Below are 57,113 nucleotides of genomic sequence, written 5' to 3' on the forward strand. Positions count from 1 at the left end.
ACGAACAGGCCCAGCTACGGGTGCTGGCAAGTCTCGGCACGCAGATCGGGGCTTTCGTTCACGAAGTCAATGGCGTGTTGGGTCAAGCGCGCATAGTAACGGCACTTCTCGACAAGCTGCTCTCCGACGACACACTCACCACATCTGTCGCCCGTTCGGTGCGAGCGACCCGAGACGCATCGAAAGAGGTCGTCGCGTCACTTGAACGCCAGGCCGTCTACTTGTCCGACAGTTTCGGTGCTGAGACGGGACGGCGTCGGAGCCGCCAGATCGTCTCTGATCGTGTGGCGACGGCCATGCGCCTTCTGACCGCTTCTGCGCAGTCGCGCCACGTGAACATCGCCGACCAGACGCCTAAGACATTGAAGACTCTTCCGATGTTCCCCGCCGAGATGAACGTCATCCTCACGAACATTCTCAGCAACGCCATCAAGGCTGCTTCCGCGCCCGGAACGGGCGGGGAGTTCGGAAGTGTCGACATCGCAGGCCGATCCAGCGCTGACTCGACGCAACTCGTGATCTCAAACACAGGGGTCGCGGTCGCGGAGGTTGACGCTGAACGATGGTTCCGTCCTTTCGAGACAACCACCAGCGACGTTGACATGGTTCTGGGTCAAGGACTCGGCCTTGGGCTCCCCTTGACGCGGCGGATCGTCGAGGAGTACGGCGGAACCGTGCGGTTCATAACTCCTCAACAGGGATATGCGACCGCCGTCGAAATAGTCTTGCCGAATCGATGAAGGGATCGAAAGAGTTGCCTCACTCACCCAAGCTCAAAGTGCTGCTGGTGGACGACCAGCCTGGGCGGCTACGCGGGCTGGAAACGCTGTTCGCTGATCACGCCGACTTCGTCGTCCGCGACCCGTTCAGTGTCGAAGCAGAGGACTTGCTCGACATCGATTTGGTGAGCGTGGATGAGTTTCTCGGAGACGACTGGCTAGCGGCGACTGACGTGGGTGACCAATCCTCCCCAGCCTCGATCCGAAATCGCGACGGTCTCGCTGTCGCGGCTTCATTTCGCAGTCAGACGCGCACAGCCATTACTGGGAACCCCGAGCGGACCGCGGTGACCCTCCACACCGGCGCGCTAGAGCGCATCGCGGAAGGCTTGCCTAAAGAGCGACGGGAAGCACTCACGGCCGCGCAGCACGACCTCGAGTGGGTGTTCTCCTGGGAGGCGGAGGACTTTGGTCACCGCCTCATCGCACTTGCCCGCGCCGCCCAGGGTGCGCATCAGCACGAGGCGCAGAATAGTCAAGATTTCGGCGCAGGGTGGTTGCTTCTGCCCGACTCGGGGTGGTCTGACACAGCACGCGCGCAGATCGAAGACTGCCGTCCACCAGCCCGCGCGCTCGCACAGAACACGAATGGGCGAAGCCTGGTGCGCTGGCTCGCTCACCGGATCCTTCCCTACCCAACGTTTTTGCTTGATCAGTCGCACGCCGCTAACTTGCTCGGCATCACAGAGGAGTCTTTCGCTCGCCTCGCAGCGACGTCACATGCCGGACACTACGAAATCTCGTACACCGGGCCACTCAGCGACTTTCTCGGACGGCGATGGTGGCGCGCGGGCCTCCAGCAGATGCTCGTCGACGTCGACAGGTACCAGTGGGATTCGTCTGCCGACCGAGCCGAAGCGCTCGCGAATGCAGCAGGTGTTGATCTCGCTCCCCTCACTCACGACCAGCCGGTAGTCGCTTACGACTCGTCTGGTCGAGTGCTATCCATCGACGCGGACGCCGACAAGTCCGTTCGATTGCAGGCCGACGGCTGGCCGGTCTTTGCCGATGACCCGTGGGCACTGATTGACCTAGCGTCTGGGGATCCCGACCTCCGTTCGCTTGTTGCGCAGTCCGAGCGACACCGCCTCGAGCCAGACGCATGACTCGGGAGGTCCGCTATCTGGCAGATACTGGTTACTTGATCTGCTTTGGCGCTCTAGCCCGCGGTAGTACGCACTTCTCCTCGGCCTTCGGTGGGTCAGTAGCTGCGAGCCCCACGATTCGGGCCGAGCTAGCGCAGAAACACAGCAGCGGTTCCACCACTCGGAACGTCCGCGTTGCCATCGACTCGTTCATTGGGAGGCATCACTCCGCTCTCCTGGACGTACCCTTCCTCAAACGGGATGAGCCAGAGCGCGACAAGGCATTGGCATATATGCGGCGCGGCGGCGCACTACCGCACGGGGCGATTACCGCGTTTCCGGTTACGACGGATGGTCACATGGATGGAACCCCAGACACAGGACAGCACGGAGGTGAAGCCGAGATCGTCGCACTCGCGACACGGCACTGCTTGCCTCTGCTGATGAATGACCGAGACGGCACCAAGTATGCCCGAGCACGACGAATTCCAGTGGAGCCGTTTGCGCAATCTCTGATCCGTCTCGTCGGTCGGTTAACCCCAAGCGAGGTCTACAAACTCTGGCGCGCAGTTGATGTACATCACGACACCGGGGCCGTCGTCTCCGGTCAGGCCTTCTTTCGGCAACCACCACCCTCGAACTAGGTGGAATAAGGCTGAGTCCGGTCAATGCAGTGTCGTGTCCCGGAACATCTTTGCAGGGATGCGCACTTTCTTCACTGCACCCGGTTCGATCTTCCATAACCCGCTCCCATGTGAGCGAGCTCCGGCTCGGAGCGCCCGCTGACCAGCGTCGGATCTCAACCAATGAAGGACACGTTTGCGGTCCCCTGCAGAGACGTGATGGCGCCAAGTCAGCCCGTATAGATTGTTCAGGATTGCAGCACCACCGGTATTCTCCAGAATGCGGAACTCGCTTCGCGTCGACTGACCGATGAGCAGATCCGGGATGACGATCTCCGATCCAAGAACACGCCAGTCCCGGCGCGCGCGACAAAGATGTCGAGCAGGGAGTTCTTGGTCCTCCCCCGACTTCACATAGCTTCTGAGCTCGGAGGACAGAGCCAGATCATCAGCCGTTATGTCGAGAAGAACATGCCTTTCCGAACGCGGCCGAGCCTCCAGCCACTCTTTCGTAACCCTGTCCGGAACCGCAAAAGTCCGCCGCACCAGCGGCCGCAGGACAGAAACAGGCAACCGCAACTCCTCAGCCTCCCCCGCTGTGAGGGCAAAGAAGGCGTTGGCCCCCGTTGCTGTGCCCCGACGCACCTCCAACGCGTCACCAAGACAAACACCACCTTCTACCGAAACAGACTGGCTCGAGGTGAATAGGGATCGGAACTCGGCGGGAACGGCATCATCGCGTTGCATCGTTGCGAACGTCGGTGTGATGTTGTCTGTTCGACATTCGAGAGGTTGGGGGCTCTCCTGAACGGGCCCTACCGTCAGCGCCACTGCGTCGACCCTCGCATCGTCGAACAGACCGTCGTCGAACAATCGCATCGTCACCTTGCGGGTTTGCGACGCCCAGAGTTCTTTCCGCAACCCTTTCGCATACTCAGCCTCAAGCCAATGTGCAGGAAGGAGCAAACTCATGCCGTCGTCAGGACCGAGAGCTAGCAAGCTCTGCGCTGCAATCAGCGTCGACAGCGAGGCACGCCGTCCACATAGACCGCCACCCGCCTCATGAAGCCGGTCGCGTTCGCGTTGAGGAAGGAGCTGAAGGCGTGTATACGGGGGGTTCCCAAGGATCAGCCGCGGGCCTCGAATGCGGGGCCACACAGAAGACATCCACCGAGTGAAGTCATCCAGCGCCAAGCGGACACCCGGCTGTTCATCATCTGACGTCTTGAGTTCGAACTGCCCGACTACCCTGACGGCCAGCAATCCTAGAGTGACCGGATTGACGTCGACCGCCCAGATCCCAGCTTCCGGCCATCTCGTGGCCGCAGCGGCGGTATACGCGCCTACGCCGGCGCCGACATCGATGACCGCATGCGGCGCTTTGTGCAGTCGGCTCCACTCACTAATCATCCAGTCGACCTCCGGCGACGGGGTGAAGAACGTTCCGAGCGTTCGCCGGGACGGAGCAGACACAAGCCGCGCATAGATCGCCGCGAGCCCCTGCTCTTTCTCTTCCACGAGAATCATCCGAGTAGCCTCAACGACCGCTGGTGGAGGTGTCAGAGGAACATCAAGCCAATCCTGAATCGCGTCCGCGGCGAATGCTACGGAGGTAGCGGACAACGACCCTCGGATTAGTGCCGCAAGCAACGCGCCGAGGTTCGCTAAGCGCATCAGCTCAGATGCGCTGGCGCCCGGGACCCAGTGATTATCGACGGGATCGAGTCCGTGCTGCGCGAACAACCAGTCGGCTACGAGCTGAAACCGTGCGTCAGCGTCTGCGCCGATTGAGCTCAAGACACATCCTTTCGAACTCGCGTGACTCCGCCCTGCCGGCCCGGACCTGGTTTTCATTCTGCCAGTCCGGCGGCGACAGTTCCGCCGAAGGTCATAGCTGGAGCAGCGTTGTCAGATCAGGTCGTGTGCACGCGACCCAGGCTCCGACATGCTCAGCCACTCGACTATTCACGGTGAAGCGCGCGGATACTGTGCCCTATGCAGATCGTGGATGGCGAGTGCGAAGTAAGCATGTGAGGGCTCTTCAAACGGGTCTTCGGGTCGCCGGGCCGCGTGACGCCCTCCAGAACGAAGCACGCAAATTCGTAGCGCTGCCGGAGAACTTCGTCGACCGAGCGTTCGTCACTCGTCACTCATAGCTTCGGTGTACGTGCCACCCGTCGTGTCCCTTGAAGACGTCGAAGACGAGCGAACGACCGTTCTCCTCCGTCGCCTGGAATCGCCAGCCGTACAGACCGCGATGTGCTTCTGCCGGCGCACTCCGCATCGAGTCTCGCAAGCGCGTAGGCATGTCCGTGACCCGCCACCGCAGCCCAGCGAACATCATCCTCGCGGGGATGTCGTCGACCATACATATGGTTGCAGGCGGATATGCGACGGATGTTTGCATGTGTCGATGATAGAACAGATGTTCTAACCTTGCTAGAGTGTTCCACAGTCGGGGAGAGGGTGCCGGCATGGGTTCAAGCAAGCGATTGGCGGCGCACTACGACATGCGTGCGCAGCACCAGGAGGTTCTGCGGGCAGCTCGCTCGGGGCCGCTCCAATCTCTCTCGGAGCGGGAGGTCGCCCTGCGAGAGCACCCCCTCACGATCTACCCGCAGCCGTACAGAACGGTGCGCGCTTGGGTGCACTTCGGGTCCGAAGCCATCCGCGTTGACGCCAGAATCGCCCGCTCGACCCCGCTGGCCGCAGGCATCGAGTTTCGCGCCCAAGGGCACGTCTTCCGCTGCTGGGTCTGGGGGAACGCTGTCACTTCAGAACAGACCGAGTAGTGCCGCTGCGCCTAGCGGATGATTTCTGAGTGATGGGCAGAGCCATCCCAGCGCGCCTGGAACTCTCCGCCCAGCAATCTGCTCCATAGGATTCTCTTGTCTGGCTTTTGGAGGTAGAAGCTCACGCCGCGAAGCCGCCACGTGACGTGCATCAGGTCGACGCAGGTCTGAACCAGGTCGGGGACGCTCAGCATGTCCGGTTCTCGCTGGAGGGCATAATCGTGGTCTCGTTCGAATCGGAACCGCTCGATAGACGCATCCTCATAGGGCACCATCAAGTCGTGAACATGGCTACTACGACGCTCATAAGCATCTAGCGCCTTCGTCGCTATCGAGAGGCTCGCGATACGCGCCTCCTTAGAAAAGACCGGGTTCTCGGAGATCTGATGGCGAAACGCTCGGATAAGCTCCGAGAACCACCGACGCGCAGACGGATCGAAGTCGGGGTCCAGGGTCATCAAGACCGAGCGGAGGGCGCCCTCCATTTCAACCGCATGGCGGGCCGATAAGCCCACAAGCACCGTGACCTGGTCCTCGAGTGGCAGCCGTCGCATGTCGTCGAGATCCATCGCGCCAGACTACGGCCTAGTGAGGACCGTCCGCGTAGTCGACTACCGCAGCTGGAGGTCGGGGTCCACATCCGGAAGAAGGTCGTCGACAGCAACCCCAAGCACACACGAGAGAGCGAGGAGGGTTCGAATCGTCGGGTTCATCGGCTCGCCGGGCTTGGATTCGCCCTTTTCGTACTTCTGGTAGGTGTAACGGGTGAGCCGCGCGCGGTATGCGACGTCCTCCTGCGAAAGTCCTCGCGCATGACGCGCGGCCTGCAGATTCACGCCCATCGCGGCCGCGTAGTTACGCCACCCCTCGGAGTGTTCGAATCTACGCCTGGCCACACTTCAAGCCTGTCGACTACTGATGCGCGTATGGCCTAATCGGTATGGCATAATTTCCACAGCCATACGAAACATTCACTCCATCGACTGACGCGCCCCGCGTCGCGACCTGCACGTGTGCCGCTGCGCATCGGCTCCGGGTCGCCTCGATGCGTAGGTCCCGTTCAGGTCGACCCCGATTGTTGAGTAGCAGTGACTGATCCCCGACCGATCTGGTGGAGCGCCACGGAGGTTGATGCTCCCGAGGCTTGGCTTGAGGCGTTCGACGCGCTCACCGACGAAGAACGCGCAAATGGATTGGGGCTTGCGGCCGCGATCTTCATCGCGCGTGTGCGTCGCCGCACCGGGCGTGGTCCCACCTTCTCCGAACTGTTCGCCGAGCTGTTTGTGGACAAACCTCTTCACCCTGAGTGGCCTGTCGGCCTGACCTACCCGGTGCGCGCCACGATCCATCACGCGTTCCGCCTCCATGTCGCCATCCAATGGAAGCGGGGCGGGTGGATCAGCTGGGATCCAGGCGTGGAGCGCAGCCTTCGAGTCGGGCCTACGTTCCGAGAACGGTCTCGTGCACGTCAGGCTGCGAGGGCACGATGAGAGCGCTCGAACACGCGTCGACCATCAGTCTCCCGGATCTGCGTGTGGCGGTGTGCGGCGACTGGCACGGCAACCTCGGCTGGATCAGAACGCTCTCTCGCGTCCTGCCAGCGTTGGCGCCGGACGTCACGACGATCCTGCAGCTCGGTGACTGGTGGATGGATCCGGAGCTCGTCGACGAGGCCCTCGCCGACACGAACATCGACCGCATCTATGTCACGCTCGGCAACCATGAACCGTGGCCGGATGTCACGCCGCTCCTCGATGAGCGCCCTGATTCGGCGGTCCGAGTGTCGAAGCTCACCTGGCTCCTGACGAGGCCAGCCAGGCTCACCATTGGCGGACGGTCGGTGGTGTCGCTCGGCGGCGCGGCCTCCGTCGACAGGCTGTGGCGACGAGAAGGCGCTGGATGGTGGCCCGATGAGCGTATCGATGACGCTCATGTGGCTGCGGCCATCGCTGGTGGGCCTGCTGACCTGATGCTGACACACGAGTCGCCGGCCCGCACGCCCGTCCGCGCCGTGCAAGAGGTGCTGCGGTCGAACCCGATGGGGTTCCCCGACGAGACGCTCGCGGAGTCCGCGCAGTCCCGTGAGCGAGTTGCCCAGGTCTGGGACGCCGTCCGCCCAGAGCTGCTGATGCATGGTCACATGCACGTCGCCGCCGGCGGCGCGACCAAGGACGGGCGCCGCGTGGCGAGCTTCGGACGCGACACGATGCAGGGCAGCCTCGCGTTCCTCGACATGCGCACACTGCGCCTCGACGTCCCGACGGTCCAGCAGATGAGAGGAGCGGCGTTCCCCGATGGGTAAAGACGACGGCGTCCGAACGCGCGAGGAGCGGCTGGACGGAGTCCTCGAGGCGCTCCACTCCTGCCGCCTCGACGGCCTTGTTCCGACACGTAACGCGGTCCACGACGCCTGGGACTACGTCGAGGGCCGCCGCACCTTGGAAGAACTCATCGACGATGTCGTGCGCCGCCATACCCGCGGCCCCGTGGAGATACCATGACCGATGAGAACCCCTGGGCCGAGATCGTCGGCCCCTGTTATACGGTGACGAGCATGGCCCGCACCCTCGGTTGGACGGAGGCCGAGGTCATGAAGGCCGCGAACGATCTGCAGCTTCTCATGCTGCACACCGACGACGACGTGGACCTCTTCCCGGCATTCCAACTCCAGGACGGGAAGATCGTCGATGGACTCCAGGACATTCTCCGCGTCCTTGAGACCGGAACCACGGGCAAGATGGACGTGGGCGCAGTGGTTGAACGTCGCACTGCCCGAAGAGGACCCGCCACGCAACATCACGCTGCTCTACGAGGGGCGGCTTGAGGAAGCGCTGCGGGACGCCCGTCACGTTGCCTGGTCCTGGAGCTCGTGAGGCTCCTTAGCACGTGGGGCGAGATCCCCGTACTGAATCACTCCCCAGCGCTGGAGAACCAGCTGAGTCGCGCCGCTGACCATGCCATCAGCGGCGAATCATCCAGCTCGAAGTACGTCACGACGAGCATCGCTGCCCGGTAGAAAGCTACACATGCGAGTTGAACAATCGACTCCAAGTCCTCGAGCTTGAGTGAGTACTCGGCGACAGCCACACCATCATCGACTCGTACCGGTGCGAGGATCCCGAGAGAAATGATTGAGGGATGCGCCATCGCAGACAGGAGATCGTACAGACCCGGCACGCCCTCGAAAGCAAAGTCAGCGAACCTCTTCACCCCTGCGGACAGCCCGACGTAACGCTCGCCTCGGATCTGCCACTTGTCCGCCTCTTCTTGTTGCTCCTCCGGCATTCCTTTGAGAACCCACCCGGGGAAGACGGCGGTCAAGTCCGCTTCCACCTCCGCGACAGCATCGTTGAAGAAGCGCCGAGATTCCGGCGCCAGCTTGGTCGTCTTGGCTCTCTTTGCGTGGCGACGCGCATCGGCCAATGTCTCCATGAGCGCTCTGGCGACCTGCACGTCTGGTTCAGGAAGCGTCCCGTTCTTCTCTGGCGCGATGAGCCAACATACGCGACCACCAAGCTCCAGCTCTGCTCGCACTGCGGCCCAGTACGACAATCGGAACTCTCTCGCTGAGACCAAGGCCGCGAGACCTAGCACGTGGGCTCCCATGCCACTCACGTAGCGCCCCGCGTACTGGCCAGCGGCGAATGCGATATTCGGCCGGGCCTCAGCATGCTTGGCGGTAAACGCGCGAGCGTATCCCGATGCTGGCGCCGTCACAGGTGCAGGGTGGGCGAGCTGCGATGCGATCTCCAGCCATGCCTCCCAGAGCGAATGGCACGCCTCTGCGTGCGCCCTCAGGGTGTCGTCGAGCCGATCCGAATCAGTGGGCTCGCCGCTCATGCTTTCCTCTCATAACGCTTGAACTGATCCTAAACTCGAGCCCCGCCAGTCTGCCGAGCGCCTTCGGCACACTCGACATGTCTTATAGAACTCTCCACCGGCTCGGACCTCAACCGTAGCGTCGGCGCCGGTGGGGCTGTAGCAGCTGTGACATACCTCAGCTCCGCATCAGACTGAGCCGCCAAAGACGCCGCGAGACGTGCGTCACAACTTCCGTCGCTCGAGCGCTCCCGGCCCGCCCGCATGTCGTACGATGCGGATAGCGTGCCCCGCTGTCTGTGGGCGAAACACGCGAGAGGGGAGCGCCGATGAGGCTGCTGCGCGCACATATTCAGGGAGTCGGGAGGCTCGTCGACTCGACTATCAAGCTCGACCAAAAACTCATCGCAGTAGTTGGGCCGAATGAAGCGGGTAAGAGCACTTTGCTCAAGGCGCTCGAGATGGTCAGTGGCGAGTTCGAGCTACCTCTCGAAGCTCGATCCCGGGCGGTGGAGGTCGCAGATGATGACGACGTCGTCACCGCCACCTTCAAGCTCGAACGCAGTGATCTCGCCCTCTTGGACGACCTGAACCTGGCGGCGTCGCCGAAGACCCTAACGCTGTCCCGCACCTCAGTAGGCCAGGCGAGACTCGGTGTCGTTCCGTATCCCTACACCGCTTTCGGCGCAGTAGAAGAACACGTCGCCGCCTTTCGCGCTGCTCTTCCGAGACTGGAGGAGCTCGCGCGGCTAGACACGGGGAACCCAGACGCTGACGAGAGCCCGGAGGACTTCGAACATCGTCGTTCTCTCGCGGAGGAGCTTCACGAACTTGGCGCGGCTCTATCGGACTACTTCGAAGCTCAGAAGCGAGCGCGCAGCGTCGGCGGGGTAGACGAGCTTCTGACGACGGGGCGGGATCTGTTTCGAGATCTTGTCGGATACTCGAGCCCGACGGCATTGAGATCGGCTTGGGCGCAGATCGAGGAATGGCTCGCTACACCGCCGCCAGAACCAATCATTCGGGGGCGCCTGTACGAACGTGTCCCTTCAATGGCGTTGTTCTCGGATCTCGACCGCGACTTGAAGTCCACCTACACGCTCGACCAGACCCTTCTGGACAATACGCCTCGCGCACTCACGAATCTGGCGCGTCTCGCCGGCCTCGATCTCACGGCCCTCGTGGCCGCAGTAGAGACGAACCAGGTCTCACGGCGCAACACCCTCAAGAATCAGGCGAACCGTAGACTCAATGCTTACTTCTCGGCCGCCTGGAAGCAATCATCACTAGCTGTGGAACTTAACGTAGAGAACAAGACCCTTCGGATCGGCCTCTTAGAAGACGAGGTGTTCGCCTCAGTCCTCGAAGAGCGATCCCAGGGGTTGAGGTCATTCGTTGCGCTCACGGCTTTCCTCGCTTCCCGCGAGCTCGATGTTCCGCCGATTCTTCTGATCGATGAAGCAGAGAATCACCTGCACATCAATGCTCAAGCCGACCTCGTCGAGATGCTTTCGAATCAGGACCAAGCAGCGAAAGTCATCTACACCACTCATTCGCCGGCGTGCCTTCCCAGCGACCTCGGGGTCGGTATCAGAGCCGTCGTCGTGGACGGCGAGGAGACTAGCCACATAGAGAACAACTTCTGGACTCAACGAACTCCGGCGATGACGTCACTAATGATGGCGATGGGCGCCTCGGCAGCTGCGCTAACCCCCGCACGCTGTGTCGTCGTTGCCGAGGGTGCAAGCGACATGATTCTGTTGCCGAGACTCATCCGACTTGCCACGGGCATGCAACGGCTTCCCTATCAGATCGCCCCCGGGCTTTCTGAACTGCCACCCGACCTCTATCCCGATCTCGACTTTCAAGCGGCGAAGGTTGCCTATCTCGTGGACGGCGACCGTGGTGGTGAGGATCTCGCTAAGCATCTTGGTCGTAGCGTCCCCGCGAGCCTCGTCGTCTCGCTCGGAGTGCCGGGGGTGGAGAACCTCCTCCCGGAGGCCAGCTATGTGGGTGCGATGGAACTACATCGAAGCGAGCACTCGACCGTGGACGTCGCGAACGTCCTCGAGCTGCCAGACCGATTTGTTGCACCGTGGTCGAAGGCTGCCAACGCATGGCTCGAGGGCTTTGACGTCAGGCCGGCCTCGAAAGTTGACGTTGCCAGCGCGTTCGTAGAGGACGCAAAACTCCAGCTCGACGATGTTGTTGTCGAGCACCTGCGCACCTTGCATAACGAGCTCTGCACAGCACTGGGTCTGAGGGCTTAGCGCAAGAGGGATCAGCCAAACCCGTGGGCTTGAGTTCTTCAGCACCCGCTACATGGTGTCGAGTTTGGCCCGCACCTCCTCCGCGTCCTGCGGACCGGGGTGAACGAACCATGGACCTGGCGCAGCGGCTGATTGGCGTGTCGTCCGGCGAGGACCTGCCCGGCAACATCACACTGCTGACCGAAGGACGCCTCGAGGCGGCCCTGGGGATGCTCGACGCGACGCGTTCGCGTGGAACTCGCAGAGACCGGCGACTCGCACTTGGTGTCCCTGGGCGAGACACCGTCTATCCCGCACATGTCTTGACTCGTCGGAGTAGGGCTTGACGGAGACCAATCGGTCTCACTTGATACCTATGTCATCGGGCGGTCGGCCGGATCGGAACAACAGTTGACGCGGGACGCTGACTCTCAAGGCGTTGAATCTTCTTCTCCAACCGTGCGGACTTGACCTGCTCGACCCGCAGCTCTTCTTGCAGAACATTTATCGCTCGCTGCAGAGTGGTTACGAGTTGCTTCCATTGCTTGCCCTCGAGGCTCGTTTTCGCTTGAAGGACCGTCAACCGACGGATCTCCTCACGCGCGTCGTCGAGTCGACCTTTGAGCCGTTCCTCCTCGTCTGTCACTCGCTCAGAAGCGTCTCGCAGTCGCTCGAACCGGACGCGGAGATCAGGGTGCCGTCGGTAAAGCTGGTGCCGTCCGACCCCGGCTTCCACCGCAAGTTGAAGAACGCTGTGGCTGCCCGGTCGCACCGTTCGCGGCTGTCCGAGGAGGATGCGTTGCATAGCCGCGAGGATGTCGCGTCGAACCGCATCAGGTTCCCGTGCGACCTCAGAATCCGATGGAATCGAGCCGGGTTCGCTCACCGTGGTCTTCTCCTGTTCTGGCGGCTACGAAGAGCGCGCATCGTTGACAATCCGCTCGTTGCGCTCGGCTCGTGCCAGCAATGACTGCGCAATCGGCTTTGGTGACAGCAGCGCGCTCATACGAAGACTCGCTGCGTCGGCCTGCAGGGTGTCGAGGTGTTCCTCGGTTCGCGCGCAGTTCGGACATCCGTCGACACATTGGACCAGTGTCGGCGCCGCCCAACCACCGGCCTGAGACCGCTTGCGGCACAGGGCTCGTTTCTCGTCGTAAATGCAGAGAGCGATGGCAGACGGATTTTCGTAGATCACGATGTCCTTATCTCGTTTGAGTCGTCGTTCATCGGCAGGCGTCAGAAACCGAGGCATGCCCAGTGCAATGGTTGTCGCGCGCGAAGCCGCTGGCCCGGTCAGCTGTGCGCCGGACCTTATCATTTCTGATAGATGTTGCGTCGTGCGGCGTCGGTGCTGCCAGTTCTCCTCGAGCAGCAGATCTCGCATGCCGCTCTGTTTCGTTCCGGCGTACCCACTCACCAGCCGATCTGACACATGCTGGTACTGAATCGCCAGAGACACGTCGCCATCTGGACGATTGTTGATAAACCATGCAAGGGTGCGGCGGAACCGGCCCAACGACAGAGCGTGCCCATCGTCCGGGATGGTGAACGCCGCTGGCGCGAGGGTGTGGGGCGCCAGCCGCGTGTTGACGAAGTTGACAAAACTCGAGATCGCGATGGTAGCGGTGTCGGGCGACACACGGGTGTCAGGCAACACGAACAAACGTCCGCCCGGACGTCCAAGAACGTGGTTGACTCGTTCGGCTACTCGCACGGCGGTAGTCGTCACGGAGATGGTCGCCCACGTCGCCCGCTTCGGCTCCCCGGGGTGGCCATCTTCCACGCGACTTCGGGTGCCTTTCCATACGAGGCCGTCGATTAGATGGAGTCTCGAGCCGTCGGCTCGCACAATCGGGTCGCGGGCAGCACCCGTTTCCAAGAGAAGTACTTCCTCTGGGCGAGCACCGGTGAGATACGCGCAGACGATCAGACAGGCAGTTCGCAGATGTCCAAGCAACACGTTTGCTCCGTCGCCTCCCGGCGGCTGCGGAGCGACGTCGTGCACGAAAATTGTCGGAATCCACAACCCTCCGTGAAACTGAGCCGCGGGTTCGAAGTCGAGTTTTCCGGGAGCGGAGCTAAGCGGAATCCGACCTCGGAACTGACGCGAGTAGGTTTCCGCGAGGTGCCTCACTGGACCCTGTTGCGCGTACCGTACGGCTTGCCAGCCAACCCTCCCCTTCTGCTTGGGATCTGCCGGCAAGGCAGTGCCCTGGCGGAGATACTCCTCGAGAATCATGCGAGCCGATGTGCTGGGTTGGGCAGCCTGAGTCTCTAGCCGCGCGCGGTAGTGGGCATCCGCGGCGAAGATGTCGTCTGCAAACACGGTGACGAACGATACGGCCCATTCAAGAAGCGGCGCCATGACGTCCTGCGGGATACGAATCCGAAGATGCTCGCCGTCGTTGCGCGCGGTTCTCCATCGGGTGGCTGCCCACTCAGGCTCCGGCCAACGAACGTCTTCGGGGAGCCACGGGCTGAGCCACCAGACCCGAAGAACTATCTCCAGCATGGCGTTGGTTCGGTGTGGCTTGTTCCCGCGCCCTTCCACCCATCGGCGGAGTCGTTCGAGATGCTCAGGATCGAGGTCTGCGGGGGCAACCACTCGCGGGCCGAGCGCCAACAAGTCCGGCTCCGATGTAAGCCACTCGACCTGGACTTTGAGTGCATCCAGCGCATGCTTAAGGCTTCCGACCGCGGGCCACTTGGTGTAGCGGCTGCCCGGCGCCTCTAAGAGCTCTGGCGGATTCCCGTGGTTGATCAGCACGTAGGCGACGTGCTTGGCGAAGTCCTTGAAACCCGACGGCCAGTTTTCGAAATGCACAGGGGTCGAGCTGCGCGCAACGTCCTTCTCGATCCCGGACAGATCCCAGATGTCTTCGTGAAAGAGCGGAATCCGGACGCCTGGCATTACCACTCTCGGCGCGACGATGACGGGGTCAGCCGGTAAGGGATACGCCACTTCGTCGAGCCGGGCTGGTGCTTGGCCGCGGTAGGCCACTTCAGACTCGCTCACCTCGGCACTGCTACTTTCAAGGCATCCATGATCCGAGGAACATGGTCGCCCACATGCGCTTGCGCATCGTCTATCTCGGCGCGGGAGTGTCGCTCGATGGTCGCACAAAGCCGATAGTACGAGCTCGCGAACTTCACTTCCCACGTATCGAGTGAGTCGCGGAGTGCCTCCAGGACAAGACGAGTTGCGAGCTGCGCGGGTAGCAGCCGCGAGACCGTCGCGGCGTTATCGCAGCCGAGGCAGTCCAGAAAGGAGTAGTACCCCGTGGTGCACGGTCTTCCCGTCACTGGGTGCTCGGCCGGGTTGGCGCAATTGGCGATGAGCGCGTCATTCTCCTCTGGCGCATCCTTCGCGTTCAACACTTTGAGTTGGACTTCGGTTCGAGCGCGGTCATGTGCTGCCTCTACACCTTTCGCACCTTCGACCTGCACCGCCTCGAGAGCTTGAGGATCGGAACGGACGTACTCGAGGTAGGTGGTGGCGTCATGATCTGTAGGCTCCTTTGCCACGCCCTTGCCCGGCACGCTCCGTCGCAATCGCGGAAAGCTAAGCACAATGCCCTCGGGAAGCCAGGCAGCTGTTCGCTCACGCGCCAGTCCGACCATTGGGCGTGAAGCGCGCTCTGACCATCGAACTAGCAGCCGATCCGAGGGCGAGCCAGACAGCGCAAGGTAGTCTCGCGCCGGCTGGGTAGCCTCCTCGACCATCTTCAGTACCTCGGCGTCGCCGAGATCCAGTTCTGTGAATTCATCATCAACAATCTCAGGCCAGAACCGTAGCTCGGCCCCGCGCCGAGGCTTGTCGAGGTCAAGTTGCGCGACTCCCACCTCATGCTCATACGGCGGCGGCGCCGCCTGTACCGGTGCGAGATTCAAGCCCCGGCGCGAGCAGATCACTACCGCTGCCGCTAGCAGCTCATCAGTTGTCATGAACAGCCAGTGGCGCGCAATGGATGTCGTGAGGTGTCTGTCTGTCACCGCACCTAACGCTCGATACCCCTCCCTGCTGGAGGGCTTTCCCAACTCCAGGACTTCGCTGAGGGCCCGCGCCCGAGTCGAGGCCGCTTCGGTGACGTCACTATTCACCAGTTGGACGCTCTTCGTAATGCGCCGGTGCGCTGCAACTAGTACCCCACGTGCCGCAATGCGTAGCGCATCGAAGTCTTCAGTCGAGTAGCGTTCCACCACGGAGTGGTGGTCGCGAGCTCCCAATCGCTTCCGAAACTCAGCCCGTGATTCGGATTTCAGTTCCGAAGAACGGAGCAACACGACCCTTACTCCGACGGCGTACTCCAAGGCCGTACCCGGGCTAAGAGGTTTCCCCGTCTTTGGCGAAGGATCCGTCACGAGCCACTGCCTGAAGGCGCGGAAGTGAAATGGCGTCACGTCTGCAAGGCCCAGTACAGGCGAATCCGGATGCTTTCGATTGAGTTGTGCTATCCACCTGAGCCACGCCGAGATAGCTCTCCGACCCCCCTCGACCGCACTCGAACGGCGCCATCCGGATACGGAGGCAGAATGTGAAGCAACGGCTGCGACAATTTCCTTTCGCATCAACTCGGGCCCCGCAGTCTTCGACAGATCAAAGCAGAACGCGCGAGCATCCTCCAACCTCAGCGTCGCGTTGAGGCGCTTCGATCCTTCAGGGCCCTGTCCCTCCGGTTTCCACCCCGACGGCGGCTGAGCCGCTGGTCGGCCGCTCAACGGTCACCGTCGAATCCGACAAGTCGGCTACTCGCCCTGAGCTCGTCCCACATTTCAGTGAGCGAGGTACTGCGCAGCACGCTTGTCGAACGAAGACTCTTTACCGGTGCGAGGTAATGCTTCCGAGTTACAGCCGTCGTGCTGTGCCCGAGGAGGTCTCGTACCTCATCGAACGCCTGGCTGTAGTTACGCAACGAGAATGCGCTCGCAGACGAGAGCCCGAGATCCTCGTCAATCGCGCGAACCCCCGCTAGTAGAACGAACAACGCGAAGGTGAAACGAAGGGAATGCGGCGTCACCGTCACCCAGGGAGAACGAACGCCGTTCTTGGCGCGAGCCAGAGTCACCCTTCTGTTCGCCGATTGGAAGACGTCGGACCACGATTGCGGGAGTAGGGTCTCCCCTGAGTCCCCAAGCCAGAGCCATGCTGGCTCGAAACCATCCGGCCCCTCGATAAGAAGACGCCGCCGAACTTCGCCTGGCAGTCCAGGCAAGTCATGGACTCGGCCGTCTGCGAACCTGAGCCTTTGACCTCGCCGGCTGTGCATGATCTCGACAATCACATGCTCGGGCTTCGGCGCGAATCGCCCCATCTTCCGTCCGCGACGGATCGCGTCCCGACGTTCTCCCCGAAGATAGTCGTTCAGGCTTTCGATACCGAGCTCATGAACAACTCGATAGTGCCGGAAGATGTTCCCCTTGCCGATAAGGGGCGTCTCGTCGTCGATGGTCGATGGCAACTCAATACAGAGCAACGAGGCAGCTTCAGCACGCCGCAGCCCCGTCGTGAGCCCGAAGTCTGCGAAAGCCGTGTTGCGAGCCGTGTTCCGAGACCGGGAGTTTGTTGCCGGACGGGTGGGAACAAGGTTTCCTGACTCGTCTCTTGCGGCGTCGTAGCCTCGAAACCCGACGTCACGCCAGAGGGCGTACTCAATCGGAGTGAGCCATCGGTCTCGAGATGAACGCGCGTTCTTTTCTCGGTGCCCACCAGTCCGACCCGGGTCCTTGAGGCGTTGGCTATCCAGAATGGGATTACTTTCCATGAATCCCTCACGGGTCGCCCATCTGTAGAAATGGTTCAGAGCCTCCCAACCCTTGTTCCAGGTGGCTGGCGTGATTGGTCTGGGATTGTCCTCGTCGTAGAGGCGCCAAATCTGAAATTCGCGCACTGCGCGATGATCCACATCGTCCCACCGACCGCGACCTCGTGCGTCGAGGAAGTTGAACCACGTTCGCAGTTCTGTCGCGTAGGTCTGCGCGGTGGAGGACTGATCCATTCGGAACGCGGTTCGAAAGTAGTCGCCCAACCGGTAGTCGATCTGCTCGCTCGACATCAGTATCGGCTGCCCGGGTGGTATTCCAAGCCGGCGTTCGCGCGCCGCGATGTCTTGCCACTCGGTCGCGAGCGGGTGAAGCTCAGGAGCGACGCCTGAGCTCCCGCCCGCGGACGCCAACAGCCATTGAGCGGTCGGCAAGGTCTCGTCGGTCATGTGGCCTCATCCTACGTCACAACAGATCCAGAACACCATGTTTACCCACAGAACGAATGGGCACGTCGCCGGTATCGTCGCCCGCGAACGCGCGGAGTCGTGACGAGATGGCGCCTCGAGAGGTCTGCCGTCGGTCAGCTTGTCGTGCAGTCATGGTGGTCCTTTCGTTGGCGGATCAGCCGATGCCGAGCCTGAGGATGAAGAGTCCCGGGTAGACGGCGAAGAGCACCGAGAGCGGGAGGATGAGGAACACGAGAGGGAGCAGCATCAGGATCTCCTTGCGCCCCGCCTGCTCGATGAGCACCCGCTTCGCGTCTTCTCGCGCATCTCCCGCCTGCGCGTGCAGCACGGCGGCGAGGGGCGCACCGTGCTCGAGCGCCGCGATCACCTGGTCGACGGCCCGCGAGAGCCCGGGCAGCTGGAGACGTCTGGCCATCTCGCTCAGCGCATCGGCCAGGGGCGATCCGGTGCCGACCGCAAGCACGACCTGGCGGAGTTCGACGGTGAGTTCACCGGAGCCGACGTCCGCAACACGGCGCAAGGAGTCGAGGAATCCCTCACCGGCGGACAGGCACAGCGCGAGGAACTCCAGTGTCGTCGGAAGCTCGTCGGTGAGTCGCACACGTCGGGCCTTGGCACGCGCCGACAGCTGTGCGTCGTAGCATGCAGCAGCCGCCGCGCCGCAGAGCAGAGGCATCACGCTCGTCGGCACCGACATGCGTCCGGTCAGCGCGAGAACGGTCAGCGCGATCGCCCCCACACCTATCCCTGCGAGGCCCCAACCCAACTGCCGCCCCCGGAAGGACGCGGGGTCTGTGCGCACCCCGGCCTGAGCGAGTCGCTGTCGAAGCGCTTCTCCTCCGCCGAGCATCCGCTCGAATCCGCTCCTGGCTCTCTCCCACAGCGTCCGGCCGCTCGCAGGGAGTGCTCCCGCTGCGGGAAGGATGCCTCGAGGCAGGCTCTCGTCAGGGACGACATCACGCACGTATGGCCCGATGCGTACGGCCAGGTTGAGCGCCCTCCAGCGCGGAAGCACCGAGAGGATGCTCAGCACTCCCGCGGCGAAACCGCCGCCGATCAGCACGGCGCTGGCGAGCGCCGAGAGCCCGTTCATCCGAACCACCGCCGCGGCTCGGGGAGACGCCCGATGCGGACCATGATGTGGAAGGCGAGAATCGAGACAGCAGCACCCGCGCAGATCACGAGCACGCCCTCGGGAGTGCTATAGGCCGCTGCCCCTTCGGGCCGAAGCACGAGCAGGCCGAGGATCACCCACGGCGCGACAGCGCCGAGAACGGCGGCGCCACGGATCCACGACTGTCGCGCTTCGACTTCGCCTCGCAGCGCGGCGTCTGCCCGTACCGAGCTCGAGAGCGCGCGAAGCACGCCGATCAGCTCGGTTCCACCAACCTGACGCGCCATGCGCAGGGTCTCGGCGATCCGGTCCCCGATGGGATCCGCCAAGGTGGACTTGAGCCGATCGAGACTCGTCTCGAACCTGCCGCTCGCGCGGAGGTCTCGCGCGAACACGACGAAGGCCGGGCGGAGCATCTTCGGCGCGGACTCGGCCAGACTCGCCACTGCGTCGGGAAGCGACAACCCGACGCGGATCGATGCGATCAGGAGGTCGCACACATCGGGCCACAGCTGGCGCCGCAACCGCCGCAAGCGCAGCCGCCGCCCACGGAGGAACATGACGGGTGCCGCGGCGCCCGCGAGCCCAGCCAGCAATGCGAGCACAGCGAGTCCGGTGAGCAACCAGACCGTGGATGCCGCGACCAGCCCAACTGCGACGATCACCGTCACGAGTGTGCGCTGCGAGAGATTGTCGAGACCCGCCTCCTCGATGAGTCGGACGAGCCGACCCTGCTTCGCGGTCGGCGCAGCTCCCTCCCGTCGCGGCCACATCCAGGGTGAGAGGCATAAGAGCACACCCGCCGCGAGGGCGGCGCCGACGAACACCGTCACGATGCGACCTCGACGGGGCGGAACTCTCTGCGTCCCGCCTGCACCGTGGCTTTCGATCGCGCACTCATGGAGAAGACCGTCTTCGTGCGGATACGCCCGTCGTCGACGTCGCCAGTGGGGGCGATGATCTCCTGCACACGACGTCGGCCGTCGTCTTCGCGGACGCAGTGGACCACCAGATCGATCGACGCGGCGAGCGCGGGGGCGATGAAGGCGCGATCGATGTTCCGCCCCGCGAGGAGCGGCAGGATGCTCAGCTTCTCGATGGCCTCGATCGCGGAGTTCGCATGCACCGTGCAGGCCCCAGGCACACCTGTGTTGAGTGCGAGCACGAGATCGAGAGCCTCGGCCTCGCGTACCTCGCCGACGACCAGTCGGTCTGGTCGCATCCGCAACGCTTCTTTCACCAGCCGCCGCAGCGTGATCTCGCCGGTGCCTTCGAGACTCGCCTGACGCCCTTGGAGCGCGACCAGGTCGGAACCGCCGACGGCGAGTTCGAATGTCTCCTCGACGGTGACGATGCGTTGCGAGTCGGCACAGGAGGCGAGCAGAGCACCGAGCATCGTGGTCTTGCCTGCATGTGTCGCCCCCGACACGATCACGCTGCGGCCCTCGTTCATGGCTGTGCGCAGCAGCTCTGCGACTCCGACCGTCACCATGCCCTGAGCTGTCAGTGCCTCGAGTGAGCGATACTTCGGGAGGAATTTACGGATGTTCACCGCCCATCCGCCCCGTACGACATCGGCGATGGCCACGTGCAGCCGCGAGCCGTCTGGCAGCGACGCGTCGACGAACGGCTGACTGATGTCGACCCGCCTGCCGGTGGACTGCAGCATCCGTTCGATGAGATCGCGCACGGCCACCTCGTCGAGGCGGAGCCTCGTGCGCTCCGCCATGCCCTCTCGCGCGATATGCACCCTTCCGTCGCCGTTCAGCCAGATCTCCTCGATCTCCGGATCGTCGAGCAGCGGCTGCAGCGCCCCGAACCCGCCGAGCGACGCCAGAACCTCCCGCACGCACGCCGCCTCATCGTCGATCAGCGCCTCTCCGCGCGCCAGGGCGAGATCGTCGTGACGGCGCACCTCCGCGTGGGTGATGCGCCACGCGGCGTCCGGATCGATCGAGGGGTCGATGCCCTCGGCACGCAGTCGCGACCGCACGCGCTCGGCGACAAGGGCGGACGGTTGATTCACTCAGGCATCCTCGCAACAATCCGCATCCGGCCTCCGAAGTTATCCACAGACGCGAACTGCGGGCTGATCCCCAGACAGAGGTTTCAGCGGTCAGTAGACTGTTTCCACCGCGCGGGAGTGGTGGAATTGGCAGACACGCAGGATTTAGGTTCCTGTGCCCCAGGGCGTGTGGGTTCAAGTCCCACCTTCCGCACGAGCGACGATGGCACCCATCTCAGGCCGCCACGTCGTCGCTCAGCTTCACCGCCGACCATTCACGACCGACGGGACTCCCCCAGTGCTCGAAACCATGTTGCACGCGCCGACCGCCCTCATCCCCTGGCTCGACCCCGCCACGATCATCGGGTCAGCCGGGCCGTGGGCGCTGCTGGTGGTGTGCTTCATCATCTTCGCCGAGACGGGTCTGCTCGTCGGATTCCTGCTGCCAGGAGACACCCTCCTCGTCATCGCGGGTCTGCTCTCGCACCCGATCGCAGGCTCCGAGCATGGCGTCTTCGGCATCAACGTCTGGTGGGTCGCCCTGCTCATCGGCCTTGCGGCATTCGTGGGTGGTGAGGTCGGATACGTCATCGGCCACAAGGGCGGTCCTGCGGTGTTCGAGCGCAAGGAGTCGGGTCTCTTCAGCAAGAAGAACGTCGAGCGCACGAACGCGTTCTTCGAACGCTTCGGCGGTATCACCGTGATCCTCGCGCGCTTCGTGCCGATCGTGCGCACCTTTGCCCCGGTCGCGGCCGGCGTCGGCCACATGCCGTGGCGCAAGTACACGCTCTACAACCTGATCGGTGCGATCCTGTGGGGCTTCGGGCTCACGATGTTCGGCTACCTCATCGGGTTCATCCCGCCGGTCGCCGAGTTCGTGGAGAGCTACATCGACCTCATCCTCCTCGCTGCGGTCGGCGGCACCGCCCTCGTGACGCTGTGGCACTACCTCTCCGAGCGCCACAAGGCGAAGAAGGCCGCAGCTGCCGGCGAAGACGTGGTCACCGACGCCGAAGAGGCGCAGGAACTCGTGCTCGATGCGGATGTCTTCGACCGCGCCCCCGACCTGGACGGCGACGGCAAGCACTGATCTGCTCGTCCGGCTTCGATTGCTCGGTGCCGGACGCTCAGCCCGCGTTCTTGGCGCGTTCTTCTTTAGAGCGCGCAACGCTCGCCCTGAGCGCCTCCATCAGATCGATGACCTCGCCCCCTTCGGCCGCCTTCTCGGCCTCTCCGAAGGTCTCGGCGACGTCGAAGGTGTCGCCCGCCTCGATCTTCGCGTCGATGAGCGTACGGAGCTCCTTCTGGTACTCGTCGACGAACGCTTCGGGGTCGAAGTCGGCCGAGTAGCTGTCGACGAGCGACGCTGAGAGCTCGAGCTCCTTCTTGGAAATCTTCACGTCTTCATCCAGCGCCGGGAACGCGGCTTCGCGCACCTCGTCGGCCCACAGCAGCGTCTGCAGCACGAGCACCTTGCCGCGCACACGGAGAGCCGCGAGCCGCGTCTTCTGCCGGAGCGTGAACCGCACGATCGCGGTGCGATCCGTCTGCTCCAAGGTCTTGCGCAGCAGCACGTACGCCTTCGGAGACTTCGAGTCCGGCTCCAAGTAGTACGGCTTGTCGAGTGTGAGCAGATCGACCTGGTCTGAGGGCACGAACTCGACGACATCGATCTCGCGGCTCTTCTCCGCAGGGAGCGCCGCAAGGTCGTCCTTGGTGAGCACCACGGTCTGACCTTCGTCGACGTAGGCGCGGTCGATGTCGGCGTACGCCACGGTCTCGCCGCACACCTCGCACGTGCGCTGGTAGCGGATCCGGCCGCCGTCCTTCTCGTGCACCTGATGCAGCGGCACGTCGTGGTCCTCGGTCGCGGAGTACACCTTGACCGGAACGTTCACGAGCCCGAACGTCAGTGCGCCCTTCCAGATCGTTCTCATGACACCAGTAGACACCAGCCACAGCCGTCACGACCAGTCCCTTGACTACGACGGCCTTTGGCTACGCTGGCCCCATGGTCGCAGAAGCGCAGATCGTGCAGGTCGACGGTCGGCGCCTGCGCGTGACGAACCTCGACAAGGTCGTCTACCCCGAATCCGGAACCACCAAGGGAGAGGTCATCGCCTACTACATGGCGATCGCCCCGCTTCTCCTCCCCCTCCTCGACGGGCGTCCCGTCACCCGCAAGCGGTGGGTGGAGGGCGTAGGGACGACCGACGCACCGGCCGACGCTTTCTTCACCAAGCAGTTGGAACCCGGCGCCCCGTCGTGGATCCCCCGCCAGGCGATCCATCACTCCGATGGCCCCAAGGAGTACCCCCTCGTCGAGGACGTGCCCGCCCTCGTGTGGCTCGCTCAGGTCGCCGCGATCGAGCTGCACGTGCCGCAGTGGCGCTTCTCCGCGGACGGTCTTCCCGGCAATCCCGATCGACTCGTCCTCGACTTGGACCCCGGCGACGGTGTTGGGCTCGCACAGTGCGCCGCGGTCGCTCGCATCGCCCGCGCGATCCTGTCGGACATGGGGCTCGACCCGCTGCCGGTCACGAGCGGAAGCAAGGGCATTCATCTGTACGCCAACCTGCCCGGTGAGCAGACGAGCGACGAGGTTTCAGCCGTCGTCAAAGAGCTCGCACGGATGATCGAGAACGACCACCCCGATCTCGCCACCAGCGTCATGGCGAAGGCGGTCCGCGGTGGCAAGGTATTCCTCGACTGGAGCCAGAACAACGGAAAGAAGACGACCATCTCGCCGTACTCGCTCCGCGGCCGCGCGCAACCATGGGTCGCTGCTCCCCGCACCTGGGACGAACTCGACGACCCGGCTCTCGCCCAGCTCGACCTCGACGAGGTGCTCGCCCGCGCCGCCGCGGGTATCGATCCTCTGGCGATGCTCCGCGCGCCTTCGACGGCTCCGCTCCCGCAACCCGCGAAGACCCATCGCTCCCACCGCTATCCCCCGAGCTCCCCCGCCCCCACCTCCCCTCCGATCGCGGCATCGCTGGCACCGATGCTCGCCGAGAACAGCACCCCCGGCGTCGCGCGCGCTCTGAGCGACCCCTCCTGGGTGGAGGTGAAATGGGACGGAATCCGTGCGATGGGTACCTGGGCGGACGGACGGATGCTCCTGCACGCGCGTCGCGGCACCGACATCACGGCGCGATACCCCGAACTCACGGCCGACGGCGCGCCCTTCCTCCCTGTCGCGGACGCCGTCGTCGATGGGGAGATCGTGGCCTTCGACTCTCACGGTCGCCCGAGCTTCTCCCTCCTGCAGAACCGCATGCACCTCACCCGTCCCCGGGAGATCGAGCGCGAGGTGGTCCGCACGCCTATCGTGTACATGCTGTTCGACCTGCTGCGTCTCGACGGGCACGACCTCACCGGCATGCCTCTGCGGGAGCGCCGGACGCTGCTGGAGGAGGTGGTCGCCGATCTCGATGCGCCGGTGCAGATCCCTCCCGTGTTCGACGACGTGGACGCGGCACTCGCCGCGAGCCGGGAGTTCGGGCTCGAGGGCGTCGTCGTCAAGGATCCGCAGTCGCGATACCGCCCGGGGCAGCGCTCCCCCTCCTGGCTGAAACTGAAGCACACCAGAATGCAGGAGGCCGTGATCGTCGGCATCCGTCCGGGCAAGGGCGACCGCGAGAGCACTCTCGGTTCACTGCTGCTCGCCGTACCTGATTCGAGACGAGGCACTGGCGGGCTGCGCTACGTCGGCCGAGTGGGTACCGGCTTCACAGACCGGATCCTGCACGATCTTCTGGAGCGGCTCGGGCCACTCCGCGTGGCCTCAGCGCCGCTCGACGGGGTGCCCGGTCCCGATGCCTCAGACGCGCTCTGGGTCCGCCCTGAGATCGTCGGGGAGGTCGAGTTCGCGAACTGGACTCCGGACGGAGTGCTCCGCCATGCACGCTGGCGGGGGCTTCGTCCAGACAAGACCGCAGAGGAGATCGTCGTCGAGACGAGCTGAGCCTCGACCACCGCCCATGCCACGGCTGATCGTTCAGGCGTGGTGCGGTTCGCAGTCCGACTGTTCGGCAGGCTCGATCTGGAAGGTGGAGTGCGCCACGTCGAAATGATCCGCGAGGCATGACTGCATCTCGGTGAGCAGCTGCGCCGATCGTCCATCCGTGAACAGCTCCGGCTCGATGCTGACGTGCGCCGTGAACACGGGCGCTCCTCGAGTCAGCTGCCACACATGCACGTCGTGCACCCCGACGACGCCGTCGTAGCCGAGCAGGTGCGTGCGGATCTCGCTCACGGCCGTGCCCTTCGGCGCTGACTCGGCGAGGACCGAGAACACCTCCCGCAGGAGCGAGATCGCCCGCGGGATGATCATCGCCGCGATGAACAACGAGGCGATGGCATCCGCCGGCATCCATCCGGTGATGAGGATGACCACAGCGGCGACGATGACCGCAGCGGATCCGATCAGGTCACCCATGACCTCGAGGTAGGCACCACGCACATTGATGCTGGTGCGCTGTGCACGGCTCAGCAGCCACATCGACACGGCGTTCGCGAGCAGTCCGACCACGGCGACGACCAGCATGAGTCCGCCGGCGACTTCCACCTCTCCCGGATTGACGAGTCTCCCGATGCCCTCGATCGCGACCCAGGTCGCGAGAGCGATCAGGATGACGGCGTTGATCAGAGCGCCGAAGACCTCGGCGCGCTGATACCCGAAGGTTCGCCGATCGTCGGCCGGGCGTGCGGCGACAGTCGCAGCGATGAGCGCGATCACGAGGCCGGAAGCATCCGTGAACATGTGCGCGGCGTCGGCGAGCAGAGCTAGTGAACCGGAGAGGAGAGCACCGACGACCTGGACGATCATCACCGTCGCTGTGAGCGAAAGAGAGATCGCGAGCAGACGTCGGCTGCTCGCCGAACGGATGCCGCCGGAAGCGGGTGCGTGATCGTGCATGCCCCCAGGCTAGACCGGCAGACGGGCACAGGAGGCGGGTTGCGGCTAGTCGGGAAGGGTAACGATTCTCAGCTTCAGCAGCGGTTTCTCGCGGCCGAGACGCTCAGAGGCCGGCGAGCAGTGGAACCAGCTCGGCGAAGGCGCGCGCGCGGTGCGACTGTGCCTGCTTCTCGTCGGCGGTGAACTCTCCCACCGACCGCTCCTGCCCCGAAGGCTGCCCGTCCGGAAGGAAGATCGGGTCGTAGCCGAAGCCACCCACTCCCGACGCCGCCTGGGCCAGGCGCCCTGGCCAGCGTCCCTCCACGACGTGCTCCCGTCCGTCGGTCAGCACGAGCGCGATCGTCGAGGTGAAGTGCGCTGCGCGATGCGGGTCGGCGATGTCTCGCAGCTGATCGAGAAGCAGCTCGAGGTTCGCCGCCGCATCCTTCTTCTGCCCCGCCCAGTACGCCGAGAACACCCCGGGTGAGCCGCCGAGCACATCGACGCAGATGCCGGAGTCGTCGGCGAGCGCCGCGAGCCCTGTGTGAGCGGCAGCCGCCCGCGCCTTGATGAGCGCATTCTCGGCGAACGTCACGCCGTCTTCCACCGGCTCAGGACCGTCGTAGCCGACGATCTCGAGGTCGGGGCGTGCCTGCGCGACGATCTGCTGGAACTCCGCGACTTTGTGCGGGTTGTGCGTCGCGAGGACGACCTGCATCGTCACTCCCCCGCCAGCGCGGCGAGCTGCAGGCCCTTCAGATCGGCGCACCCGGCGACACCGAGCTCGAGCAGAGCATCCAGCTCGCGCTTGTCGAACGGCGCACCCTCGGCGGTGCCCTGCACCTCGACGAAGAGACCACGACCCGTCACCACGATGTTCATGTCGGTCTCGGCGCGCACGTCTTCGACATATGCCAGGTCGAGCATGGGCTCGCCGTCGATGATCCCGACCGAGACCGCGGCGACGGAGTCGAGCAACGGTGTGGAGTTCTTGCCGATGAACTTCTTCTCCCTGCCCCACTCGATCGCGTCCGCGAGAGCCACGTAGGCCCCGGTGATGGCCGCGGTGCGGGTTCCGCCGTCTGCCTGCAGCACGTCGCAGTCGATGACGATCGTGTTCTCCCCTAGTGCCTTCGTGTCGACGACCGCACGCAATGCGCGGCCGATGAGGCGGGAGATCTCGTGCGTACGCCCGCCGATGCGTCCCTTGACGCTCTCACGGTCGTTGCGGCTGTTGGTGGCGCGAGGAAGCATGGAGTATTCAGCCGTGACCCACCCCTTGCCCTTGCCCGTCAACCAGCGCGGGACGCCGTTGGTGAACGAGGCCGTGCACAGCACCTTGGTACCCCCGAAGCTGATCAGGGCCGATCCTTCGGCGTGCGCGCTCCAGCCGCGCTCGATGGTGATCTCGCGCAGCTGATCGGTGGAACGGCCGTCGACGCGGACGATATCGGTCATGTGCTTCTCTCAGGTCGGGGTGGTGTATCGAGTCGGGACGACTCGATACGAGTTACTCGAAGGTGGATTCGGGAAGAGTTATCACGCCGGTCTGGACGAGCTGCACATCGCGGACTTCCCGGCCCATCAGGCGGTTCGCCAGCGCGGTGAAGTCATCGGTCGAGGCGCCGGTGGCCTCATAGACATAACTCGCCGCGGCATCCGGCGATGCGAGCAGGTCGCCTCGGACCAGCTGACGGTAGACATCGCCGGCGGTCTCGTCGTCGCTGGACACGAGCGTGACGCCCTCGCCCATGACGTAGCTGATGGCACCGCGCAGGAACGGATAGTGCGTGCAGCCGAGCACGAGCGTGTCGACGTCAGCATCCCGCAGCGGGGCGAGATACTCCTCGGCGACTGCGAGCACCTCGGGAGTGCCTGTGATCCCACCCTCGACGAACTCGACGAATCTCGGGCATGCCGCGGTGAAGACCTGCAGCCTCTCGTTCACCTCGAGCATGTCCTGGTACGCCCGGGAGCCGATGGTGCCGACTGTGCCGATCACACCGACACGCCCGTTGCGGGTCGTTGAGACGGCGCGACGCACAGCGGGACCGATCACCTCGACGACCGGGACGTCATAGCGCTCGCGCGCGTCGCGGAGCATGGCGGCAGATGCCGTGTTGCACGCGATCACCAGCATCTTCACGCCCTGATCGACGAGTGTGTCGAGCACCTCGAGGGAGTATCGGCGCACGTCGGCGATGGGCTTGGGCCCGTACGGGGAATGCGCGGTGTCGCCGATGTAGACGAACGACTCACGGGGCAGCTGGGCGCGGATGGCCCGCGCCACCGTGAGCCCGCCGACACCGGAGTCGAAGATCCCGATCGGCGCGTCGTTCATGACTCCCAAGCCTACCCGCGCGCGACCCACCGCGCGCATCCGCCCGCTCACTAAACTGAGCGCATGACCACGTCGACGGCGCTGCTCACCGACCGCTATGAGCTGACGATGCTCGCCGCCTCCCTCCGGGACGGGACGGCGTTCCGCCCCAGCGTCTTCGAACTGTTCTCCCGACGCTTGTCGGGCGGGAGGCGTTTCGGCGTCGTCGCCGGCACCGGGCGTCTGCTCGGACTGCTGCGCGACTTCCGCTTCGGTGAGGATGAGCTGCGTTTCCTCCGCGACGAGAAGGTCGTGGACGCCGCATCGATCGAGCACCTCGAGAACTACCGGTTCACCGGCTCGATCCGCGGCTACCGCGAGGGCGAGCTCTACTTCCCCGGCTCCCCCATCCTCACCGTCGAGGGGAGCTTCGCGGATGCTGTCGTCCTGGAGACCCTCGCTCTGAGCGTGCTCAACCACGATTCCGCTGTTGCCACCGCCGCATCGCGCATGAGCATAGCCGCGGGAGAGCGACCACTGGCGGAGATGGGTTCACGCCGCGCGGCCGAGCGCTCTGCGGTCGCGGCGGCCCGAGCCGCGTACATCGCCGGGTTCGGCGCGACGAGCAACCTCGAGGCCGGACGGAGCTGGGGCATCCCCACGATGGGAACGGCAGCCCACTCCTGGACCCTCCTGCACGACACAGAGGAAGAGGCCTTCCGCGCCCAGGTCGAGAGCATGGGCATCGGCACGACCCTGCTCGTCGACACCTACGACATCCCCACCGGCGTCGAGACCGCGATCCGGGTCGCCGGCACCCAGCTCGGCGGTGTGCGCATCGACTCGGGCGACCTCCCCATCGTCGCCGGCGCCGTTCGGGCGCAGCTCGATGAGCTCGGGGCGACATCGACGCGCATCACCGTCACCAGCGACCTCGACGAGTATGCGATCGCCGCTCTCGCCGCTTCGCCCGTCGACGCCTACGGAGTCGGCACGTCGGTGGTCACGGGGTCCGGTTACCCCACCGCGAGCATGGTCTACAAGCTCGTAGCCCGGCAGGATGCCGCGGGGTCATGGATCGGTGTCGCCAAGGCCTCAACCGACAAAGGCTCGCACGGAGGGCGCAAGGCCGCCTTCCGCACGTTGGTCGACGGCGTGGCGACCGCCGAGACGGTCGTGGTCTCAGACGGCTTCGAGCAACTCGACACCCCCGACGAGCACCCCGACGGCCGTCCGTTGCAGGTGACCTTCGTCGAGGCAGGTGACATCGACACGACCTACGAGGGCGTCGAGGGGACTGTGACCGCACGGGCACACCACCTGCGTGTTCGCGAGGAGCTCCCGGTGCGCGCTCTCGCGCTCAGCAAGTCCGACCCGGCGATTCCCACCGTGTACGTCGAAGCCGACTGAGGTCAGCCGACCATCGACTCGTAGATCTCCTTGCAGGTGGGGCAGATCGGGAACTTCTCCGGGTCACGGCCCGGGGTCCATTTCTTGCCGCACAACGCGCGCACCGGCTTGCCGGTGATCGCGGACTCGAGGATCTTGTCCTTCTTCACGTAATGCGAGAAGCGCTCATGGTCGCCCGGTTCGAGATTCTCCTCGCGGAGGAGCTCTTCCAGTTCGCGATCAAGCGTTGCCACGCCGCCCTGATCGGGGCTGTCCAGCGGAGTACTCATCCCGAGAGTCTAGCGGCGTCGAGACCCTCGCGGGCGGTGCTACGCGGTCTCCACGAACTCCATCAACCGCTCGCCGCTGCGCTCGAAGATGCGTCCTCCGATGACTGCACCTGCCGCCAGCGCCATGAGTCCGATGAGGATTCCCACCCAGAACGTCGCCGGCGCGTATGCGGAGCCGTCGATGATCGTGGCCGCGAACAGCCAGATCGTCGGCACGCTGAGCACGATCGCTCCGAGGAACGCGGCAGCAGGCCCGTAGGCACCGCGCGAAGTGGGCCGCTGCGGCTGCTGGAACGGGCTGTCCCCGGGGCGGGAGACCGCGTACGGAGCCACCACCGAGACGATGCTCGAGATGCCGAGCGCGGAGAACAGCAGGCTCGCGGCGAGGCCGCTGAGTGGCAGCAGCAGACTCCAGTTCCCGATCAACAGGAGGGAGAGCGGAACCGCGACCGCGAGGACGGGGATCGCCACGAGCAGGACGGGGACAAGACGCCCCAGACGATCGGGAAGGCCCCGGACTCCACTGGCGACGTGGGTCCACAACGCCGTCGAATCGTAGGCGACGTCATTGTGCGGCAGCCAGCCGAAGAACAGCGCCATCACCGGCACGGGGACGAGAGCTGCGACTTCGAGGGGAACCCCCGCGACGATGAGCGGCAGCACGGTGAGCACCCCGGCCACCGGCACCACGATGATGTTCATGATGTACCGGCGATCACGGAACCAGTACACGAGGCTTCGGGCCGCGATCGCTCCGAATGCGTTCGATGGCAGCAACCCGAACCAGCCGAGACCTGTGCGCTCCCTCGATGCGACCGGGCGCTCTGTGGTCGTCAGCAGGCGCCGGACGAGCCAGGTCCAGGCCATCCACAGGAACCCGACGGTGAGGACTGCGACGACTCCACTCGCCCAGGCCGATGCGGTCTCGCCCGCTGCCGCATCGAAGAGGAAGGCGGGCGACGCGGCGAACGGGCTGTAGCCGAACACCGTCGACAGGGTCGCCAGGGAAGCCGGCACGAGACCGTCCCAGCGCAGCGATCCGAAGAACACCGCGACGGGGAAGGCGATCACGAGCAGTGCGAGTGCGAACAGCGCTGTGAGCTCGCGGGAGCGGCGCTCCGGAAGGAGCAGCGCATTGATCGCCATTCCGATCCGCGAAGCCAGAACGGTCGTGACCACGCCGACCAGCGTCATCAACACCGCGAGAAGCCAGGGCGTCCCCGCCGCCGTGGCGACGATGCAGACGCTGATGTAGACGGCGAGAAGGGCCAGAGTCGGCACGCTGATGAGAGTGGCCAGAGCAAGCATCCAGGGCATCTGACGCTCATCGACGCCGAAGACCGCGAATCGTCGAGGATCGAGCTGGTCGACTGCCCCGACGAGGATCGGGCCGACGAAGAAGCCGAGCAGAAGAGCTGCGCCACCGAGCACGGTGACCGCGCGAGCCACGGGAACAGGAGCACTCGCGAGGCTGAACACCGCGAGGCACACAACGACGGTGACCGCGACGACTGCAGTGAACGCGACCAGGGTGCGAACGCGCCGTTCGCCACGCAGAGAGCCGAGGAGAAGCGCGAGCCTCAGTCGGAGAACGTGTGCAGCCACTCGAGCCCCTCCACCTCTCCGGTGGATCCGGCCAGTTCGACGAAGCGCGCCTCGAGGGTCTGCCCCGCTCGCACCTCGTCGATCGTGCCCTCAGCGAGCACTTCGCCGCCGACGATGATCGCGACGCGCGAGCAGACGCGCTCGACGAGATCCATGCCGTGGCTGGAGAGGATCACCGTGCCGCCGTGCGAGACGTAGGCGCGGAGGATGTCGAGGATGACGGCAGAGGACACCGGATCCACCGATTCGAACGGCTCATCGAGAACGAGTACGCGCGGAGAGTGGATCATGGCTCCGGCGAGCATGATCTTCTTCGTCATACCAGCCGAGTAGTCGGACACGACCCGGCTGAGGGCATCGCCGAGATCGAACGCGCGGGCGAGATCTGTCGCGCGCTTCTCGATGACATCGGCGGCGAGCCCGCGCAGCAGCCCGTAGTAGAAGAGCAGCTGACGTCCCGTGAGCCGGTCGAACGTCCGCAACCTGTCGGGCAGCACACCCATCAGACGCTTCGCAGCCTGGGGCTGTTTCGCCTGGTCGATGCCGCAGATCACCACGCGACCCTCATCGGCGCGGAGAAGACCGGCGACGATGGAGAGGGTGGTCGTCTTGCCTGCACCGTTGGGGCCGACGACGCCGTAGAAGGACCCGGCGGGGACGGTCAGATCGATGCCGTCAACCGCCCGGTTATCACCGAACTGCTTCACGAGACCGCGAATGCTGATCGCTTCGCTGCCCGAGGGTCCCTCGATAGGGCCGACGGCGTCGGATGCCGCATCGTCGGACTCCACGACGGGTTCGACGACCTCCACGACCTCCACGACCTCGACGACCTCGACGATCTCCACAGGCTCGGCGTCCACGACCTCCACCGGCTCCGCGTCGACGGGCGCAGCAACGGGCTCGGGGGCCGACACGGACTCAGCCACGGGAGCTGGGTCGACTGAATGAGAGGTGTCGGGCGCAGGCACCGATTCGACAACGACAGGACGTTCGACGGCAGCCACCTCGAGTACAGGGACCGATTGGACAGTGGACGCCTGCTCGCCACGAGGAGTCGCTTCGGCTTCTGCCTTCGCCGCCTCGTCCGCTGTTGCCTTCGCCGCAGCCTTCTTCGCCGCCGCAGCCTTCGCCGCTGCTGCCTTAGCCGCGGCAGTCTTCGCCGTCGTGGTCTTCGCCGCCTCAGAGCGCGCCGTGGACTTGGCCGCTGCAGCCTTCGCCGCGGCAGTCTTCGCCGCTGCAGACTTCGCCGCGGCAGTCTTCGCCGCTGCAGACTTCGCCGCTGCAGACTTCGCTGCCGTCGACTTCGCTGCCGTCGATGCCGACGACCCCGCACCTGCCGCCCGAGCCGTTGCCGTTCGGGCTGCGGCTGCTGTCGTGGAGGCCGCGGACTTCGTCGCCGCCGACCGCGCAGCCGTGTTCTTCGCCGCTGCACTGCGCGCTGCGGCGTTGGTACGCGCAACACCAGCGGTCGACGACGGCTTCTTCGATGACTCGTCCGTCAAGGCCTTCACGAGCGGCTCCACAACGACATCCGCAGTCGGCGCAGCCTTCTCTGCGGCTGCTTTGGCCGCGCCGGTCTTTGCAGCAGCAGGCTTCGCAGGCGTGCGTTTCGCCGCGCCGGGGTTCGCCGGGGTGCGCGCAGCAGCCGGCTTCTTCACCGGAGGCTTCTTCACCGGGGGCTTCTCCGCAGGCGTTCGCGACGTCTTCTCTGCGGACGAAGCAGCCTCTGGAGCCGGCTTCTTCCTCGGCGCGCGCTTCGCCGGAGCCTTCACAGGCGCGATCTCGGTCTCGTCCACCTGGGCGGTGCGGTCGTCAGGGGAGGCAGTCACCGTCCTACGGTATCAATGGGTGAGCTCAAGCCAAGGCCGCCGCGCAACAATCCGCCGCCGAATCCTGCAGATTCCTCGGCGTCGGACCTGCGGCCGGAACCCTGTGCGTCCGGTGTGTAGTCGATCACGAAATGACAACGGGAGCGCCCTGACCCTGAGCTTCCCAGACTGAATCGATACCATGATTGCGGCACGACGAAGTGTCTGGTCGGTTAATCGACCGTGAACACAACTTCCTTTAGGAGCACTCGTGACTCTTCAGACCGTCATCCTCGCCGCCGGCATGGGCTCGCGCCTCGGCCGAGCGCTGCCGAAGCCGCTCACCGAACTGAGCGACGGCCGCACGATCATGGGCCAGCAGCACGACAACATCCGCGCCGCATTCGGGTCGGACGCGCGCATCACCACTGTCGTCGGCTACCGCGCCGAGACCATCATCGACGCTTTCCCGCAGGTCAACTACGTTCACAACGAGCGCTACGACGAGACCAACACGTCCAAGAGCCTGCTCCGCGCGCTCGGTGCCACCGGTCGCGGTGGTGTGCTGTGGATGAACGGCGACGTCGTCTTCGACCCGATGATCCTCGGCCGCGCACTCGAGTACATCGAGCGCGACCAGTCCTTCGTGACGGTGAACACCTCCAAGGTCAGCGACGAAGAGGTGAAGTACACCGTCACCACCGAGGGCTTCATCAACGAGCTCTCCAAGACCGTCAAGGGCGGACTCGGTGAGGCCGTGGGCATCAACTACATCTCCTCTGCGCACAAGAAGGCGTTCATGCGCCAGTTGCAGCGCGTCGAGGACCAGGACTACTTCGAGCGCGGCCTCGAGCTCGCGATCGCCGAAGACGGCCTCCTGCTCGAGCCGATGGACGTCTCCGACCTGTACGCGGTCGAGGTCGACTTTGCAGAAGACCTCGAGCGGGCGAACCTCTTCGTCTGATCACTCATCCTGAAAGCCCGGCCCCTGGTGGAGCCGGGCTTTCGGCGTTTTCGCGGACTGGCTCCATAGGATCGCACCATGGCCCCCAAGGTGCACAAGATCCATTCGCTCCCGGACGATGCTCCGTGGGACAAAACCGTACCTCCTGCAGGATCGGCGGAGCACCCGATGATGGTGCGCGGCCTCGACCGTGTGCTGTCGATCCAGCGCCCGCTCGTGCTGGCTCACATCCGCAGCATCCGCCTCCGCAATCCCCAGGCCTCGCCCACCGAGATCATCCGCATCCTCGAACGGCGCTACCTCGCAGCGGTGACCACCGGCGGGGCTGCGGTCGGAGCGACCGCCGTCGTCCCCGGCATCGGCACCGGTGTCACGCTCGCACTCTCGGGCGTGGAGACCGTCGGTTTCGTCGAGTCGACCGCGCTGTTCGCGCAGTCCGTCGCGGAGGTGCACGGCATCGCGGTCGCGAACCCCGACCGGGCACGCGCATTGGTGATGACGCTGATGCTCGGCAAGGAGGGCGTCGACCTCGTCGGACAGCTCGCGGGGCAGGTGGCGGGGCGAGGCGGGAGCAGATCGTCGTACTGGGGCGAGCTCGTCACGAAGTCGCTCCCTCGAGCCGCTGTCGGACCACTCGTCGACCAGCTCAAGAGCATGTTCGTGAAGCAGTTCGCCGCGAAGGGCGGTGCCTCCGTCATCGGCAAGGCCCTTCCGTTCGGCATCGGCGCTGCGATCGGAGGCGCAGGCAACCACATCCTGGGTCGTCGTGTGCTCACCACGTCACATCGGGCCTTCGGCGCCGCGCCGATGGATCTGCCGATCGAGCTCGAACCTGTACCCGGAGCCGAGAAGCTGGAGATGCGGATGCTCCGTGGTGCGCGCTACGCCGGCAACGCGGTGGCCGGCGCTGCGGGCACCACGGTCCGCGGTGTGGAGTGGGCAGGACGCAAGGCTCTCTCCCTCGGACGTCGCCCGAAGACCGACCCGGCGCTGGAGCAGAACGCTGTCGAGGACTGAGCGCCTTGCACGCAGGTTGCCAAAGGATCACGCAACCCGTTGTGCCGAGCATCCAACAGACCGGGCCGACCCGACGATAGGGTGGAATCCGTGACGGACAAGCCCGACCTCTTTACCACCGCCGGCAAGATCGCGGACCTGCGCGCTCGCTATACCGAAGCCGTCGTCGACGCAGAAGCGAAGGCGAAGGAGAAGCAGCACGCGAAGGGCAAGATGACCGCCCGCGAGCGCATCGTGCTGCTCGTCGACCCTGGGAGCTTCGTCGAGTTCGACGAGTATGTGCGACACCGCACCACCGCCTTCGGCATGGATCGCTCCCGCCCCTACGGCGACTCCGTCGTCACCGGCGTCGGAACGATCAACGGACGCACCGTCGCTGTGTACTCGCAGGACTTCTCCACCTTCGGAGGCTCGCTCGGCGAGGTCGCCGGCGAGAAGATCATCAAGATCATGGAGTTCGCCCTCGCCGGTGGGATGCCCTGCATCGGGATCCTCGATTCGGGTGGCGCGCGCATCCAGGAGGGCGTCGTCGCCCTCGGCAAGTACGGCGAGATCTTCCGCCTGAACACCCGCGCATCGGGTGTCATCCCGCAGATCTCCATCATCATGGGCCCGGCCGCCGGAGGAGCTGTGTACTCCCCCGCCCTCACCGACTTCGTGATCATGGTCGACAAGACCAGCCAGATGTTCGTCACCGGTCCCGATGTGATCAAGACGGTCACCGGCGAGGACGTCGGCATGGAAGAGCTGGGCGGCGCGTACACGCACAACACCCGCTCGGGCGTCTCGCACTATCTCGCCGAGGACGAGGACGACGCCATCGATTACGCGCGCACGCTCCTCAGCTTCCTGCCGGACAACAACATGGCGGAGCTGCCCACGTACGAGAGCACCTTCGAGTTCGAGACGACCGACGCCGATCGCGTGCTCAACACGATCGTCCCCGACTCGACGAACCAGCCCTACGACATCCACACGGTGATCGAGCATGTCGTCGACGAAGGCGACTTCCTCGAGGTCCAGCCGCTGTTCGCCCCCAACATCGTCATCGGGTTCGGGCGTATCGAAGGACGTTCGGTCGGCATCATCGCCAACCAGCCCTCTCAGATGGCCGGCACGCTGAACATCGAGGCCGGCGAGAAGGCCAGCCGCTTCGTGCGCTTCTGCGATGCGTTCTCGATCCCGATCGTCACGCTGGTGGACGTCCCCGGCTATCTGCCGGGCACGGACCAGGAGTGGGAGGGCGTCATCCGTCGCGGTGCGAAGCTCCTCTACGCATACGCCGAAGCGACCGTTCCGCTGGTCACGGTCATCCTGCGCAAGGCCTATGGCGGCGCCTACATCGTTATGGGCTCCAAGCAGCTCGGCGCTGACGTGAATCTCGCCTGGCCGACGGCCGAGATCGCGGTCATGGGCGGACAGGGCGCGGTGAACATCCTCTACCGCGGCGAGATCAAGAAGGCCGAAGAGGCGGGCGAAGACGTCGCCGCCGTGCGCACCCGCCTGGCCAACGAATACACCTACGATGTGGCTTCGCCGTTCCTCGCTGCAGAGCGTGGAGAGCTCGACGGCATCATCGAGCCGGCGAACACCCGCGTGTCTATCGCGAAGGCGCTGCGCGCACTGCGCGGCAAGCGTGCAGACCTGCCCCCGAAGAAGCACGGGAACATCCCGCTGTGACCGCGCAGAACACACCGGACGATGCATCGGCCACGGATACGCCGATGCTCGAGATCACGCGCGGGGCTGCCACCGAAGAGGAACTCGCCGCTCTCATCGCCGTGATCAGCGAGGCCTACGCGACGGAGGCAGCCGCCGCCGTCGCCGATGAGCCGTCCGTTTCTGCGTGGACCCGGACTCAACGCCCGCTGCGTCGCCCTCTGCGCCGCGACATCCCCTGGGGACGATTCTCCGGCTGACGGCCGCTCAGACGTCGCGTGGCGTGCGCTCCTCGAGGCGCCCAGCCGTCGTCTGCGTGATCCGTGAGCCCTCCGCTTCACGGATCACGCAGACGATCGTCGCAGGGCCCCCAGCGCCCCGCTCAGCGGCGATCCCCGTCGCCGCCTCTCCCGTCCCTTCGCAGAGTCGGGAGTTGCCCCCCGACTCGAACCTGGGCTGCGTCGTCTCGGTGCGCGACGGTGCCGAGCGCGCGGCGAGACGGTGGCGTCCCCTCTCGACGAGGCGCTCGACACGCGCGTCGCCGAGGGCGGAGTCATGATGCACCAGTGGTCCGATCGATGAGGGAACCACAAATAATACATCGATTAGAGATAACCCTGCAAGCGCTCGACGCCTCCAGCGCCATCCGGTAGCAGCTGCAGGTATCAGGCGCCGCGTTCCCTGTTCAACTGTGCAGGAGCAGGTCCGAAGCACGGGGGCTGAGAACCGAGTCGAGCACGACGCACGCGGCCCCCACAGCACCGACGTCGTCGCCGACCACCGTCCCGTCGACCGGCAGAGAACGCACAGCATACGTCGCGCTCGCCCGCTCGAGCCTGCCAGGGACCTCCTGGAGATATACGTCGGCGAGCCGTGACCAGAACGGCCCGCCGAACACGACCCGATCGACATCGAGCATGTTCGTCAGCGCCGCGGTCAGCACTGTGATGTGCGCCGCCGCCTGACGCAGCACCTCGATCGCCGAGGCCTCACCGTCGGCTGCTCGCTCGCACAGCCGGCTGAGCCTCGCATCGACGGCCGCCACATCGTTCGCCTCGCGGTCGTCGGGGAAGACACCTGCATGCTCCGCCTGCTCGACGATCGCCTGCGGAGTGCACATGACCTCCACGCACCCCCTCGCCCCGCACGAGCACGGCGGCCCATCCGGATCGACGATGATGTGTCCGATCTCACCGATGTTGCGCGTGCTCCCCCTGACCGCCTCACCGTCTCTCGCCAGGGCCGCACCGATACCGGTCCCGAGGTAGACGAAGACGAACGAATCGTCCGCCGACTCCCGCCGAGTCCAGAGTTCGCCGACCGCGGCGGAGGTCGTGTCCTTCTCCAGCACCACAGGGAGGCCTGTCGCCTCCGCGAGGACTGCGCGCAGAGGAACACGGTGCCAGCCGAGCAGTTTCGGCGGATCGATGACGGTGCCCTTCTCCGCGTCGAGCGGGCCGGGAGCTGCGACCCCGACCCCGGCGATCCGCGTCCGGTCCACGCCCGAAGCCACGATCAGTTCGTCGATCGTCGCGGCCATGGCTTCGACGATCCGCCGCGGGTCCTTCGCCGGGGTGCGCACACTCAGCCGCCGCACCACTGCGCCGGACAGATCGAGCAGCACGAAAGTCATCAACGCCGGATCCAGGTGCACTCCCACCGCGAAACGACTGTCTGCGACGAGTCGCAACGTCACTCGAGGCTTGCCAGGGCCGTTGATCGTGCGCCCTGCCTCCCGGATGAACCCGTCATCGAGGAGTCTGCGAGTGATATTCGTGACCGTCTGCGCGGAGAGTCCGGTCGCCGTCGCGAGCTCGATCCGGCTCAGCCCCGGTCCGGACTGCCGAATGGCCTCCAGGATCACGGACTGGTTGAAGTCGCCCATCCGTGGAAGATTTGTGCCCCGACGCATTCCCATCGTCCAATGATCCCCCATCGCGGGCCAAAATCGTGTCCCCCAAAATACCTACAGACAACGTTTGGATGAACCGTCAGACTGATGGAGACGCTTCGCGTTCGGCTGGTCTCTCTGTCCCAGGGTAGACAGACGTAGATCGGCCACCAGCGGATGGTTTTCGGGTAACTGTCCGCACGGAGAGGGGCTGGCGGATTCGCCGCCCCTCTCCCACTCTCATCATCCTCGACTCCGGTCGCCTCCCCAGGCCGGAGCCGAGGACGTTTCTGCGCCGATCGAGGCCGTCGTCGGATACCGGCGCGTCAGCGTGGAATCTCGTGCCAGAGATCCACCGCATCATCATCGCCGGGCGAGCGCGATCCCGCTCGTCCGACCACGGTCACCGCGACGCGAGGATCCCGCGCCGAGCGGATGATGAGTCGAGCGGTATGCGCGCGGGTGAGCACGGCCGCCAGCTCGTCCCTGATCTCCCTGCGACGCGCCTCGTCGATCCCGTCGAATCCACCCTCGTCGAACACGGTGACGACAGCGCCGCGTCGGCGGGCCGTCTCGATCGCGTTGCGCACAGCGTCGTTGAGCAGGTCCGCTCCGCGCAGCTCGTCGCGCAGCCGCCCTTCGGCCAGCCGGGCATCCAGCCTCTCGGGATCGGTCAACGCGCCGCGAGCCGCCACGACACGACTCAGCACAGGGCCTGCGACGGCCAGCGCGAACTGGGTGCGAAGCCGCCGCTCACGCTGACGCACCCGTTGCGTGGCGTGCCAGGCCGAGACCGCCTGCTGGATCTCGGCGAGTCGCTCGGTGTCGCGGACGGCGCGATCCCAGAACATCACGAGGAGCCTCGCGACGGCGACCCACATGATCGATCCGACCAGGCCGAGGTTGAGCGCGACTCCGAAGCCCAGGTAGGCGGATGCAGCCACGATGAGCACGGCAAGCGTCAGCCAGCCGATCAGGAACCTACGACGAACTATGCACACGACAGCGAGCAGACCCAGGCCGCCGATATACCAGGTCGCGAACGGCGCAGTGCGGTCGAAGGGCTCGAGAGAAAACGTGACCAGTGCGGGGATGACCGCGCTCGCCAACAGCGATACGACTGCCGACCACAGCGGCATCCGCACCGAAGAGCCGTCACCCAGGATCGCGATGTTCACCACGACGAGGTAGATGCCGATCGCGAGGACCATCAGCAGCGGCGCCGTCGGCTGCTCGATCCACCAGATGCCGCGCGCGACGAAGTACAGCGCGAATCCGACGGCGAGCGAGGTCGCGACGCTGCGCACGGTGCGGTTCACGAGCGCTCCCATCCGAGAGTGACGGTCGTGCCGTGCTCATCGGACTGGACGTCAGCGGTACCGGCGACGCCAGCCATGCGAGCGAAGATCGACGCGCGGATCCCGAGACGATCTGCACCGATCGCTTTCACGTCGAAACCTGGTCCGGTGTCCGACACCGTCACTCCGATCCCCTCATCGCCATGCCCTTCGGCGATGATGTGCAGTCCGCGCCCGTTGGCATGGGTTACCGAGTTGCCGACCGCTTGCCGTGCGGCGAGCACCAGAGCACGAGCCGCGCGGCCGGGAATGAGCCCGATGCCTCCGCGCTCCTCGACGATCGCGTCGGCACCGAACTCCGACAACGCCCGGCGCAGCTCGACGACGATCTGCGCCGTACCGACAGGTTCGTCGCTTCCCTCCTGCGCGACAGCGGCCTCGGTGTTCGCAAGCCGGGTGAGCGCCTCACGGGCCATGGCCACGGCGAGCTCCTTGGCACGCTCGCTCTCCGCGCGCTCGGCAGCAATCAAAGCGGCGAGAACACTGTCGTGCATCAGCGCCGACATCGCCGCCCTCTCCTCTTCGGCCGCAGCCGCCGCTGCAGCTGTCGAATAGGACGACACCGCCTGCCCTCTGGCCTCGTCCACGCCTGCGGCGACGGAGCGGAACATCCACCCGAGCGAGACGATGACGACACCGAGTATGAGCGTGAACGACACGTCGAAAGCGGTCGTCACCCAGAAGTCACGCGAGAACTCCCCCTGCACGAGCCGCACGTACCCGTAGACGAACGGCATCCCCACCGCCCAGGCGACCTGGACGCGCAGCGGGAACGCGAGCATCGCCGCGACGACCCCGACGTTGACGAGGAAGAAGATCCAGGGCTGATCACCTGCCCCCTTGTCCGACGGGTCGACGACCGTCGGCCAGGCGGCGAGCGCAAGCACGTAGACGACCGCGAAGATGCCGGCGAAGATCCGTACGCCTCGACCGCTCACGCAGGCCACCAGCATCGCGGCGAGTGGCACGAACACCACGAAGAGCATCACGATGTGCGCCGTGTCGGCCTGCGACAGCCCGTTCATCGCGGCGATCAGCGCCTGTGCACCGAGCACCGCCGAACCGATGGCGACGACGATCGCGAGGATCCGCTCCATACGCTTGCCGGTGAAGCGCTCGAATGCGGTCTCGGTGCTGCCGGGAGAGGGGATCTTGCTCCAGGCGTCACGGATGCTGAGCGGTTCAGCGGGCACTCGGCGCCTCATCCGCCGTGACGATCCCGTCCTCCATCGCTCTGCGCAGGAGGTCGACCTTGGTCGGCGCGGGGCGTCCGACCTCGACGTACTTCACACGGATGCGGGTGATGTTCTCCTTGGCGGTGGAGTAGGCGACGCCCAGACGTTCGGCTACCGCCTTCAGCGGCAACCCTGTGGCGTACAGCCGGAGCACCTCGCGCTCGCGGGTGGCGAGCTGTGCGTCGGCGAAGGCGCGGTCGCCGTCGACCGCGCTCGCCCATTCGACATTGTTGAGGGCCTCCCCCTGCGCGACGGTGCGGATCGCATCGAGGACGTCGTCGAGCGCGGACGACTTGCTGACCACTCCGGCTGCCCCGGCGGAGAGCGCTTCACGGACCGCGGCCGGCCGATCGGCGACGCTGTGGATCACGACACTCGCACCGTCGTTCACGAGAGACCTCACGTTCTCGGTGACGGTCGTCCCGTCTCCGAGCGTGAGGTCGAGGACGACCACGTCGGCGGGGGCAGCAGTGGATGCCTTCCGCCATTCGAGGTAGGAGACCACCGTGCTGCCCGAGAACACAACGGTCTGCGAGTCACGCGCGCACGCGGCCTCGAGGCCGAGGCGAACGGACTCGTGATCGTCGATGAGTGCGACCGTGCTCATCCACCCAGCCTACTGAGTCCTCCGCGGCGCGGAGGATCGCTCACCGAGTGAGCAGCGCGACGACCTCGAAGTGGTGCGAGTGCGGGAACAGATCGAAGCCACGCAGGCGGTCGACATTCCATCCGAGCGTCCGGAAGGTGCCGAGGTCACGCGCGAGCGCGACCGGATCGCACGCGACGTAGGCGATGGCCTCCGGCGCGAGCGCATGCACCGCCTCGACGACCTGGCGGCCCGCACCGGCGCGCGGCGGGTCGAGCACGACCGCTCCTGTGCGTCCCGATGCCTTCTGCGATGTCAGGAAGCGGTCGACGCGCTCCGTCACCGCCTTCACCTCGAGCGGGGCGAGGTTCGCGGCAGCATGCTGCGTGGCCCGCGCGCTGGACTCGACGGTCACGATGTCGGTCCCGCCGAGGTCGGCGAGTGTCGCGGCGAAGAGGCCGACTCCGCCGTACAGGTCGTAGTGCGTCTTCTGGTCGTCGACGTACCCGTCGAGGATGCCGTACACAGCGGCATCGAGGACGGACGCAGCTCTCGGGTGCACCTGCCAGAACCCCGTGGCATCGACCTCGAAGCGACGGTCGTTGACCATCTCGTGGATCACCTCGGGGGTCGGACGCTTGCGGAAGCCTCGCTGCACTCGCGGGGCGCGCTCGGTCTCCTCGCGCCGGATGACGCGGACCTCGCCGTCTGCGGGCTCGACGAGTTCGATACGGCCAGGCGCCTCTCCATGAAGCGCGAGGGCGGCCTCGGCGATGGCGGGGCGGGCGAGCGGATGCGAGGTCACCGGGATCACGCGGTGGCTGCGGGCGGCGAAGGGGCCGGCCACTCCCGTCTCGTCGACGTGCAGGGTGACGCGTGTGCGCCAGCCGAGACCGTCACCCGACTCGACGGATTCGATCTCCGGCGCGGAGAGCCCTAAACCTGCGAACCGGTCGAGTGCTTCCGAGAGCACGCGGCGCTTCAGCTCCCGCTGGTGGTCGAGGTCGATGTGCCCGAGGTCTGCGCCGCCCGGCCGGTCCGCGGGATCACGCGATACGTCGGCCTCAGCCCACACATGCGGGCGCCGATGCTCCGAGGCATCCAGCACCTCGATGGTCTCCGCGCGCCAGAAGCTACGGGTCGCGGCATCCGCGCCTTCCTGAGGAGCGATGATCCGCGCGCGGACACGTTCACCGGGGATCGCGTCGGAGACGAAGACGACGCGTCCCTCGTGGCGGGCGATGAAGGTGCCCCCGTGTGCGATGCCGGTGATGTCGAGTTCGAGCACGTCGGCTGGGGAGGAAGTCATTCTTCGAGGATACGGTGGTGAACATGCGCGTCTGCCTCGCCTCCACCTCCCCTGCCCGACTCATGCTCCTGCGGCAGGCGGGCATCGAACCGCTCACGCTGTCTCCGGACGTCGATGAGGATGCCGTCGCCGCAGCCGCGGAGGCCGACCGCGGCGCGCCCCTCGCACCCGAGGAACTCGTGCTGCTGCTCGCCCGCGCCAAGGCCGCCGCCGTCGCCCACCGCTTGTCGGAGGAGGGCGACTTCGACGGTCTCGTGATCGGTGGTGACTCGATGTTCGCGCTCGGCGGGCGGGTCTACGGCAAGCCGTACACACCGGAGGAGGCGACCAGGCGCTGGCAGGAGATGCGCGGCGCCACCGGGATCCTGCATTCGGGGCACTCGGTGTTTCGGGTCTCTCCTGGAACACCGCCCACCGAGGCGACTGCCGTGGCCGAAGCGGCGGTGACCTTCGCCGAAGACGTGAGCGACGCCGAGATCGCCGCGTACGTCGCCTCGGGAGAGCCGCTGCACGTGGCCGGCGCCTTCACCGTCGACAGCCTGGGCGGCGCCTTCATCACGCGGGTGGACGGCGACCCCTCGACCGTGGTCGGCATGTCCCTCTCGACCGTCCGCCGCCTGGCCGGAGAGCTCGGCGTCCGATGGACAGACCTCTGGTCGTAGACTCCCCTCCACGTTTCCGCGTCTTTCTTGTGGAGAGTCGTCAAAAGGATCAAGGTCCTACTCGCTAGGCTGGCAACCATGCCTGCTATCGCCAAGGTGCTCATCGCCAACCGCGGCGAGATCGCCGTCCGCATCATCCGCGCCGCCCGTGACTCCGGGATCGCCTCGGTCGCCGTCTACGCCGACCAGGACCGTGATGCCCTCCACTCCCGTCTCGCCGACGAGGCCTATGCACTCGGAGGCTCGACCAGCGCCGAGACCTACCTCCAGATCGAGAAGATCCTCTCGATCGCCCGTCGTGCCGGTGCCGATGCCGTGCACCCCGGATACGGCTTCCTCGCCGAGAACGCCGAGTTCGCGCGCGCGGTCATCAATGCGGGTATGACCTGGATCGGCCCGTCACCGGATGCGATCGAGGCTCTCGGCGACAAGGTGACCGCGCGTCACGTCGCCGAGAAGGTCGGCGCTCCCCTCGCTCCCGGCACGCCCGGGCCCGTCGCCGGAGCCGATGAGGTCATCGCCTTCGCGAAGGAGTTCGGCCTGCCGATCGCCATCAAGGCGGCGTACGGCGGCGGCGGCCGCGGCCTCAAGGTCGCCCGCGAGCTCGACGAGGTCGCCGAGCTCTTCGAGTCCGCCACCCGCGAGGCGGTCACCGCCTTCGGTCGTGGCGAGTGCTTCGTCGAGAAGTACCTCGACAAGCCGCGTCACGTCGAGACCCAGTGCCTGGCCGACGCCGAAGGCAACGTCGTCGTCATCTCCACACGCGACTGCTCACTGCAGCGTCGCCACCAGAAGCTCGTCGAGGAGGCACCGGCGCCGTTCCTCACGGAGGAGCAGAACGACCTCCTCTACTCGGCATCCAAGGCCATCCTCAAGGAGGTCGGCTACGTCGGCGCTGGCACCTGCGAGTTCCTGATCGGCGCCGACGGCACGGTCTCGTTCCTCGAGGTGAACACCCGCCTGCAGGTCGAGCACCCTGTCTCCGAAGAGGTCACCGGCATCGACCTGGTGCGCGAGCAGTTCCGCATCGCCGCCGGCGGCACCATCGACTACGCCGACCCGGAGCCCCAGGGGCACTCGATCGAGTTCCGCATCAACGGCGAAGACCCGGGTCGCGGATTCCTGCCCCAGCCCGGCCCGATCCACGTGTTCAAGACATTCGGAGGTCCAGGCATCCGTCTCGACTCCGGTGTCACGGCGGGCGACTCGGTCTCCGGCGCATTCGACTCGCTGCTCGCGAAGATCATCGTGACCGGCAAAGATCGGGCGGAAGCGCTCGAGCGATCGCGCCGCGCACTCGACGAGTTCGAGGTCGCCGGCCTCCCCACCGTCATCCCGTTCCACCGCAAGGTCGTCCGCGACCCCGCGTTCACGGCCGAGAACGGCGAGTTCGGCGTCTTCACGCGCTGGATCGAGACCGAGTTCGTCAACGACATCCCGGCGTGGGACGGCGAGCTCGAGGCACCGACCGCTGCCGAGTCGCGCCACACGGTCGTCGTCGAGGTCTCAGGCAAGCGACTCGAAGTGAGTCTCCCCGACCGGGTCGCGGTCGCCGCCGGCACCGCAGGACGCCCCGCAGCCGTGCCGCCGTCGCGTCGCAGCCACGCCACCACCGCCAACGCCGGAGCATCCGGTGACGCAGTCAAGTCGCCCATGCAGGCGACCGTCGTCAAGATCGCCGTCGCCGACGGACAGCAGGTGGTGAAGGGCGATCTGGTCGTCGTGCTCGAGGCCATGAAGATGGAGCAGCCGCTGCAGGCGCACAAGGACGGCGTCGTCGGCAACATCAGCGCGGATGCCGGCACCACGGTCTCCGCAGGGCACCAACTGCTCACGATCAGCTGACGCACCCGCACCTACGCGAAAGGCGCCCCACCGCGGTGGGGCGCCTTTCGCGTGTCTCCCGAGGTCAGGAGATGTTCACGAGGTGCATCGCCCTGCTCGCATCGGTGATGCTGCTGGACAGCGAGGGGTACGCCGCGAAGACCCGGGATACCTGGTCGACCGTGAGACGACGCTCGACGGCGACCGCGATCGGGTAGATCAGCTCCGAGGCCTTCGGCGCCACGATCACGCCGCCGATCACGGTGCCCGATCCCTTGCGCGCGATGAGCTTGACGAAGCCGTCCTTGATGCCCATCATCTTCGCGCGGGGGTTGGCCGCGAGCGGGAGCTTGTAGACGAGGCCATCGGCCACACCGTCCTCGACGTCCTTCTCCCCGTATCCGACCGTGGCGATCTCGGGCGCGGTGAAGATGTTCGAGGTGATCTTGATCTGCTCGAGCGGGATGACGATGTCACCGAGCGCGTGGAAGACGGCCGTGCGCCCCTGCATCGAGGCGACGGATGCCAGCGGGAAGAAGTTCGTGCAGTCGCCGACAGCGTAGACGTTCGGCACCGACGTGCGCGCGACCCGGTTGACGCGGACGTGCCCCGAATCGTCGAGTTCGACACCCGCCTCCTCCAGGCCGATGCCCGCGGTGTTCGGGATCGACCCGACCGCCATGAGACAGTGGCTGCCGTCGACCGTGCGTCCATCCGACAGCGTGACGGTGACGCCGTCGTCAGTGACCTCGACCTTGTCGGCGCGAGACTTCGAGAGCACCTGCATGCCGCCGCGCTTGAAGACCTTCTCCAGAACGCTCGCTGCGTCCTTGTCCTCGCCGGGAAGCACCTGCTCACGACTGGAGACGAGTGTGACCTTCGCTCCCAGGTTCATGTACGCAGAGGCGAACTCCGCACCCGTGACACCCGAGCCGACCACGATGAGGTGCTCGGGGAGCGCTTTCATGTCGTACAGCTGCGTCCAGGTCAGGATGCGCTTTCCGTCGGGCTTCGCGGAGTCCAGCTCCCGCGGTGAGGCGCCGACTGCCACGATGATCGTGTCGGCCTCGACCCGGTCGAAGTCCGTGCCTCCCTGGCCCGTCGACACGATGATCGCGGTGGGCCCCTCCAGCCGGCCGTGACCGGACAGGATGCGCACCCCGGCTTCGAGCAGCGTCGCGCGCATGTCCTCCGACTGCTGGCCGGCGAGCGAGAGGAGACGCTTGTTGACGGCCGCGAGGTTGATCGCGATCTCGGGCTTGAGGGGCCTCGAGCGATCACCCTTGGCGTAGAAGTTCACGCCGAGGTCGCTCGCCTCTGAGATGGCGACGGCCGCATCGGCGGTGGCGATCAGGCTCTTCGAGGGCACGACGTCGGTCAGGACGGCCGATCCGCCGACGCCCACACGCTCGACCAGGGTGACCTCGGCCCCGAGCTGGGCTGCCGCGAGAGCCGCCTCGTAACCGCCGGGACCGCCGCCGAGGACGGCGACGCGCTGAGTGCGCTCGAATGTGGTGGAAGACATGGAATCCATTCTCGCGCAATCCTGGCCCCCGAGCCTGCACCTTCCTAGAGTGGATCCATGCCCGAAACGCACAGCAACCCCCTCGACGACCCGACCGCGAACCCGTTCGAGGTCGCAGCGCAGGCCGCAGCCGACATCGCCCGACTGACCGGCGTCGAGAATCATGACATCGCCCTCACCCTCGGCAGCGGATGGGGCAAGGCCGCCGACATCATCGGCGAGACCGTCGCGACCATCCCCGCGACCGAGGTCACCGGCTTCTCCAAGCCCGCGCTCGAGGGCCATGTCGGCACTCTGCGCAGCATCCGCACCCCCGGCGGCAAGAACGTGCTCGTGATCGGCGCGCGCACCCACTACTACGAAGACCACGGCGTGCGACGAGTCGTGCACAGCGTCCGCACCGCTGCCGCGACCGGAGCCAAGATCATGGTGCTCACAAACGGCGCCGGCGGAATCCGCGAGACGTGGACGCCCGGCCAGCCCGTGCTCATCAGCGATCACATCAACCTCACCGCCGACTCCCCGCTCGAAGGCGCGACCTTCATCGATCTGACCGATCTCTACGCGAAGCGCCTCCGCGACATCGCCCGCACGATCGACCCGATGCTCGACGAGGGCGTGTACACGCAGTTCCGCGGCCCGCACTACGAGACCCCTGCCGAGGTGCAGATGGCGAAGCACATCGGGGGGCACATCGTCGGGATGTCGACCGCGCTCGAGGCGATCGCTGCCCGCGAAGCCGGCATGGAGATCCTCGGCTTCTCGCTCATCACGAACCTCGCCGCCGGCATCCAGCAGAGCCCGCTCAGCCACGCCGAGGTGATCGAAGCCGGACGTGAGGCCGAGCCGGTGATCTCCGCGCTCCTGGCCAGGGTGGTCGAGGCACTGTGAACGAGGAGCTGCTCGTCCAGGCCCGCGACTGGCTGCGACAGGACCCGGATCACGAGACGCGCGACGAGCTGGCCGGTGTGATCACGCGCGCCTCCGCCGGCGAGGAGGTCGCGATCGCCGACCTGGAAGACCGTTTCCGCACGCGCCTCGCATTCGGCACCGCGGGCCTGCGCGGCGAGCTCGGCGCCGGCACCAACCGGATGAACCGGGTGCTCGTCGCCCAGGCTGCGGCCGGATTCGCCGCCTACCTGCGCGAGAAGGCGGACGGCGGGACACCGACGGTGGTGATCGGCTACGACGGACGCCGCAACTCCCGCGTGTTCGCCACGGATTCCGCCGAGCTGTTCGCCGGTGCGGGTCTCCGCGCGATCCTGCTCCCCCGCCTGCTGCCGACACCTGTCCTCGCCTTCGCCGTGCGTCACTTCGGCGCCGACGCCGGCGTGATGGTGACCGCGAGCCACAACCCGCCCAACGACAACGGCTACAAGGTGTACCTCGGCGGCGGCGATCAGGGCTCACAGATCATCGCACCGGCCGATGCCGAGATCGCCGCGCATATCCAGCGCACGGCCGACGAGGCATCCGTCTCGGCGCTGCCACGCTCCACTGACTACGAGACCGCGGGCGAAGAGGTCGTCGAGGCCTACATCGCCGCGACCGCGGCCGTGGCACCTGCCCCCGCCGGCACCACGGGGATGCGGTGGGTCTACACCGCGATGCACGGGGTCGGCTGGGAGACGCTGTCCCGCATCGTGAAGGACGCCGGATACCCGCAGCCGTTCGTCGTCGACGAGCAGCTCACCCCCGACGCCACGTTCCGCACCGTGTCGTTCCCGAATCCGGAGGAACCGGGCGCGATGGATCTCGCCTTCGCGAGGGCCCGCCGCGTGAAGGCGGACTTCATCCTCGCCAACGATCCCGATGCGGATCGCCTGGCCGTCGCCGTCCCCGACGCCGCAGCAGCAGACGGCTGGCGTCGCCTCACCGGCAACGAGGTCGGCCTCCTCCTCGGCGCGAGAGCCGCCCGTGCAGCGGCCGGCACCCCCGGCGCTTCGCTCGCATGCTCTCTCGTCTCCTCCCCAGGCCTCGGCGCCGTCGCCGCCCACCACGGGCTGGACTTCCACGAGACCCTCACGGGCTTCAAATGGATCTCCCGGGCCCCCGGTATCGTCTTCGGATTCGAGGAGGCTCTGGGCTACCTGGTGAACCCGGAGTCCGTCCGTGACAAGGACGGAATCTCGGCCGCGGTCGCCATCCTCGGCCTCGCCGCCGAAGCCCGTGATCGCGGAGTCACGCTCGCCGACCTGCTCGATGAGCTCGGCGACACCTACGGCCACTTCGCCAGCGGCCAGGTGTCGGTGCGCGTCGAGGATCTCGCTGTCATCGGCAACGTGATGCTCGCACTGCGCACCATCCCGCCGACCCACATCGCCGGACGTTCGATCACCTCGGCGGAGGATCTGCTGCATGCCGCACCAGGTCAGCCGTCGGGCGATGTCCTGCGGTACCGGCTCGGCGACGGGTGCCGTGTGATCGTGCGACCCAGCGGCACGGAGCCGAAGCTCAAGGTCTACATCGACGCCCGCGCGGAGTCGTCCGAGGGCGCTCGCGCCGCGGTGGCGGAGCTCGAAGCCGGGGTACGAGACCTGCTCGACGAGCGCTCCTGATCATGTCGATCCGACGTGTCGTCGTCAGCGCGCACAACGGGGTTCATGCGCGTCCGGTCGCCGAGCTGGTCCGCCTCGTGCAATCTCACAACGAGACGGTCACGCTGCGCACTGCTGACGGCACCACGGTCGATCTGAGCAGCGTGCTGGCGGTGATGGACCTCGGGATCGCCGCCGGCGACGCGGTCGTCCTCGAGACGGCGGCATCCGCGACCTCGGAAGCCGTCCTCGATCAGCTGGCCGAGGTGCTCGCTCCCCGCGGGTGAGGGCTGCGCTCAGCCGTCGATCACGGCGACGAGCTCGTCGAGGAAGGCTTCGAACGTCGTCCCCTTCCGGACGATGCGATGCACGCTCTCACGCTCGCTGAACACTTCGACCAGCTGCTCGAACACCGTCTGGAACGCCGCGCGGTCGCTCTCGCTGAACGCGGCGAGCGCGACGACCTGCACGCGCCCTCCGCCCCACGCTGCCGACCCGTCGGCCACACCGATCGCGATAGCAGTGCGGGTCGCGGTCATCTGCAGGGCGTGGGGGACGGCGAGAGCGTCCGTGAACGCTGTCGACGACATCCGCTCGCGCACGATGGTGTTCTCGATGTAGTCCTCGCCGATGAGCCCTGCCTGCACCAGGAGTCCTCCGAGGCGGCGGATGATCGCCTCCTCCCCCTCGTCGGGGAGTGGGAAGACATAGGCGTCGGCGAGGAAGTAGCGGGCCAGTTCGTCACGGAGGCGGGTGAGCCTGCGCCCTCGGCGCACGCGGGCCGCCGCCTGCTGGATGCGGTCGACGTCGGCATCGGTGAGGAACGGCTGGATGCGCACGAAGCGGTCGCCGGAGGATCCCGGTTCGATCGTGCTGAGCACGAGGTCGGTGTCGAACGAGGTCCAGTCGGGGTCGACGTTGGTGACGACGGTCGTCACCTCGATCGCCGAGCCCAGTGAGCGGTCGACGCTGGAGCGGAGCAGCTCATGCAGCTCGTGGTAGCCCGGGCAGACGATGGTGGCGGTGAGGATCGACTCGGCCTTGCGGCTACGTTCGAGGCGTCCGCCCACGTGCATGGCGATGTAGGCGATCTCGTCGTCGTGGATCGGTGTGCCGAGACGGTCGTGGAGACCGCTTGCGATCGACACCGCGACCTCGAAGATCATCGGATAGGTCGTCTTGAGCGAGCGGGTGAGCGGGTTGCGGGTGAGCGCACTCTCCTCTGCCCGCCGCAGCAGGTTCTGGACGTGCAGCGCAAGGCGCAGGACGAACGTCTCGTCGACCAGATCGACCTGGAAGTCTTCGGCGGCCCGTGCGATCTCGTCGCGCACCGCTTCCTCGACCGCCGGATCCACCCCGCTGCGAGCGACCTCGCGGGTGGCGTCCTCACCCGGTGCGACGATGCGGGTGAGCACGAGAGACGCGAGGTGGCCGCTGTCACCCTCGCCGAGCACGACCGAGAAGTGCTCATCGGCGAGACGTGCGATGACTGTTCCGACGCGCGGGATCTCCTCACGAGTACCCGCAGGGGTCGACTCGAGGGTGTGACCTGCGGCGACCCGCTCCGCCGCGATCGCGATGTGCAGCAGTACGTCCGAGATCGCGAGCTCGTTCACGTAATAGCCGAGTTCGCCGAGCTCGCGCACCAGCGACGACTTGAACGGTCCGACCGCGCTGGCAGCGACCGCAGAGCCGGAGAGTGCACGGCGGAAGGTCTCGGGGTGGAAGGACGCGTCGTCCATCTCGTCGTGGGCGAGCCTGCTGAGAAGGCGACGCTGCGCCGCCTCGTTGCCTCGCAGGCGCACGTTCTCCCTGACCCGTTCGAGGACGAGGTCCGTGCCGTCGAGCAGACCCCGCACGCGCACCAGATCAGCCTCGAGCGTCGCCTCGCTGACGTGCAGATCCTCGGCGGTGTCGAACACGTCGATCCCCGCAGGCTCATCCAGCAGCAGGCGCACCAGCGCGTGCAGGCGGTCTCGCGGTGCGGACTCACCGGTCTGACGCATCCGCAGCGCACCGCGGGCACCGGACCCTGCACGATAGCCGGCGGGTCCCGACTCGATCACAGCGGCCCCGGGAGTTCGGGCGTTCAGCGCCGCGACGTAGGAGCGAATGCTGCGTGGGGTGACCCCCATCAGGTCGGCGAGGCTCGCCGCCGTCGCCCATCCTTCCTGGCGCAGGAGCGCCGCGAGGAGCTGGTCCTGGCGCTGGCGCGACATGATGCTCCCCTTCCCGCGTGCTGACCGCACTGTCTCGACGTGTTCTCCATGATGTCAGCTGCCCGGCTCCCTCGGGTGGAACGGTGCGTTCCGCGGGGGCGGAAAGGAACGTGTTGGCGCGGACCCCTGAGCGCTTCCCAGACTGTTCTCAGGAAGGGTGGGCATCAATGAGGATTCTCGTGGTGTGCGGCGCGGGAGCGTCGAGCACGTTCGTCGCGCAGCGGCTCCGCAGCGCGGCAGCCGCAGCAGGCCTCGATTGGGACGCTGCGGCGGGGATGGAGAGCTCCGTCGCCGGCTCCGACCACGACCTCGTCCTCATCGGCCCCCATCTGAGCGACCGACTGGAAAGCATCCGCAGCCACGCGGGCACGCCCGTCGCGGTACTCCCCGACGACGTCTTCGCCGATCGCGATGGCTCACGCACGCTCGACCTCGCTCGAACGATCCTCGCCGCCGCCGGCGAAACCCCGAAAGGAACATCATGACCGCCACTCGCACCGTCCGGATCGGCTCGTCACACGGATTGCACGCCCGCCCGGCGAAGCTCTTCGCACAGGCGGCGAAGGAGTCCGGCATCCCCGTGACGATCGCCAAGGACTCGGGCAAGCCGGTGAATGCCGCCAGCATCCTCGGAGTCATCGCCCTCGCCATCGAGTACGGCGACTACGTGACTCTCACGGCTGACGGCGAAGGCGCCGAGAGTGTCCTCGACACGCTCACCGAGCTCCTCACCACCGACCACGACCAGGACGCTGCCGGATGAGCGAGCTTCGCGGTGTGGGGATCGGCCTCGGGGTGGCCCAGGGTGCGGTCGTCCGCATGGCCGAGGCGATGGCCGCTCCGGAGAACACGCCGAGCAGCGTGGGCGCAGACGCCGAGCGCGCCAGGGTGCGTGAGGCGGTCTCGATCGTCGCGAACGAGCTGAACGCGCGAGGGGAGGCCGCAGGCGGCTCCGCGCAGGAGGTTCTCGAGGCTCAGGCGATGATCGCCGAGGACCCGACGCTCCAGGACGAGGTCGATACCCGGATCGATGCCGGCGCGACCGCGGAGTGGGCCGTGCACGATGCGTTCGCCGGTTTCCGCGCGACTCTCGAAGCCGTCGGCGGCTACCTCGGCGAGCGCGCAGCCGACCTCGACGACATCGCACAGCGCGTGCTCGCCCGTCTTCGTGGCGTCGACGCTCCCGGCGTCCCGAATCCGGGACACCCCTTCGTTCTCGTCGCGCGCGATCTCGCCCCCGCCGACACCGCACTCCTCGACCTCGACCAGGTGCTCGCTCTGATCACCTCCGACGGCGGTCCCACATCGCACACGGCGATCCTCGCCAGAGAGAAGGGAATCGTCGCGATCGTCGGAGTCGCCGACGGCGCGCTGCTCACCACGGGCGAGACCGTGATCGTCGACGCCGCCAGCGGCGTCGTCACGCGCGAGCCGACGGATGACGAGAAGGCCCGCGCCACCGAACGCGCCGCCGCTCGCCGATCGGCGGACTCCGCCCCACCTACTCCCGGCGCTCTCGCCGACGGCACGCCTGTCGCGCTGCTCGCGAATCTGGGGAAGCCTGCAGACGCGGCCGATGCGGTCGTTCGGGGGGCCGAGGGCGTCGGGCTGTTCCGCACCGAGTTCCTGTTCCTCTCCTCCGCGCAGGCACCGACCATCGCCCAGCAGCGCGAGTCGTATCGCGAGCTGCTGGCGGCCTTCCCCGGCAAGAAGGTCGTGGTCCGGATGCTGGATGCCGGCGCCGACAAGCCGCTCGCGTTCCTCAACGACGCGCACGAGGAGAACCCGGCACTCGGTCTTCGTGGGCTGCGGGCGCTGCGGGCGAGTGAGGACATCCTGCGCGAGCAGCTCACCGCACTCGCGGAAGCCGACGCTGCGACCGAGGCCGACCTCTGGGTGATGGCCCCCATGGTGGCCACGGTCGAGGAGACCATCTACTTCACGGGCCTCGCCCGCGAGTACGGGCTGAAGACGGCCGGCGTCATGGTGGAGATCCCGGCGAGCGCGCTGCTCGCCGACCGCGTGCTCGCGCACGCCGACTTCGCCTCGATCGGCACCAACGACCTCACGCAGTACACGATGGCCGCCGACCGCATGCTCGGCTCCGTCGCCGGCTTCCAGGACCCGTGGCACCCTGCCGTCCTCCGCCTCGTGCGCGAGGTCGGCGATGCGGGTGCCCGTCTCGGCAAGCCCGTCGGCATCTGCGGCGAGGCTGCGGCCGATCCGCTGCTCGCCGTGGTCCTGGTCGGACTCGGCGCCACCAGCCTCTCGATGGCCCCGTCGGCCCTGGCCGATGTGCGACACGCGCTGTCCGAGCGCACTCCGTCCGAGGCGCGGAGCCTCGCCCAGGCCGCCCTGGCTGCCGACGACGCCTCTTCCGCCCGAACCGCCGTGGCGACTCTCGCCGCGGAACTCCCCCTCCACAAGAAAGAGACGACATCATGACGACGACGTCACCTGCCGCCACCAAACCTGGCGGCCTCCGCGTAGGAGTGCAGCGCTTCGGCACATTCCTCTCGGGCATGATCATGCCCAACATCGCGGCCTTCATCGCCTGGGGCTTCATCACGATGCTCTTCATCCCCAAGGGCTTCTTCGGCGCCGAGAGCCCGTTCGGCTGGCATTGGGCCGGGGTGTCCGAGATCCTCGGCGGCGGCGGCGATTCCGTCATCCTCGGCTGGCAGGGAGCCATGACGACGGTGGCCGAGGGCGCCGACGGCAACATCCTCGCCTACGTCGGCCTCGTGGGCCCGATGGTCACGTACCTGCTGCCGCTGCTGATCGCCAACACCGCCGGCCGCATGGTCTACGGCGAGCGCGGCGGCGTGGTCGCCTCCATCGCCACGGTCGGTGTGATCGTCGGCACGAACATCCCGATGTTCCTCGGCGCCATGATCATGGGGCCGATCGCAGCCTGGATCATGAAGCAGGTCGACCGGATCTGGGAGGGCAAGATCCGCCCCGGCTTCGAGATGCTGGTCAACAACTTCTCCGCCGGCATCCTCGGCATGATCCTCGCGATCGTCGGCTTCTTCGTGTTCGGACCCGTGATGCTCGGCATCAGTGCGGCGCTCGGTACGGCCGTCGACTGGCTCGTCTCGCTGAACCTGCTGCCGCTCGTGTCGATCATCGTCGAGCCGGCCAAGGTGCTGTTCCTCAACAACGCCATCAACCACGGCGTGTTCACCCCGCTCGGCATCGAGCAGGCCGCCGAGACCGGCAAGTCGATCCTCTTCCTCATCGAGGCGAACCCCGGCCCGGGCCTCGGGCTGCTCCTCGCCTTCAGCTTCTTCGGTGTGGGCGCGGCGAAGGCCTCCGCACCGGGTGCTGCGATCATCCAGTTCTTCGGCGGCATCCACGAGATCTACTTCCCGTATGCACTGAGCAAGCCGACCACCATCCTCGCCCTCATCGCTGGTGGCGCGGCCGGAGTCACCACGAACATGGTCCTCGGCGGAGGTCTGGCGTTCCCGGCAGCCCCGGGAAGCATCATCGCCGTGAGCGCGGCCGCCATCGGACCGGGCGTCCCCAACCTGCTGGTCGTGTACCTGTCTGTGATCATCGCCGCGACCGTCACGTTCCTCATCACCGGAGTGATCCTGCGGGCGTCGCGCAAGCGTGACCTCGAGGCCGAGGGCGATACCTTCGGCGCCGCGATCGCTCAGACCGAGGCGAACAAGGGCAAGTCGTCCGCCGCCATGGACGCGCTGCGCACGTCGACCGCGACCACGGCCCCCGAGTCGGCTGCCATCCCGAGCACCACCGCGCTCGTCGCCGCACCGATCGAGCGCATCGTGTTCGCCTGCGACGCCGGCATGGGGTCGTCCGCCATGGGCGCCAGTGTGCTCCGCAACAAGCTGAAGAAGGCCGGCATCGAGGACATCACGGTCACCAACCAGGCGATCGCGAACCTCGACGGAACAGCCGACGTGGTGATCACGCAGCAGCAGCTCACCGAGCGCGCCGAGGCGAAGTCGCCGAAATCGGTCCACGTGTCGGTCGACAACTTCATGAACTCGCCCAAGTACGAAGAGGTCGTCGAAATGGTGCGCGAACAGCGAAAGGAAAACGAATGAGCGTTCTCAGCCCCGAGCAGGTCCGTATCCACCCCGGAGGGGCGACGCGGGATGAAGCCCTCCAGGAGGCGACGGACATCCTCGTCGCCGCCGAAGCCGTCACGCCGGCATACGTCGACGCGATGCGGCAGCGCGAGGAGACCGTGTCGACCTTCATGGGCAACGGCCTGGCGATCCCGCACGGCACCAACGACGCGAAGGACACGATCCTCGCCTCGGCCCTGTCGGTCGTCCGCTACGACGGCGGTGTCGACTGGGCAGGGGATCCTGCGACCTTCGTGATCGGCATCGCCGGAGTGGGCGACGAACACCTGGAGATCCTCTCCCGGATCGCGATCCTGTTCTCCGAGGAGGACGACGTGGCCCGGCTGTCCGCAGCGAAGACCGCGGAGGAGCTCTACGCCCTCCTCTCGGAGGTGAACGAGGGATGAAGGCGGTCCACTTCGGGGCAGGCAACATCGGGCGCGGGTTCGTCGGTCTCCTGCTGCGCGAAGGCGGGTACGAGGTCGTGTTCTCGGACGTCGCCGACGCGCTGGTCGATGCGATCAACGCGGTCGACTCGTACACCGTGCACGAAGCCGGCCCCGGAGGGACCGATCACCTCGTCACCGGCTTCCGGGCGGTGAACAGCCGGACGGATCCTGCAGCGGTGGCGGAAGAGGTCGCCTCGGCCGATGTCGTCACGACCGCGGTCGGGCCGACCGTGCTGCGGTTCGTTGCTCCGTCGATCGTCGCGGGACTGGCACTGCGCTCCCCCGAGGCCGCACCGCTGCAGGTGATGGCATGCGAGAACGCGATCGGCGCCACCGATCTGCTGCGCCGCGAAGTCGCATCGGCGGCTGGGGCGGATGCCGAGAAGCTGCTCGCCCGCGCGGTCTTCGCGAACACCGCAGTGGACCGCATCGTGCCGGCACAGCCGGAGGGGTCAGGCGTCGACGTCACGGTCGAGCCCTACTTCGAGTGGGCGATCGAGTCCGGGCCTTTCGGTGGCGAACTGCCGAACATCCCGAGCGCGCACTTCGTCGACGATCTGGCCCCGTACATCGAGCGCAAGCTCTTCACGGTGAACACGGGCCATGCGGCGACCGCGTACTTCGGAGCCCGCGCCGGCATCGAACGCATCTCGGACGCCCTGGCCGATCCCGCCATCGCGGCGAGCGTGTCGGCGGCTCTCGAGGAGACCTCGGCAGTTCTGGTCGCCGAGCACGGTCTGGACCCTGAGGATCTCGCGGTCTATCGC

The 57,113-nt window shown here is 66.1% G+C and carries 52 protein-coding genes and 1 tRNA gene (2 of these 53 only partly in view); 27 read left to right on the forward strand and 26 right to left on the reverse strand.

Annotated elements, in window-relative coordinates:
- Positions 1–740, forward strand: the end of a protein-coding gene (locus ACIQTX_RS14500) for an ATP-binding protein (RefSeq protein ID WP_402973229.1). The gene continues 1,618 nt to the left of window position 1, outside the view; the window shows 740 of its 2,358 coding nt (coding positions 1,619–2,358); its start codon lies beyond the left edge, outside the window; it ends in the stop codon at positions 738–740.
- Positions 737–1,885, forward strand: coding sequence for a hypothetical protein (locus ACIQTX_RS14505; RefSeq protein WP_402973232.1), 1,149 nt, complete (start codon positions 737–739; stop codon positions 1,883–1,885). Before ACIQTX_RS14500 ends, ACIQTX_RS14505 begins: the two co-directional genes overlap by 4 nt.
- Before the next feature lie 644 nt (positions 1,886–2,529).
- Here the strand turns inward: ACIQTX_RS14505 and ACIQTX_RS14510 are convergent.
- The 3 genes from ACIQTX_RS14510 to ACIQTX_RS14520 all read right to left on the reverse strand — a co-directional run bounded on the left by ACIQTX_RS14510 (position 2,530) and on the right by ACIQTX_RS14520 (position 6,121).
- Entirely contained in the window at positions 2,530–4,014 is a 1,485-nt protein-coding gene (locus ACIQTX_RS14510) for a hypothetical protein (protein ID WP_402973235.1), read from the reverse strand.
- A 1,276-nt stretch (positions 4,015–5,290) separates the two neighbouring features.
- A complete protein-coding gene (locus ACIQTX_RS14515) occupies positions 5,291–5,848 on the reverse strand; it encodes a hypothetical protein (RefSeq protein ID WP_402973238.1) in 558 nt (185 codons plus the stop codon).
- 42 nt (positions 5,849–5,890) lie between these two features.
- Entirely contained in the window at positions 5,891–6,121 is a 231-nt protein-coding gene (locus ACIQTX_RS14520) for a helix-turn-helix domain-containing protein (protein WP_402973241.1), read from the reverse strand.
- A 644-nt stretch (positions 6,122–6,765) separates the two neighbouring features.
- On the opposite strand from ACIQTX_RS14520, the gene ACIQTX_RS14525 reads away from it, so the two are divergent.
- The 3 genes from ACIQTX_RS14525 to ACIQTX_RS14535 are packed head-to-tail and all read left to right on the forward strand — an operon-like array spanning position 6,766 to position 8,103.
- Positions 6,766–7,581: a metallophosphoesterase gene (locus ACIQTX_RS14525; RefSeq protein ID WP_402973244.1), complete on the forward strand. Its 816-nt coding sequence runs from the start codon at positions 6,766–6,768 to the stop codon at positions 7,579–7,581.
- Positions 7,574–7,780, forward strand: a complete 207-nt coding sequence (locus tag ACIQTX_RS14530; RefSeq protein ID WP_402973247.1) for an antitoxin VbhA family protein — start codon at positions 7,574–7,576, stop codon at positions 7,778–7,780. Before ACIQTX_RS14525 ends, ACIQTX_RS14530 begins: the two co-directional genes overlap by 8 nt.
- Positions 7,777–8,103, forward strand: coding sequence for a hypothetical protein (locus ACIQTX_RS14535; RefSeq protein ID WP_402973250.1), 327 nt, complete (start codon positions 7,777–7,779; stop codon positions 8,101–8,103). The genes ACIQTX_RS14530 and ACIQTX_RS14535 overlap by 4 nt, the downstream gene beginning before the upstream one ends.
- Positions 8,104–8,189: 86 nt before the next feature.
- Here ACIQTX_RS14535 and ACIQTX_RS14540 read toward each other — a convergent pair whose 3' ends face one another.
- Entirely contained in the window at positions 8,190–9,119 is a 930-nt protein-coding gene (locus ACIQTX_RS14540) for a hypothetical protein (protein ID WP_402973253.1), read from the reverse strand.
- A 308-nt stretch (positions 9,120–9,427) separates the two neighbouring features.
- Here ACIQTX_RS14540 and ACIQTX_RS14545 point away from each other — a divergent pair, with 308 nt between their 5' ends.
- Positions 9,428–11,368, forward strand: coding sequence for an AAA family ATPase (locus tag ACIQTX_RS14545; protein ID WP_402973259.1), 1,941 nt, complete (start codon positions 9,428–9,430; stop codon positions 11,366–11,368).
- Between the two features lie 418 nt (positions 11,369–11,786).
- Positions 11,787–12,317, forward strand: coding sequence for a hypothetical protein (locus tag ACIQTX_RS14550; RefSeq protein ID WP_402973262.1), 531 nt, complete (start codon positions 11,787–11,789; stop codon positions 12,315–12,317).
- Here ACIQTX_RS14550 and ACIQTX_RS14555 read toward each other — a convergent pair.
- The 6 genes from ACIQTX_RS14555 to ACIQTX_RS14580 all read right to left on the reverse strand — a co-directional run bounded on the left by ACIQTX_RS14555 (position 12,258) and on the right by ACIQTX_RS14580 (position 20,717).
- Positions 12,258–14,363, reverse strand: coding sequence for a hypothetical protein (locus ACIQTX_RS14555; RefSeq protein WP_402973265.1), 2,106 nt, complete (start codon positions 14,361–14,363; stop codon positions 12,258–12,260). The genes ACIQTX_RS14550 and ACIQTX_RS14555 overlap by 60 nt on opposite strands.
- A complete protein-coding gene (locus ACIQTX_RS14560) occupies positions 14,360–15,550 on the reverse strand; it encodes a hypothetical protein (RefSeq protein WP_402973268.1) in 1,191 nt (396 codons plus the stop codon). The genes ACIQTX_RS14555 and ACIQTX_RS14560 overlap by 4 nt, the downstream gene beginning before the upstream one ends.
- 512 nt (positions 15,551–16,062) lie before the next feature.
- Positions 16,063–17,556, reverse strand: a complete 1,494-nt coding sequence (locus ACIQTX_RS14565; protein ID WP_402973271.1) for a tyrosine-type recombinase/integrase — start codon at positions 17,554–17,556, stop codon at positions 16,063–16,065.
- A gap of 175 nt (positions 17,557–17,731) precedes the next feature.
- Positions 17,732–18,670, reverse strand: coding sequence for a type II secretion system F family protein (locus ACIQTX_RS14570; protein ID WP_402973274.1), 939 nt, complete (start codon positions 18,668–18,670; stop codon positions 17,732–17,734).
- Positions 18,667–19,524, reverse strand: coding sequence for a type II secretion system F family protein (locus ACIQTX_RS14575; protein ID WP_402973277.1), 858 nt, complete (start codon positions 19,522–19,524; stop codon positions 18,667–18,669). Before ACIQTX_RS14575 ends, ACIQTX_RS14570 begins: the two co-directional genes overlap by 4 nt.
- Complete coding sequence (locus tag ACIQTX_RS14580) at positions 19,521–20,717, reverse strand: CpaF family protein (RefSeq protein ID WP_402973280.1); 1,197 nt, start codon at positions 20,715–20,717, stop codon at positions 19,521–19,523. Before ACIQTX_RS14580 ends, ACIQTX_RS14575 begins: the two co-directional genes overlap by 4 nt.
- A gap of 111 nt (positions 20,718–20,828) precedes the next feature.
- Between ACIQTX_RS14580 and ACIQTX_RS14585 the strand changes: the two genes are divergently transcribed.
- Positions 20,829–20,910 (forward strand) — tRNA-Leu (locus ACIQTX_RS14585).
- Positions 20,911–21,006: 96 nt separating this feature from the next.
- A complete protein-coding gene (locus ACIQTX_RS14590; RefSeq protein ID WP_402975542.1) occupies positions 21,007–21,786 on the forward strand; it encodes a DedA family protein in 780 nt (259 codons plus the stop codon).
- A 37-nt stretch (positions 21,787–21,823) separates the two neighbouring features.
- Here the strand turns inward: ACIQTX_RS14590 and ACIQTX_RS14595 are convergent, their stop codons facing one another.
- Positions 21,824–22,633, reverse strand: a complete 810-nt coding sequence (locus tag ACIQTX_RS14595) for a Ku protein (RefSeq protein WP_402973283.1) — start codon at positions 22,631–22,633, stop codon at positions 21,824–21,826.
- A gap of 74 nt (positions 22,634–22,707) precedes the next feature.
- Between ACIQTX_RS14595 and ligD the strand changes: the two genes are divergently transcribed.
- A complete protein-coding gene (gene ligD, locus ACIQTX_RS14600; protein ID WP_402973286.1) occupies positions 22,708–24,663 on the forward strand; it encodes a non-homologous end-joining DNA ligase in 1,956 nt (651 codons plus the stop codon).
- Between the two features lie 33 nt (positions 24,664–24,696).
- Here the strand turns inward: ligD and ACIQTX_RS14605 are convergent, their stop codons facing one another.
- The 4 genes from ACIQTX_RS14605 to murI form a co-directional block, all read right to left on the reverse strand.
- Positions 24,697–25,617, reverse strand: coding sequence for a cation diffusion facilitator family transporter (locus ACIQTX_RS14605; protein WP_402973289.1), 921 nt, complete (start codon positions 25,615–25,617; stop codon positions 24,697–24,699).
- 103 nt (positions 25,618–25,720) lie between these two features.
- Positions 25,721–26,314, reverse strand: a complete 594-nt coding sequence (rdgB, locus tag ACIQTX_RS14610) for an RdgB/HAM1 family non-canonical purine NTP pyrophosphatase (RefSeq protein WP_036274560.1) — start codon at positions 26,312–26,314, stop codon at positions 25,721–25,723.
- Between the two features lie 2 nt (positions 26,315–26,316).
- Positions 26,317–27,054 (reverse strand): ribonuclease PH, encoded by a 738-nt coding sequence (rph, locus tag ACIQTX_RS14615; protein WP_105526836.1) that lies wholly within the window; start codon positions 27,052–27,054, stop codon positions 26,317–26,319.
- A gap of 52 nt (positions 27,055–27,106) precedes the next feature.
- Positions 27,107–27,937, reverse strand: a complete 831-nt coding sequence (murI, locus tag ACIQTX_RS14620) for a glutamate racemase (protein ID WP_105526835.1) — start codon at positions 27,935–27,937, stop codon at positions 27,107–27,109.
- 63 nt (positions 27,938–28,000) lie between these two features.
- Between murI and ACIQTX_RS14625 the strand changes: the two genes are divergently transcribed.
- Positions 28,001–29,326, forward strand: coding sequence for a nicotinate phosphoribosyltransferase (locus ACIQTX_RS14625; RefSeq protein ID WP_402973294.1), 1,326 nt, complete (start codon positions 28,001–28,003; stop codon positions 29,324–29,326).
- A 2-nt stretch (positions 29,327–29,328) separates the two neighbouring features.
- Here the strand turns inward: ACIQTX_RS14625 and ACIQTX_RS14630 are convergent, their stop codons facing one another.
- Genes ACIQTX_RS14630 through ACIQTX_RS14640 form a run of 3 tightly spaced genes read right to left on the reverse strand, consistent with a single transcriptional unit; the run spans position 29,329 to position 32,129 of the window.
- Positions 29,329–29,595: a DUF3039 domain-containing protein gene (locus ACIQTX_RS14630; RefSeq protein WP_028503536.1), complete on the reverse strand. Its 267-nt coding sequence runs from the start codon at positions 29,593–29,595 to the stop codon at positions 29,329–29,331.
- Positions 29,596–29,634: 39 nt separating this feature from the next.
- A complete protein-coding gene (locus ACIQTX_RS14635; RefSeq protein ID WP_402973298.1) occupies positions 29,635–31,200 on the reverse strand; it encodes a hypothetical protein in 1,566 nt (521 codons plus the stop codon).
- Positions 31,176–32,129, reverse strand: coding sequence for an ABC transporter ATP-binding protein (locus tag ACIQTX_RS14640; protein WP_402973301.1), 954 nt, complete (start codon positions 32,127–32,129; stop codon positions 31,176–31,178). The genes ACIQTX_RS14635 and ACIQTX_RS14640 overlap by 25 nt, the downstream gene beginning before the upstream one ends.
- Before the next feature lie 103 nt (positions 32,130–32,232).
- Here ACIQTX_RS14640 and ACIQTX_RS14645 point away from each other — a divergent pair, with 103 nt between their 5' ends.
- From ACIQTX_RS14645 to ACIQTX_RS14665, 5 genes are all read left to right on the forward strand, one after another.
- Entirely contained in the window at positions 32,233–33,204 is a 972-nt protein-coding gene (locus tag ACIQTX_RS14645; protein ID WP_402973304.1) for a hypothetical protein, read from the forward strand.
- 78 nt (positions 33,205–33,282) lie between these two features.
- Positions 33,283–33,975, forward strand: a complete 693-nt coding sequence (locus ACIQTX_RS14650; protein WP_028503533.1) for an NTP transferase domain-containing protein — start codon at positions 33,283–33,285, stop codon at positions 33,973–33,975.
- A 78-nt stretch (positions 33,976–34,053) separates the two neighbouring features.
- Positions 34,054–34,992, forward strand: a complete 939-nt coding sequence (locus ACIQTX_RS14655) for a hypothetical protein (RefSeq protein ID WP_402973307.1) — start codon at positions 34,054–34,056, stop codon at positions 34,990–34,992.
- Between the two features lie 90 nt (positions 34,993–35,082).
- Entirely contained in the window at positions 35,083–36,672 is a 1,590-nt protein-coding gene (locus ACIQTX_RS14660) for an acyl-CoA carboxylase subunit beta (protein ID WP_374954130.1), read from the forward strand.
- Entirely contained in the window at positions 36,669–36,911 is a 243-nt protein-coding gene (locus tag ACIQTX_RS14665; RefSeq protein WP_028503530.1) for an acyl-CoA carboxylase subunit epsilon, read from the forward strand. The genes ACIQTX_RS14660 and ACIQTX_RS14665 overlap by 4 nt, the downstream gene beginning before the upstream one ends.
- Before the next feature lie 7 nt (positions 36,912–36,918).
- Here the strand turns inward: ACIQTX_RS14665 and ACIQTX_RS14670 are convergent, their stop codons facing one another.
- The 6 genes from ACIQTX_RS14670 to ACIQTX_RS14695 all read right to left on the reverse strand — a co-directional run bounded on the left by ACIQTX_RS14670 (position 36,919) and on the right by ACIQTX_RS14695 (position 43,030).
- Positions 36,919–37,215 carry a hypothetical protein gene (locus ACIQTX_RS14670; protein WP_402973312.1) on the reverse strand — a complete coding sequence of 99 codons (297 nt, stop codon included), beginning with the start codon at positions 37,213–37,215 and terminating at the stop codon, positions 36,919–36,921.
- Between the two features lie 121 nt (positions 37,216–37,336).
- The gene (locus ACIQTX_RS14675; protein WP_402973315.1) at positions 37,337–38,536 is read right to left on the reverse strand and encodes an ROK family protein; all 1,200 of its coding nucleotides are present in this window, start codon (positions 38,534–38,536) and stop codon (positions 37,337–37,339) included.
- Positions 38,537–38,868: 332 nt separating this feature from the next.
- A complete protein-coding gene (locus ACIQTX_RS14680; protein ID WP_402973318.1) occupies positions 38,869–39,861 on the reverse strand; it encodes a hypothetical protein in 993 nt (330 codons plus the stop codon).
- Positions 39,858–41,093 carry an ATP-binding protein gene (locus ACIQTX_RS14685; protein ID WP_402973321.1) on the reverse strand — a complete coding sequence of 412 codons (1,236 nt, stop codon included), beginning with the start codon at positions 41,091–41,093 and terminating at the stop codon, positions 39,858–39,860. The genes ACIQTX_RS14680 and ACIQTX_RS14685 overlap by 4 nt, the downstream gene beginning before the upstream one ends.
- On the reverse strand, positions 41,083–41,742 hold the full coding sequence (locus ACIQTX_RS14690) for a response regulator transcription factor (protein WP_028503526.1): 660 nt from the start codon (positions 41,740–41,742) through the stop codon (positions 41,083–41,085). Before ACIQTX_RS14690 ends, ACIQTX_RS14685 begins: the two co-directional genes overlap by 11 nt.
- A gap of 40 nt (positions 41,743–41,782) precedes the next feature.
- Positions 41,783–43,030 (reverse strand): class I SAM-dependent RNA methyltransferase, encoded by a 1,248-nt coding sequence (locus ACIQTX_RS14695; protein WP_105526828.1) that lies wholly within the window; start codon positions 43,028–43,030, stop codon positions 41,783–41,785.
- Positions 43,031–43,053: 23 nt separating this feature from the next.
- Between ACIQTX_RS14695 and ACIQTX_RS14700 the strand changes: the two genes are divergently transcribed.
- Together ACIQTX_RS14700 and ACIQTX_RS14705 are read left to right on the forward strand one after the other, a co-directional pair.
- Positions 43,054–43,692 (forward strand): Maf family protein, encoded by a 639-nt coding sequence (locus tag ACIQTX_RS14700; RefSeq protein ID WP_402975544.1) that lies wholly within the window; start codon positions 43,054–43,056, stop codon positions 43,690–43,692.
- A 78-nt stretch (positions 43,693–43,770) separates the two neighbouring features.
- A complete protein-coding gene (locus ACIQTX_RS14705) occupies positions 43,771–45,537 on the forward strand; it encodes an acetyl/propionyl/methylcrotonyl-CoA carboxylase subunit alpha (protein WP_402973325.1) in 1,767 nt (588 codons plus the stop codon).
- Between the two features lie 64 nt (positions 45,538–45,601).
- Here ACIQTX_RS14705 and ACIQTX_RS14710 read toward each other — a convergent pair whose 3' ends face one another.
- A complete protein-coding gene (locus ACIQTX_RS14710; RefSeq protein WP_402973328.1) occupies positions 45,602–47,050 on the reverse strand; it encodes an NAD(P)H-quinone dehydrogenase in 1,449 nt (482 codons plus the stop codon).
- 48 nt (positions 47,051–47,098) lie between these two features.
- Between ACIQTX_RS14710 and ACIQTX_RS14715 the strand changes: the two genes are divergently transcribed.
- The 3 genes from ACIQTX_RS14715 to ACIQTX_RS14725 are packed head-to-tail and all read left to right on the forward strand — an operon-like array spanning position 47,099 to position 49,865.
- Positions 47,099–47,932 carry a purine-nucleoside phosphorylase gene (locus ACIQTX_RS14715; RefSeq protein ID WP_105526825.1) on the forward strand — a complete coding sequence of 278 codons (834 nt, stop codon included), beginning with the start codon at positions 47,099–47,101 and terminating at the stop codon, positions 47,930–47,932.
- Positions 47,929–49,599 carry a phospho-sugar mutase gene (locus tag ACIQTX_RS14720; protein WP_402973333.1) on the forward strand — a complete coding sequence of 557 codons (1,671 nt, stop codon included), beginning with the start codon at positions 47,929–47,931 and terminating at the stop codon, positions 49,597–49,599. The genes ACIQTX_RS14715 and ACIQTX_RS14720 overlap by 4 nt, the downstream gene beginning before the upstream one ends.
- Positions 49,600–49,601: 2 nt before the next feature.
- On the forward strand, positions 49,602–49,865 hold the full coding sequence (locus ACIQTX_RS14725) for an HPr family phosphocarrier protein (RefSeq protein ID WP_402973336.1): 264 nt from the start codon (positions 49,602–49,604) through the stop codon (positions 49,863–49,865).
- A gap of 9 nt (positions 49,866–49,874) precedes the next feature.
- On the opposite strand, the gene ACIQTX_RS14730 is transcribed toward ACIQTX_RS14725, so the two are convergent.
- On the reverse strand, positions 49,875–51,797 hold the full coding sequence (locus tag ACIQTX_RS14730; protein ID WP_402973339.1) for a BglG family transcription antiterminator: 1,923 nt from the start codon (positions 51,795–51,797) through the stop codon (positions 49,875–49,877).
- 167 nt (positions 51,798–51,964) lie between these two features.
- Between ACIQTX_RS14730 and ACIQTX_RS14735 the strand changes: the two genes are divergently transcribed.
- The 6 genes in view from ACIQTX_RS14735 to ACIQTX_RS14760 are tightly spaced (each overlapping or abutting the next) and all read left to right on the forward strand, a layout consistent with a single transcriptional unit that may run on beyond the window.
- A complete protein-coding gene (locus ACIQTX_RS14735; RefSeq protein WP_402973342.1) occupies positions 51,965–52,282 on the forward strand; it encodes a PTS sugar transporter subunit IIB in 318 nt (105 codons plus the stop codon).
- Positions 52,279–52,560 carry an HPr family phosphocarrier protein gene (locus tag ACIQTX_RS14740; RefSeq protein WP_028503516.1) on the forward strand — a complete coding sequence of 94 codons (282 nt, stop codon included), beginning with the start codon at positions 52,279–52,281 and terminating at the stop codon, positions 52,558–52,560. The genes ACIQTX_RS14735 and ACIQTX_RS14740 overlap by 4 nt, the downstream gene beginning before the upstream one ends.
- A complete protein-coding gene (gene ptsP, locus ACIQTX_RS14745) occupies positions 52,557–54,242 on the forward strand; it encodes a phosphoenolpyruvate--protein phosphotransferase (RefSeq protein WP_402973347.1) in 1,686 nt (561 codons plus the stop codon). Before ACIQTX_RS14740 ends, ptsP begins: the two co-directional genes overlap by 4 nt.
- Positions 54,239–55,873 (forward strand): PTS mannitol transporter subunit IICB, encoded by a 1,635-nt coding sequence (locus ACIQTX_RS14750; RefSeq protein WP_402973350.1) that lies wholly within the window; start codon positions 54,239–54,241, stop codon positions 55,871–55,873. Before ptsP ends, ACIQTX_RS14750 begins: the two co-directional genes overlap by 4 nt.
- Positions 55,870–56,304, forward strand: a complete 435-nt coding sequence (locus ACIQTX_RS14755; protein WP_105526817.1) for a PTS sugar transporter subunit IIA — start codon at positions 55,870–55,872, stop codon at positions 56,302–56,304. Before ACIQTX_RS14750 ends, ACIQTX_RS14755 begins: the two co-directional genes overlap by 4 nt.
- A protein-coding gene (locus tag ACIQTX_RS14760; protein ID WP_402973354.1) for a mannitol-1-phosphate 5-dehydrogenase crosses the window boundary here: on the forward strand, positions 56,301–57,113 show its 5' portion. 345 nt of this gene lie beyond the right edge of the window; only the first 813 of its 1,158 coding nucleotides appear in the window; its start codon is at positions 56,301–56,303; its stop codon lies off the right edge, out of view. Before ACIQTX_RS14755 ends, ACIQTX_RS14760 begins: the two co-directional genes overlap by 4 nt.

Origin of the sequence: Microbacterium sp. NPDC090281 (assembly GCF_044769635.1) — a bacterium.
Taxonomy (GTDB): Bacteria; Actinomycetota; Actinomycetes; order Actinomycetales; family Microbacteriaceae; genus Microbacterium.

Excerpts from the sequence above, each read along its gene's own strand:
- ACIQTX_RS14505 (WP_402973232.1), top strand. The coding sequence starts at position 737 with ATGAAGGGATCGAAAGAGTTGCCTCACTCACCCAAGCTCAAAGTGCTG.
- ACIQTX_RS14510 (WP_402973235.1), bottom strand. The coding sequence starts at position 4,014 with ATGATTCTCGTGGAAGAGAAAGAGCAGGGGCTCGCGGCGATCTATGCG.
- ACIQTX_RS14515 (WP_402973238.1), bottom strand. The coding sequence starts at position 5,848 with ATGGATCTCGACGACATGCGACGGCTGCCACTCGAGGACCAGGTCACG.
- ACIQTX_RS14520 (WP_402973241.1), bottom strand. The coding sequence starts at position 6,121 with ATGGGCGTGAATCTGCAGGCCGCGCGTCATGCGCGAGGACTTTCGCAG.
- ACIQTX_RS14525 (WP_402973244.1), top strand. The coding sequence starts at position 6,766 with ATGAGAGCGCTCGAACACGCGTCGACCATCAGTCTCCCGGATCTGCGT.
- ACIQTX_RS14530 (WP_402973247.1), top strand. The coding sequence starts at position 7,574 with ATGGGTAAAGACGACGGCGTCCGAACGCGCGAGGAGCGGCTGGACGGA.
- ACIQTX_RS14535 (WP_402973250.1), top strand. The coding sequence starts at position 7,777 with ATGACCGATGAGAACCCCTGGGCCGAGATCGTCGGCCCCTGTTATACG.
- ACIQTX_RS14540 (WP_402973253.1), bottom strand. The coding sequence starts at position 9,119 with ATGAGCGGCGAGCCCACTGATTCGGATCGGCTCGACGACACCCTGAGG.
- ACIQTX_RS14545 (WP_402973259.1), top strand. The coding sequence starts at position 9,428 with ATGAGGCTGCTGCGCGCACATATTCAGGGAGTCGGGAGGCTCGTCGAC.
- ACIQTX_RS14565 (WP_402973271.1), bottom strand. The coding sequence starts at position 17,556 with ATGACCGACGAGACCTTGCCGACCGCTCAATGGCTGTTGGCGTCCGCG.
- ACIQTX_RS14570 (WP_402973274.1), bottom strand. The coding sequence starts at position 18,670 with ATGAACGGGCTCTCGGCGCTCGCCAGCGCCGTGCTGATCGGCGGCGGT.
- ACIQTX_RS14590 (WP_402975542.1), top strand. The coding sequence starts at position 21,007 with ATGTTGCACGCGCCGACCGCCCTCATCCCCTGGCTCGACCCCGCCACG.
- ACIQTX_RS14595 (WP_402973283.1), bottom strand. The coding sequence starts at position 22,633 with ATGAGAACGATCTGGAAGGGCGCACTGACGTTCGGGCTCGTGAACGTT.
- ligD (WP_402973286.1), top strand. The coding sequence starts at position 22,708 with ATGGTCGCAGAAGCGCAGATCGTGCAGGTCGACGGTCGGCGCCTGCGC.
- ACIQTX_RS14605 (WP_402973289.1), bottom strand. The coding sequence starts at position 25,617 with ATGCACGATCACGCACCCGCTTCCGGCGGCATCCGTTCGGCGAGCAGC.
- rdgB (WP_036274560.1), bottom strand. The coding sequence starts at position 26,314 with ATGCAGGTCGTCCTCGCGACGCACAACCCGCACAAAGTCGCGGAGTTC.
- rph (WP_105526836.1), bottom strand. The coding sequence starts at position 27,054 with ATGACCGATATCGTCCGCGTCGACGGCCGTTCCACCGATCAGCTGCGC.
- murI (WP_105526835.1), bottom strand. The coding sequence starts at position 27,937 with ATGAACGACGCGCCGATCGGGATCTTCGACTCCGGTGTCGGCGGGCTC.
- ACIQTX_RS14625 (WP_402973294.1), top strand. The coding sequence starts at position 28,001 with ATGACCACGTCGACGGCGCTGCTCACCGACCGCTATGAGCTGACGATG.
- ACIQTX_RS14630 (WP_028503536.1), bottom strand. The coding sequence starts at position 29,595 with ATGAGTACTCCGCTGGACAGCCCCGATCAGGGCGGCGTGGCAACGCTT.
- ACIQTX_RS14655 (WP_402973307.1), top strand. The coding sequence starts at position 34,054 with ATGGCCCCCAAGGTGCACAAGATCCATTCGCTCCCGGACGATGCTCCG.
- ACIQTX_RS14675 (WP_402973315.1), bottom strand. The coding sequence starts at position 38,536 with ATGGGCGACTTCAACCAGTCCGTGATCCTGGAGGCCATTCGGCAGTCC.
- ACIQTX_RS14690 (WP_028503526.1), bottom strand. The coding sequence starts at position 41,742 with ATGAGCACGGTCGCACTCATCGACGATCACGAGTCCGTTCGCCTCGGC.
- ACIQTX_RS14695 (WP_105526828.1), bottom strand. The coding sequence starts at position 43,030 with ATGACTTCCTCCCCAGCCGACGTGCTCGAACTCGACATCACCGGCATC.
- ACIQTX_RS14700 (WP_402975544.1), top strand. The coding sequence starts at position 43,054 with ATGCGCGTCTGCCTCGCCTCCACCTCCCCTGCCCGACTCATGCTCCTG.
- ACIQTX_RS14705 (WP_402973325.1), top strand. The coding sequence starts at position 43,771 with ATGCCTGCTATCGCCAAGGTGCTCATCGCCAACCGCGGCGAGATCGCC.
- ACIQTX_RS14710 (WP_402973328.1), bottom strand. The coding sequence starts at position 47,050 with ATGGATTCCATGTCTTCCACCACATTCGAGCGCACTCAGCGCGTCGCC.
- ACIQTX_RS14715 (WP_105526825.1), top strand. The coding sequence starts at position 47,099 with ATGCCCGAAACGCACAGCAACCCCCTCGACGACCCGACCGCGAACCCG.
- ACIQTX_RS14725 (WP_402973336.1), top strand. The coding sequence starts at position 49,602 with ATGTCGATCCGACGTGTCGTCGTCAGCGCGCACAACGGGGTTCATGCG.
- ACIQTX_RS14730 (WP_402973339.1), bottom strand. The coding sequence starts at position 51,797 with ATGTCGCGCCAGCGCCAGGACCAGCTCCTCGCGGCGCTCCTGCGCCAG.
- ACIQTX_RS14735 (WP_402973342.1), top strand. The coding sequence starts at position 51,965 with ATGAGGATTCTCGTGGTGTGCGGCGCGGGAGCGTCGAGCACGTTCGTC.
- ACIQTX_RS14740 (WP_028503516.1), top strand. The coding sequence starts at position 52,279 with ATGACCGCCACTCGCACCGTCCGGATCGGCTCGTCACACGGATTGCAC.
- ptsP (WP_402973347.1), top strand. The coding sequence starts at position 52,557 with ATGAGCGAGCTTCGCGGTGTGGGGATCGGCCTCGGGGTGGCCCAGGGT.
- ACIQTX_RS14750 (WP_402973350.1), top strand. The coding sequence starts at position 54,239 with ATGACGACGACGTCACCTGCCGCCACCAAACCTGGCGGCCTCCGCGTA.
- ACIQTX_RS14755 (WP_105526817.1), top strand. The coding sequence starts at position 55,870 with ATGAGCGTTCTCAGCCCCGAGCAGGTCCGTATCCACCCCGGAGGGGCG.